At 64.8% G+C, this 55,748-nt stretch carries 56 protein-coding genes and 2 pseudogenes (1 of these 58 cut by a window edge); 34 read left to right on the forward strand and 24 right to left on the reverse strand.

Going from position 1 to position 55,748, the window contains the following annotated elements:
- The 6 genes from DDA93_RS07885 to DDA93_RS07910 form a co-directional block, all read right to left on the reverse strand.
- On the reverse strand, positions 1-76 hold the 5' portion of the coding sequence (locus DDA93_RS07885; protein ID WP_116778443.1) for a siderophore-interacting protein. Its footprint begins 1,061 nt before the window's first position; only the first 76 of its 1,137 coding nucleotides appear in the window; its start codon is at positions 74-76; the stop codon falls past the left edge of the window.
- Entirely contained in the window at positions 73-960 is an 888-nt protein-coding gene (locus tag DDA93_RS07890) for an ABC transporter ATP-binding protein (RefSeq protein WP_116778444.1), read from the reverse strand. The genes DDA93_RS07885 and DDA93_RS07890 overlap by 4 nt, the downstream gene beginning before the upstream one ends.
- A gap of 1 nt (position 961) precedes the next feature.
- Positions 962-2,110, reverse strand: coding sequence for an iron chelate uptake ABC transporter family permease subunit (locus tag DDA93_RS07895; protein WP_116778445.1), 1,149 nt, complete (start codon positions 2,108-2,110; stop codon positions 962-964).
- On the reverse strand, positions 2,107-3,162 hold the full coding sequence (locus DDA93_RS07900; RefSeq protein WP_024476539.1) for an iron chelate uptake ABC transporter family permease subunit: 1,056 nt from the start codon (positions 3,160-3,162) through the stop codon (positions 2,107-2,109). The genes DDA93_RS07895 and DDA93_RS07900 overlap by 4 nt, the downstream gene beginning before the upstream one ends.
- A 205-nt stretch (positions 3,163-3,367) precedes the next feature.
- Complete coding sequence (locus DDA93_RS07905) at positions 3,368-4,360, reverse strand: glutathione S-transferase C-terminal domain-containing protein (protein ID WP_024476538.1); 993 nt, start codon at positions 4,358-4,360, stop codon at positions 3,368-3,370.
- A gap of 92 nt (positions 4,361-4,452) precedes the next feature.
- Positions 4,453-5,562, reverse strand: coding sequence for a YihY/virulence factor BrkB family protein (locus DDA93_RS07910; protein WP_019481396.1), 1,110 nt, complete (start codon positions 5,560-5,562; stop codon positions 4,453-4,455).
- A gap of 91 nt (positions 5,563-5,653) precedes the next feature.
- Between DDA93_RS07910 and DDA93_RS07915 the strand changes: the two genes are divergently transcribed.
- Entirely contained in the window at positions 5,654-6,724 is a 1,071-nt protein-coding gene (locus DDA93_RS07915) for an NAD-dependent epimerase/dehydratase family protein (RefSeq protein ID WP_116778446.1), read from the forward strand.
- Between the two features lie 56 nt (positions 6,725-6,780).
- On the opposite strand, the gene DDA93_RS07920 is transcribed toward DDA93_RS07915, so the two are convergent.
- On the reverse strand, positions 6,781-7,869 hold the full coding sequence (locus tag DDA93_RS07920) for a mechanosensitive ion channel domain-containing protein (RefSeq protein ID WP_024476537.1): 1,089 nt from the start codon (positions 7,867-7,869) through the stop codon (positions 6,781-6,783).
- 98 nt (positions 7,870-7,967) lie between these two features.
- Positions 7,968-8,789, reverse strand: coding sequence for a CPBP family intramembrane glutamic endopeptidase (locus DDA93_RS07925; RefSeq protein WP_019481393.1), 822 nt, complete (start codon positions 8,787-8,789; stop codon positions 7,968-7,970).
- Between the two features lie 107 nt (positions 8,790-8,896).
- On the opposite strand from DDA93_RS07925, the gene DDA93_RS07930 reads away from it, so the two are divergent.
- From DDA93_RS07930 to DDA93_RS07940, 3 genes are all read left to right on the forward strand, one after another.
- Entirely contained in the window at positions 8,897-10,282 is a 1,386-nt protein-coding gene (locus tag DDA93_RS07930; protein WP_116778447.1) for an NAD(P)/FAD-dependent oxidoreductase, read from the forward strand.
- A gap of 243 nt (positions 10,283-10,525) precedes the next feature.
- Positions 10,526-10,783, forward strand: a complete 258-nt coding sequence (locus tag DDA93_RS07935) for a hypothetical protein (RefSeq protein ID WP_019481391.1) — start codon at positions 10,526-10,528, stop codon at positions 10,781-10,783.
- A gap of 10 nt (positions 10,784-10,793) precedes the next feature.
- Positions 10,794-11,027, forward strand: coding sequence for a DUF6480 family protein (locus tag DDA93_RS07940; protein ID WP_019481390.1), 234 nt, complete (start codon positions 10,794-10,796; stop codon positions 11,025-11,027).
- Between the two features lie 145 nt (positions 11,028-11,172).
- Here DDA93_RS07940 and DDA93_RS07945 read toward each other — a convergent pair whose 3' ends face one another.
- From DDA93_RS07945 to DDA93_RS07960, 4 genes are all read right to left on the reverse strand, one after another.
- Positions 11,173-11,415: a PRC-barrel domain-containing protein gene (locus DDA93_RS07945; RefSeq protein ID WP_243400554.1), complete on the reverse strand. Its 243-nt coding sequence runs from the start codon at positions 11,413-11,415 to the stop codon at positions 11,173-11,175.
- Between the two features lie 148 nt (positions 11,416-11,563).
- Positions 11,564-12,628, reverse strand: a complete 1,065-nt coding sequence (locus DDA93_RS07950; RefSeq protein WP_116778448.1) for an ABC transporter substrate-binding protein — start codon at positions 12,626-12,628, stop codon at positions 11,564-11,566.
- A gap of 133 nt (positions 12,629-12,761) precedes the next feature.
- Entirely contained in the window at positions 12,762-12,989 is a 228-nt protein-coding gene (locus DDA93_RS07955; protein ID WP_116778449.1) for a PLDc N-terminal domain-containing protein, read from the reverse strand.
- An 88-nt stretch (positions 12,990-13,077) separates the two neighbouring features.
- Complete coding sequence (locus DDA93_RS07960; RefSeq protein WP_116778450.1) at positions 13,078-14,034, reverse strand: alpha-L-glutamate ligase; 957 nt, start codon at positions 14,032-14,034, stop codon at positions 13,078-13,080.
- A gap of 177 nt (positions 14,035-14,211) precedes the next feature.
- Here DDA93_RS07960 and DDA93_RS16185 point away from each other — a divergent pair, with 177 nt between their 5' ends.
- On the forward strand, positions 14,212-14,622 hold the full coding sequence (locus tag DDA93_RS16185; protein WP_133185465.1) for a hypothetical protein: 411 nt from the start codon (positions 14,212-14,214) through the stop codon (positions 14,620-14,622).
- A 119-nt stretch (positions 14,623-14,741) separates the two neighbouring features.
- Here the strand turns inward: DDA93_RS16185 and DDA93_RS07975 are convergent, their stop codons facing one another.
- Entirely contained in the window at positions 14,742-16,061 is a 1,320-nt protein-coding gene (locus DDA93_RS07975; protein ID WP_116778453.1) for a M20 family metallopeptidase, read from the reverse strand.
- Between the two features lie 197 nt (positions 16,062-16,258).
- On the opposite strand from DDA93_RS07975, the gene DDA93_RS07980 reads away from it, so the two are divergent.
- A complete protein-coding gene (locus DDA93_RS07980; RefSeq protein ID WP_019484238.1) occupies positions 16,259-16,483 on the forward strand; it encodes a hypothetical protein in 225 nt (74 codons plus the stop codon).
- 254 nt (positions 16,484-16,737) lie between these two features.
- A complete protein-coding gene (locus tag DDA93_RS07985; RefSeq protein ID WP_050995040.1) occupies positions 16,738-18,036 on the forward strand; it encodes an MFS transporter in 1,299 nt (432 codons plus the stop codon).
- 83 nt (positions 18,037-18,119) lie between these two features.
- On the opposite strand, the gene DDA93_RS07990 is transcribed toward DDA93_RS07985, so the two are convergent.
- A complete protein-coding gene (locus tag DDA93_RS07990; RefSeq protein WP_019484236.1) occupies positions 18,120-19,316 on the reverse strand; it encodes a TerC family protein in 1,197 nt (398 codons plus the stop codon).
- Between the two features lie 108 nt (positions 19,317-19,424).
- Here DDA93_RS07990 and DDA93_RS07995 point away from each other — a divergent pair, with 108 nt between their 5' ends.
- The gene (locus tag DDA93_RS07995) at positions 19,425-20,543 is read left to right on the forward strand and encodes an alcohol dehydrogenase catalytic domain-containing protein (protein WP_116778477.1); all 1,119 of its coding nucleotides are present in this window, start codon (positions 19,425-19,427) and stop codon (positions 20,541-20,543) included.
- Positions 20,544-20,579: 36 nt separating this feature from the next.
- Here DDA93_RS07995 and DDA93_RS08000 read toward each other — a convergent pair whose 3' ends face one another.
- On the reverse strand, positions 20,580-22,325 hold the full coding sequence (locus DDA93_RS08000) for a choice-of-anchor I family protein (RefSeq protein WP_243400555.1): 1,746 nt from the start codon (positions 22,323-22,325) through the stop codon (positions 20,580-20,582).
- A gap of 312 nt (positions 22,326-22,637) precedes the next feature.
- Between DDA93_RS08000 and DDA93_RS08005 the strand changes: the two genes are divergently transcribed.
- The gene (locus tag DDA93_RS08005; RefSeq protein WP_024476599.1) at positions 22,638-23,324 is read left to right on the forward strand and encodes an SDR family oxidoreductase; all 687 of its coding nucleotides are present in this window, start codon (positions 22,638-22,640) and stop codon (positions 23,322-23,324) included.
- Between the two features lie 127 nt (positions 23,325-23,451).
- On the opposite strand, the gene DDA93_RS08010 is transcribed toward DDA93_RS08005, so the two are convergent.
- Both DDA93_RS08010 and DDA93_RS08015 read right to left on the reverse strand, forming a co-directional pair.
- Positions 23,452-24,177 (reverse strand): DUF2071 domain-containing protein, encoded by a 726-nt coding sequence (locus DDA93_RS08010; RefSeq protein ID WP_207771324.1) that lies wholly within the window; start codon positions 24,175-24,177, stop codon positions 23,452-23,454.
- Complete coding sequence (locus DDA93_RS08015; protein ID WP_116778456.1) at positions 24,170-24,829, reverse strand: Pr6Pr family membrane protein; 660 nt, start codon at positions 24,827-24,829, stop codon at positions 24,170-24,172. Before DDA93_RS08015 ends, DDA93_RS08010 begins: the two co-directional genes overlap by 8 nt.
- A 54-nt stretch (positions 24,830-24,883) precedes the next feature.
- On the opposite strand from DDA93_RS08015, the gene DDA93_RS08020 reads away from it, so the two are divergent.
- The gene (locus DDA93_RS08020) at positions 24,884-25,489 is read left to right on the forward strand and encodes a class I SAM-dependent methyltransferase (RefSeq protein WP_207771325.1); all 606 of its coding nucleotides are present in this window, start codon (positions 24,884-24,886) and stop codon (positions 25,487-25,489) included.
- Between the two features lie 97 nt (positions 25,490-25,586).
- Here DDA93_RS08020 and DDA93_RS08025 read toward each other — a convergent pair whose 3' ends face one another.
- The 3 genes and pseudogenes from DDA93_RS08025 to DDA93_RS08035 form a co-directional block, all read right to left on the reverse strand.
- Positions 25,587-26,222, reverse strand: a complete 636-nt coding sequence (locus tag DDA93_RS08025; protein WP_237715347.1) for a uracil-DNA glycosylase — start codon at positions 26,220-26,222, stop codon at positions 25,587-25,589.
- A gap of 236 nt (positions 26,223-26,458) precedes the next feature.
- Positions 26,459-26,829 (reverse strand): annotated as a pseudogene (locus tag DDA93_RS08030) (hypothetical protein).
- Positions 26,830-26,928: 99 nt separating this feature from the next.
- Positions 26,929-27,354, reverse strand: a complete 426-nt coding sequence (locus DDA93_RS08035; RefSeq protein ID WP_019484227.1) for an Hsp20/alpha crystallin family protein — start codon at positions 27,352-27,354, stop codon at positions 26,929-26,931.
- A gap of 145 nt (positions 27,355-27,499) precedes the next feature.
- Here DDA93_RS08035 and DDA93_RS08040 point away from each other — a divergent pair, with 145 nt between their 5' ends.
- Entirely contained in the window at positions 27,500-27,784 is a 285-nt protein-coding gene (locus tag DDA93_RS08040; protein ID WP_024476603.1) for a MerR family transcriptional regulator, read from the forward strand.
- 51 nt (positions 27,785-27,835) lie between these two features.
- Here the strand turns inward: DDA93_RS08040 and DDA93_RS08045 are convergent, their stop codons facing one another.
- The gene (locus DDA93_RS08045) at positions 27,836-29,068 is read right to left on the reverse strand and encodes an FAD-dependent oxidoreductase (RefSeq protein ID WP_116778457.1); all 1,233 of its coding nucleotides are present in this window, start codon (positions 29,066-29,068) and stop codon (positions 27,836-27,838) included.
- A 3-nt stretch (positions 29,069-29,071) separates the two neighbouring features.
- The gene (locus tag DDA93_RS08050; protein WP_024476605.1) at positions 29,072-29,281 is read right to left on the reverse strand and encodes a DUF2945 domain-containing protein; all 210 of its coding nucleotides are present in this window, start codon (positions 29,279-29,281) and stop codon (positions 29,072-29,074) included.
- A 146-nt stretch (positions 29,282-29,427) separates the two neighbouring features.
- Here DDA93_RS08050 and DDA93_RS08055 point away from each other — a divergent pair, with 146 nt between their 5' ends.
- Positions 29,428-31,551 carry an acyltransferase family protein gene (locus tag DDA93_RS08055; RefSeq protein WP_116778458.1) on the forward strand — a complete coding sequence of 708 codons (2,124 nt, stop codon included), beginning with the start codon at positions 29,428-29,430 and terminating at the stop codon, positions 31,549-31,551.
- A gap of 123 nt (positions 31,552-31,674) precedes the next feature.
- Here the strand turns inward: DDA93_RS08055 and DDA93_RS08060 are convergent, their stop codons facing one another.
- The gene (locus DDA93_RS08060) at positions 31,675-32,217 is read right to left on the reverse strand and encodes a hypothetical protein (RefSeq protein ID WP_024476607.1); all 543 of its coding nucleotides are present in this window, start codon (positions 32,215-32,217) and stop codon (positions 31,675-31,677) included.
- A 159-nt stretch (positions 32,218-32,376) separates the two neighbouring features.
- On the opposite strand from DDA93_RS08060, the gene ybaK reads away from it, so the two are divergent.
- From ybaK to DDA93_RS08165, 21 genes and pseudogenes are all read left to right on the forward strand, one after another.
- Complete coding sequence (gene ybaK, locus DDA93_RS08065; protein WP_116778459.1) at positions 32,377-32,862, forward strand: Cys-tRNA(Pro) deacylase; 486 nt, start codon at positions 32,377-32,379, stop codon at positions 32,860-32,862.
- 132 nt (positions 32,863-32,994) lie between these two features.
- The gene (locus DDA93_RS08070; protein WP_116778460.1) at positions 32,995-34,161 is read left to right on the forward strand and encodes a M14 family zinc carboxypeptidase; all 1,167 of its coding nucleotides are present in this window, start codon (positions 32,995-32,997) and stop codon (positions 34,159-34,161) included.
- A gap of 241 nt (positions 34,162-34,402) precedes the next feature.
- On the forward strand, positions 34,403-35,428 hold the full coding sequence (locus DDA93_RS08075; protein ID WP_116778461.1) for a M14 family zinc carboxypeptidase: 1,026 nt from the start codon (positions 34,403-34,405) through the stop codon (positions 35,426-35,428).
- A 167-nt stretch (positions 35,429-35,595) separates the two neighbouring features.
- Positions 35,596-36,006, forward strand: a complete 411-nt coding sequence (locus DDA93_RS08080; protein ID WP_116778462.1) for a helix-turn-helix domain-containing protein — start codon at positions 35,596-35,598, stop codon at positions 36,004-36,006.
- A 5-nt stretch (positions 36,007-36,011) separates the two neighbouring features.
- Entirely contained in the window at positions 36,012-37,070 is a 1,059-nt protein-coding gene (locus tag DDA93_RS08085) for an LLM class flavin-dependent oxidoreductase (RefSeq protein WP_116778463.1), read from the forward strand.
- Entirely contained in the window at positions 37,067-37,615 is a 549-nt protein-coding gene (locus tag DDA93_RS08090; protein WP_019484216.1) for an NAD(P)H-dependent oxidoreductase, read from the forward strand. Before DDA93_RS08085 ends, DDA93_RS08090 begins: the two co-directional genes overlap by 4 nt.
- 157 nt (positions 37,616-37,772) lie before the next feature.
- Complete coding sequence (locus tag DDA93_RS08095) at positions 37,773-38,444, forward strand: GntR family transcriptional regulator (protein WP_024476612.1); 672 nt, start codon at positions 37,773-37,775, stop codon at positions 38,442-38,444.
- A 158-nt stretch (positions 38,445-38,602) separates the two neighbouring features.
- Positions 38,603-39,340, forward strand: a complete 738-nt coding sequence (locus tag DDA93_RS08100; protein WP_116778464.1) for an SDR family oxidoreductase — start codon at positions 38,603-38,605, stop codon at positions 39,338-39,340.
- A complete protein-coding gene (locus DDA93_RS08105) occupies positions 39,333-40,028 on the forward strand; it encodes a carboxymuconolactone decarboxylase family protein (RefSeq protein ID WP_116778465.1) in 696 nt (231 codons plus the stop codon). The genes DDA93_RS08100 and DDA93_RS08105 overlap by 8 nt, the downstream gene beginning before the upstream one ends.
- The gene (locus DDA93_RS08110) at positions 40,025-41,044 is read left to right on the forward strand and encodes a TAXI family TRAP transporter solute-binding subunit (RefSeq protein WP_019484212.1); all 1,020 of its coding nucleotides are present in this window, start codon (positions 40,025-40,027) and stop codon (positions 41,042-41,044) included. The genes DDA93_RS08105 and DDA93_RS08110 overlap by 4 nt, the downstream gene beginning before the upstream one ends.
- 41 nt (positions 41,045-41,085) lie before the next feature.
- On the forward strand, positions 41,086-41,571 hold the full coding sequence (locus tag DDA93_RS08115) for a hypothetical protein (protein WP_243400556.1): 486 nt from the start codon (positions 41,086-41,088) through the stop codon (positions 41,569-41,571).
- Complete coding sequence (locus tag DDA93_RS08120) at positions 41,568-43,838, forward strand: TRAP transporter fused permease subunit (RefSeq protein WP_116778466.1); 2,271 nt, start codon at positions 41,568-41,570, stop codon at positions 43,836-43,838. The genes DDA93_RS08115 and DDA93_RS08120 overlap by 4 nt, the downstream gene beginning before the upstream one ends.
- Positions 43,835-45,073 carry an MFS transporter gene (locus DDA93_RS08125; protein ID WP_116778467.1) on the forward strand — a complete coding sequence of 413 codons (1,239 nt, stop codon included), beginning with the start codon at positions 43,835-43,837 and terminating at the stop codon, positions 45,071-45,073. Before DDA93_RS08120 ends, DDA93_RS08125 begins: the two co-directional genes overlap by 4 nt.
- The gene (gene lhgO / locus DDA93_RS08130; RefSeq protein WP_116778468.1) at positions 45,070-46,308 is read left to right on the forward strand and encodes an L-2-hydroxyglutarate oxidase; all 1,239 of its coding nucleotides are present in this window, start codon (positions 45,070-45,072) and stop codon (positions 46,306-46,308) included. Before DDA93_RS08125 ends, lhgO begins: the two co-directional genes overlap by 4 nt.
- Entirely contained in the window at positions 46,305-47,237 is a 933-nt protein-coding gene (locus DDA93_RS08135) for a dihydrodipicolinate synthase family protein (RefSeq protein WP_116778469.1), read from the forward strand. The genes lhgO and DDA93_RS08135 overlap by 4 nt, the downstream gene beginning before the upstream one ends.
- The gene (locus DDA93_RS08140) at positions 47,237-48,010 is read left to right on the forward strand and encodes an SDR family oxidoreductase (protein WP_116778470.1); all 774 of its coding nucleotides are present in this window, start codon (positions 47,237-47,239) and stop codon (positions 48,008-48,010) included. Before DDA93_RS08135 ends, DDA93_RS08140 begins: the two co-directional genes overlap by 1 nt.
- A gap of 67 nt (positions 48,011-48,077) precedes the next feature.
- Positions 48,078-48,983 (forward strand): fumarylacetoacetate hydrolase family protein, encoded by a 906-nt coding sequence (locus DDA93_RS08145; protein ID WP_024476622.1) that lies wholly within the window; start codon positions 48,078-48,080, stop codon positions 48,981-48,983.
- Positions 48,949-50,168 (forward strand): annotated as a pseudogene (locus tag DDA93_RS08150) (CoA transferase). Before DDA93_RS08145 ends, DDA93_RS08150 begins: the two are co-directional and overlap by 35 nt.
- A gap of 44 nt (positions 50,169-50,212) precedes the next feature.
- Positions 50,213-51,373, forward strand: coding sequence for an acyl-CoA dehydrogenase family protein (locus DDA93_RS08155; RefSeq protein WP_024476624.1), 1,161 nt, complete (start codon positions 50,213-50,215; stop codon positions 51,371-51,373).
- Positions 51,370-53,103: an IlvD/Edd family dehydratase gene (locus tag DDA93_RS08160; RefSeq protein ID WP_024476625.1), complete on the forward strand. Its 1,734-nt coding sequence runs from the start codon at positions 51,370-51,372 to the stop codon at positions 53,101-53,103. Before DDA93_RS08155 ends, DDA93_RS08160 begins: the two co-directional genes overlap by 4 nt.
- A 107-nt stretch (positions 53,104-53,210) precedes the next feature.
- Positions 53,211-54,014 carry a hypothetical protein gene (locus tag DDA93_RS08165; RefSeq protein ID WP_116778471.1) on the forward strand — a complete coding sequence of 268 codons (804 nt, stop codon included), beginning with the start codon at positions 53,211-53,213 and terminating at the stop codon, positions 54,012-54,014.
- Between the two features lie 95 nt (positions 54,015-54,109).
- On the opposite strand, the gene DDA93_RS08170 is transcribed toward DDA93_RS08165, so the two are convergent.
- On the reverse strand, positions 54,110-54,448 hold the full coding sequence (locus DDA93_RS08170; protein ID WP_051317663.1) for a helix-turn-helix domain-containing protein: 339 nt from the start codon (positions 54,446-54,448) through the stop codon (positions 54,110-54,112).
- A gap of 570 nt (positions 54,449-55,018) precedes the next feature.
- Between DDA93_RS08170 and DDA93_RS08180 the strand changes: the two genes are divergently transcribed.
- The gene (locus tag DDA93_RS08180; RefSeq protein WP_024476628.1) at positions 55,019-55,678 is read left to right on the forward strand and encodes a Type 1 glutamine amidotransferase-like domain-containing protein; all 660 of its coding nucleotides are present in this window, start codon (positions 55,019-55,021) and stop codon (positions 55,676-55,678) included.
- The last annotated feature ends 70 nt before the right edge of the window (positions 55,679-55,748 follow it).

The raw sequence follows: 55,748 nt of genomic DNA on the forward strand, positions 1-55,748 counted from the left end.
CCGCCGAAACGGTTCCATCGGTGCGCTGGGATGCGCGCTCGCTCCGTCGGGCCGTGCGATTGCTGACTTCGGTCATGTTGCTGCCTCCAGGTGGTGCGCGGACAGCGTGTCCTGCGGATTAGGCAGGAACCCCTGCCCGGTGGACGTTTCGGGTGACGGCTGAGTAGCTCCGTCGCCTGAGTGGTGCCGGCCGACCGGCACCACCATGGGTGTGCCGGATACGGGGTCCGGGATGACGCGGCATTGCAGACCGAAAACCGAGGTGACGGTCTCCTCAGTCACCACCTCGGCGGGACTGCCCTGCGCGGCGATCTGGCCGTCCTTCATGGCGATGAGGTGATCGGCGTAGCGTGCGGCGAGGTTCAGGTCGTGGAGCACGATGGCCACCGTGGTGCCGTCGCGCCGGTTCAGGTCGGTGATCAGATCCAGTACTTCCACCTGGTGGGTGACGTCGAGGAAGGTGGTGGGTTCATCCAGCAGCAGGATGTCGGTTTGCTGGGCCAGGGCCATCGCGATCCAGACCCGCTGCCGCTGCCCACCGGACAGTTCATCGACAAAGCGGTCAGCGAGCTCAAGGGTGTCGGTGGCTTGGAGGGCGGAGGCGACGGCGACGTCGTCGTCGTTGGTCCACTGCCGGAACCAGCCCTGGTGCGGGTAGCGGCCGCGACCCACCAGGTCGGCGACGGTGATCCCATCCGGGGCTACCGGTGTTTGCGGAAGCAGCCCGAGGATCCGCGCGACGGTGCGGGTGGACAGCGAGTGGATGTCCTTGCCGTCGAGGTTGACGACGCCGGCCGACGGCTTCAGCAGGCGGGCCAGGCCGCGCAGCAGGGTGGACTTGCCGCAGGCGTTGGCACCGACGATCACCGTGACCTTGCCGGCCGGCAGCTCGACGGTGAGGTCCTGGACCACTTTGCGGTCGTCGTATGCGAGTGTCAGCTCGCTGGCTGTCAGAGCCATCTCAGCCTCCCTGTCCTGTCCTGTTGGCGGTCACGAGCAGCCACAGCAGGAACGGGGCGCCGAGGACGCCTGTTACTACGCCGACCGGAAGTGACACACCGGGAATCATGTTGGCTGCCACGAAGTCTGCGGCGAGAACTATCACCGCGCCCACCAGTCCGGCCGCGGTGAGAGACACGGCGCCCTTCACGAGGCGGCGCGCGATCGGGCCGGCGAGGAAGGCGACGAACGCCACCGGCCCGGCGGCGGCAGTGGCAACGGCAGCCAGGGCCACTCCGACGGTGATCAGAGCTAGCCGCGATGGTTCGACCCGGATGCCGAGACTGGCGGCGGTATCGTCGCCCAGTTCCAGTCCTTGCAGCCCCCGGGACAGGACGGCCGCCGCGGGGATCAGCAGCAGCAGGGCGAGGATGAGGATCGTGGCGCGGTCCCAGTTGCTAGAATTCAGGGAGCCGTTGAGCCAGACCAGGGTGTCCGATGCGGTGCGGATATCGGTGCGGGTGAGCAGGAAACTGACCACCGCGTGCAGCACCGCGGCGAAGCCAATTCCCACCAGGATCAGCCGGTACCCGGCCGCCGAGCCGCGGCGGGAGAGCAGGTAGATCGCTGCCGCGACGGCGAGTGCACCGATCAGGGCGGAAAGGGAGACCGCAACGCCCGCCGCCCCAAACAGCACTATTGCTGCCACGGCGGAGGCACTGGCTCCGTAGCTGATCCCAATGATGTCGGGGCTGGCCAGCGGGTTCCGGAGCATGGTCTGGAAAATGGTGCCCGCCAGGCCGAAGGCCACCCCGATAAGGACCGCGATCACCGCGCGGGGAAGCTTGTTTTCCATCACGATGAAGGTAGCGCCGGGGATATCGGCGCCGCCGAGGATCCTGAAGAAGTCCGGGATGGTCACGGTATAGGTGCCGAGCAGGACGGAGACCGCGAACAGGACGGCGGTGACCCCCGCGAGGATACCGATCACCAGGCGGCGCTGGGCTGCTTGCCGGCGTCGACCGCCGCTGACGGTAGCCGCCGACGGCGGTGTGGCAGCGCCATTCGGTGCGGCAGCGCCATCCGGTGTGGCAGCGCCATTCGGTGTGGCAGCGACGTCCGGGGCGGCGGGTGTGGCCGCGCCGGTCGGGGGCGCTGGGTGGAGGCTCATAGTTGGGCCAGCTTCCGGCGGCGGACCAGCCAGATGAACACCGGGGCGCCGATGACGGCGGTCATGATCCCCACCTGCACCTCGCCGGGTGGCAGGATGAGCCGGCCGACAATGTCGGCTCCGATGAGCAGCACCGGGGCAAGTGCCACCGAGAAGGGCAGGATCCAGCGGTAGTCGGGGCCGGTGAGCACCCGCACCATGTGAGGGATCACCAGGCCCACGAAGGCGATCGGTCCGGCGGCTGCGGTCGCAGCGCCACAGAGGATGACGACGCCCAGCGCCGCGACACCGCGGGCTATCGCCACGTTCTGGCCGAGCCCCTTCGCGATGTCGTCACCGAGGGACAGGCTGTTCAGTGCCTTACCGGTCAGGAGGGTCAACAGGATGCCGACCACGAGGAACGGCAGGACCGGCAGGAGGACATCCCAGCCACGGCCTGACACGGTGCCGACCTGCCAGAACCGGAACCGGTCGAGCGTCTCCTGGTTGGACACCAGGACGGCGTTCATCAGACTGCCCAGCCCCGCGGACAGGGCCGCCCCCGCGAGCGCCAGCTTGATGGGGGTGGCGCCTTCCCGGCCGAGGCTTGCGATGGCGTAGACCACGACGGCGGCGAAGGCTGCCCCGGCGAACGCGAACCAAATGTAGCCGGTCACCTCGGCGATCCCGAAGACGTAGATGCCGATGACGACGGCGAGCGCGGCTCCTGCGTTGACGCCGAGGATGCCTGGGTCAGCGAGCGGGTTCCGGGCCACTCCCTGCATGGCGGCACCGGCGAGGCCGAGTGCGGCGCCGACCATGAGGCCGGTGACGGTGCGGGGAATGCGGGAGTGGACGACGGCGTGGTCGCCGTTGGCCGGGTCGAAATCGGTTAGCGCAGCGACCAGGACGTCGAAGCTGATGGGCCGGGAGCCGAATGCGAGCGAGGCGGCGCAGACCAGGGCGAGGGCGACCAGCACTGCGCCCAGCTTCAGAACCCGGCGCTGTCCGCGGGGTCTGGCTGAGGCGATCGGAGCGCGGGCAAGAGGGGCTGGAGCAGTCTGCACTGCCATCGCATGCCTCCTCACCGTCTAACTCCGGACAGAAGTAAGGCTAGCCTACGGTTACCTCTATTAAGAAACGGTTATGTTCCCTAATTAGCCAGGGTGGGTCGTTCGGAGGGGCACCCGGCAGGTCGCTCCCTACCCGCCGAAACCCCACCCAGCAGCCGGGGAATCCGGTACGGGCGGGCTATCGGTTGACACGGTTTAGCTGGCTTTAGGCAGCGGTGGGCGGGGTTCCCTGCCCGAAGGGCTTGCCGCCGAGGCCTTCCCTGCCATGCTCGGTGTGCCAGTTGGCCAGATCCGGGCCTTTGGGCACAATCCCGGTCGGGTTAATGTCTTCGTGCACGATGTAGTAGTGATCCTTGATCTGGTCAAAGTCGATCGTGTCGCCGAAGCCGGGGGTCTGGAACAGGTCCCGGGCGTAGCCCCACAGGGCTGGCATTTCGGTGAGCTTGTTCCGGTTGCACTTGAAGTGTCCGTGGTAGACGGCGTCGAAGCGCACCAGGGTGGTGAACAGGCGGACGTCGACCTCGGTGATGGTCTCGCCTACCAGGAACCGCTGGTGGCTGAGGCGTTCCTCCAGCCAGTCCAGCGCGGTGAACAGGCGGTCGTAGGCGTCGTTGTACGCTTCCTGCGATCCGGCGAACCCGCACCGGTAGACGCCGTTGTTCACCTCGGTGAAGATCCGCTTGGCGACCTGATCGATCTCTTCACGCAGTTTCTCCGGGTACAGATCAGGGGCGCCGTCGCGGTGGAAATCTTTCCACTCAGTGGAGAAATCAAGGGTGATTTGCGGGAAGTTGTTGGTGACGACGGCACCTGAAGGCACGTCGACGATCGCCGGAACGGTGATACCGCGCGGATACTCGGGATCTCGCTTGAAGAACGCCTCCTGCAGTCGTTCGATGCCCAGGACCGGATCGCGTCCGTCAGGGTCAAGGTCGAAGGTCCAGGACCGCTTGTCGTGGGTCGGGCCCGGGGTCCCCAGCGAAATGGCGTCCTCGAGTCCGAGGAGCCGGCGCACGATGATGGCGCGGTTCGCCCAGGGACAGGCGCGGGCGGCGATCAGCCGGTACCGGCCGGCCTCCACGGGAAAGCCGTCCGACCCGTCCCGGGTGATCCGGGTTTCGATATAGGTGGTGTCGCGGCTGAATTCCTTGCCCGTGTTCACGTAGGCGCCACGAGTGCTGTGTTCGTTCTCGGTCATCTGTTCAGCCTAATCTTCTGTCGCTGGGCTGTTGGTTGGAACAGCCCGGCGACAGAGGTGGAATTGATCACTGGGTGATCGCCGGTTGGCGATCAGTTGTCCTGGCTCTGCCGGGCCGACTCGCGTTCGTACTTCCGGCGCAGCTCACGCCCGTTGTCGATGTCCTCGAGTTCCTTGTCGAGCTTCTTGCGGCTTGCGGTGGCGTCCCGTGGAGGGAGCTGGATGGTTTCCTCAGCTTCGATGCCGGCCTGGAGTTGCCGGCCGCGCTCCAGTTCGGCGTCGAACTCTGCACCGAAGAGCAGTGAGAGGTTAGCCAGCCAGAGCCACAGCAGCAGCACGATGACGCCGGCGATCGCCCCGTAGGTCTCGTCATAACTGCCGAAGTTGCCAACGTAGAAAGAGAATCCAGCAGTGGTGAGTCCGAGGACCAACAACGCAACAAACGATCCCATGCTCATCCAACGGAACTTGGGCTGCTTCACGTTGGGCGCCCCGTAGTACAGGATGGCGATCATCAGGATGGCAAAAACCACCATGACCGGCCACTTGGCGATGTTCCACACGAGGAGAGCCGTGTCGCCGAGACCGATCACATTCCCGACCGATTCGGCGATCGGTCCGGACAGGACCAGCAGGAGGGCCATCAGCACCACCAGCAGCAGGACTATAGCGGTGATGAGGAGCATTACCGGGCGCAGCTTCCAAAACGGACGCCCCTCCTCCACTTCGTACACCCGGTTCATTGCCCGGCTGAAGGCGTTGACATAGGCGGAGGCAGACCAGAGCGCACCGAGAACACCGATGATCAGCGTCAGACCAGCACCCTGTGAGGTAGCGAGACCTTCGATAGTGCTTTCGAGCGTCTCGTTCTCGGCTGCACCCGGTGCCACCCCTTCAAGGATGTCCAGCACGGTGTTGGTGGTGGTTTCCGCCTGACCGAAGACACCGAGCAGGGAGACCACCGCCAGCAGCGCCGGGAAAATCGCCAGCACCGCGAAGTAGGTCAGGGCAGCAGCCAGATCGGTGCACTGGTCTTTGCCGAATTCACGGAGGGTGCGCTTGAACACGTATCCCCAGGCTGGCTTCTTGATCTCGGTGGGGCTGTCGGGCTTCCGGTCGTCGTCAGGACTCGGCGCATTGCGTGCTTTGTCCTGGGTCTGCGCTTCGGGCGAATCCGCCGCTGTGCCGCCGCTGGGTGCCATTTGGTACCTCCACATAGTTCCTACAGGTCCAGCTGATTATTATAAGGACCCTTACTAGTGCATAAGCCTACCTAAGGATTACCGTTGGCACATGGCTTTCTCCCAGATTAGTCCAGCCGGCACCCTCCGAATTGCGGTTGTTGGCGCCACCGGTAACGTCGGAACCGCTCTGTTACGGCGCTTGCAACGGGCCGCGGCCGAGCATCCGGGCGGCGTGGAAATCGTCGGCTTCGCCCGCCGGCTTCCTGACACTGCCCGGGCCCCCTACGCCGGGTGCGAATGGCACGCCCTCGATATCGGGACCGACGAGGGACGCAGCACGCTCACCGCAGCACTCGCCGGCGTTGACGCCGTCGTGCATCTGGCCTGGGCCATCCAGCCGAACCGCAATGAACCGGCGATGCACCGCACCAACGTCACCGGTACCGCCAACGCGCTGCAGGCGACCGCCGACGCGGGAGTGCGCCACTTCGTCTGCGCGTCATCGGTGGGTGCCTATAGCCCGGCCTCGAAGGGCCAGCGGGTGGATGAAAGTTGGCCGCATGGGGGCATCAGCACCTCTCACTACAGTCGGCATAAGGCTGAGCAGGAAGCGCTCCTTGATGACTTCGACCGGAGGTACCCGGAGATCCCCGTCACCCGGATTCGCCCGGGGCTGATCTTTCAGCAGGATGCAGGGAGCGAGATCGGCCGCTACTTCCTGGGCCCGCTCGTCCCGAAGTTCCTGCTGGATCGGCTGCGGCTCCCGGTCATTCCCATCCCTGATCGGCTGATCTTTCAGGCGGTCCACGCCGACGACGTCGCAGACGCCTACTGGCGGGCCGTCGACCGGCGGGTGGGTGGTGCCTTTAACATCGCTGCCGAGCCGGTGCTCACGCCGGCCAAGGTCGCGGGGCAGTTGGGCGCCCGACGAGTGGTGAACCTCCCCGTGAAGGTGCTGCGCGCCGTCGTCGGCGTGACCTGGGCGCTGGGGCTGCAGCGTACCGATCCGGGGTGGATCGACATGGCTGCCCTGGCACCGGTCATGAACACCGACCGTGCACGCACACTGCTCGGGTGGGAGCCGGAGCATTCCTCACTCGACGCCATCCGCGCCGTGCTGACCGGGCTGAGCGCGGGCGACGGCGTGGACGGCTCCCCCAGCCTCAAACCCCGCACCTAGCCCTCCCCGCATTGGAGCGAGTCGACACAAATAGCAGGTTTCACGCCGGAACTTGGTTATTTGTGTTGACTCGATCCGAGGGCGGCGGGTTGGGGAGCTTCGAGGGCTTGGGGAGGGTGCACCGCCTCCCACCGCTGCCGGGGCAGCGCCTCGCGGTGGTGGGTCTGCAGGAACACGACCATTGATTCGCGGATCAGGCACTTCAGGTCCCAGAGGGCATCATTGTCGACGGCACTGACCAGCACCCGGGCCCGCACCATGCCGTCGGTGGCCTGGGTGATTTGCAGGGTGCTGGTGCGCCCGTCCCACAGGGTGGTCTCGGCGAGTATTGCGGTCAGGTGGGCCCGCATCGAGTCGATGGGAACCCGCCAGTCGAGGTCCAGGTCAACGGTGCCGAGCAGTTCGGAACGGCTCCGCGTCCAGTTCTCGAACGGCGTGGTGGTGAAGTAGGTCGAGGGCAGGATGACCCGGCGGTCGTCCCAGACCTTGACCACCACATAGGTCATGGTGATTTCCTCGACTGTGCCCAACTGTTCTTCAACGAACACGGTGTCGTCGATCCGCAGGGCGTCGGTGAAGGCCAATTGCACCCCGGCAAAAACGTTGGCCAGGGAACTCTGGACGGCGAGGCCAGCGACAATGGAGATTAGCCCGGCCGAGGCCAGGATGCCAGCGCCAAGGGCACGCACCTCGGGGATCGTCAGCAGCACGCTGGCCAGCGCGAAGGTGATCACCAGCGCCACTCCCACCCTGCGGGCCAGCATGATCTGCGTTTTCAGGCGCCGCATCCGCCCATGGTCAACGGTGTCCCTCCCGTATTTCCGCAACGCCACCGCCTCGAACACCAGCAGGAGCGAGGCGACCAGCCAGGCCACGGCCCCAATGAGAGCCAGCACCAGCGCGTAGTCCACCGGCCCAAACCAGTCGGTGTCGGCGGCAGTCACCGCAAGGGCTATCCGCGCGCCCACAATGGCGAGCACGAGCCGCACCGGGTTCAGCGCCCGACGGGATGCCCCCTGAATGGCGGGGACCTTCCGCAGGGCGCGCACAGCTATCCGGCGCAAAATGGCTGCGAGCAGCACGGCTGCGATCAAGGCCGCAGCGACCCCGACCACCGGGGCCAACGCGTTGACTAGTTCATCCATGGCTTCACCGTCTCAGATGACAGTGGGTAGCTGTCCAGCCGGAAGGGAAAACTGTGGGGAGACTCTCACCCCACGATCAGGTGGGGATCAGCAGGTGGCTAGTACAGGAAAATGTCGAACCATTCGCGGTTGTGCGCGTGAATCAGCACCAGAAACAACACAAAGTCGAACAGCAGGTGAACCGCCACAATGTAGCTCAATGATTTGGTCTTCTTGAAAATCCAGCCCTGCACCAGCGCAAAGGGGTAGATCAGCAAAGGCCCCCAGGCGTGGAAGCCCAGTTCCCAGAGGAACGAGGTGAACAGCACCGCCTGCAGCATGTTGGCCTGCCAGTCCGGCAGATGCCGCCGCAGCAGGGTGAAGGCCGTGCAGATGAAGAACAGCTCGTCCCAGATGCCCAGCACATTGGTGCCGAGGAACAGCCGCGCCACGGTGCTCGGATCCGAGGCTGCCGGCCAGTTCTCAAACACGCCGGTAGGAATCATGTAGACGGGCAGGAGAAAGTACCCCATCACGACGACGGCCACCAGGTACCAGCGCTCGGTCCGCGTCCACTTCTGGCCGGTGAGTACCGGAAACCGGATGGCGTGGTCCTTGAACACAAACCGTGAAATCGAATACGGCAGCCCCACCGCCAGGACCATTGCTGTCCCCATGGTGAACATGTGTTCGAAGCTGATGTCGGTGGTGATGGGCACCAGGCTCATGATGATCAGTCCGAGTGACAGCAGCGCCAGATCCTTGAACAGCTGACGCCCGATGAAGAACGACGACGCCAAGGCGGCCGCCAACAACAGGTAACCCAGCCACCGCTGATCCAGTCCGAACATCACAAACCCCGACCCGGCGATCAGCACCGCAGGGATCAGATTCGCGGCAGTCTTTCGCGTTTCCTTCAGGGTCTCCGGCTGCGTTGTCATACCACTGAGATTACCCGGGACGTCTGAAGTACGGGAGTTTCGGGGCATTTGCCGCTATACAGGAAGCAGCAGCCGATCGTGCCCAGACCACCCACAGGAGCAAATCCATGGAATACGACTTCGATGTTCTGATTGTGGGCGCTGGCCCTGCGGGGATGGCAGCCGCGGTGCGGGCCGCGGAACTCGGCGCCCGCGTGGCTGTAGTGGAACGGGCGAGGCTCGGCGGCACCTGCGTAAATTCCGGGTGCGTGCCGACCCGGGTCCTTGCGAAGACGGCCCGCCTGTACCGGGAGGTGCGCACCGCCTATGACTACGGGATCGTCGTCGCCGAACCGTCGGTTGACTGGCCCCAGATCGTCCGGCGCGTCAGGTCCACCGTGGACCGGGTGCTCGCGGCCAAAGGGTACGACGACGTCGTCGCCCGGTTGGGCATCACCCTGCTCACCGGCGAGGCTTCCTTCGCTGACTCACACACCCTGACGGTGGACGGCCGCGCAGTGACGGCCGGTTCGGTCATCCTCTGCGTTGGCGGCAACGCGCGCCGCCTACCCATCCCCGGCGCCGAGCATGCCGTCCTGCCGCCGGACATTCTCGACCTGCCGGATCTGCCGCGGGCCATCGCCGTGATCGGCGGCGGGCACACCGGCGCGCAGCTGGCCACCATCTTCCATGCACTCGGTTCCCGGGTGCTGCTGCTGGATCTGGCGCCGCGCATCCTCACCACCGAGGACGCCGCTGTCTCGGCGGCGGTCACCGATGGGTTCCGCGCCCGGGGGGTGAGGGTGGAGACGGGAATCGGCGGGATCAACCAGATCACCAGGGACGACGACGGCGGGCTACACCTGCACTGGACCAGCCCAACCGGAGAGCAGGTGGAGGCGGTCGACACGGTCGTGATGGCTGCCGGTTGGCCGGCGAACATTGAGTCTCTTGGCCTGGCCGCGGCCGGTGTCCAGGCCCAACGCAACGCGATACCGGTTGACGACTATCTGCGCTCGAACGTTCCCCACGTCTATGTGGCGGGGGACGCGAACGGCTCCAGCATGCTGGTGCAGGCCGCCGTGTTTGAGGGCGAAACCGCTGCCGAGAACGCGGTCCTCGGAGCGCATCGGACCACTCCACACCATTTGCTGCCCGCCGGTGGTTTCACTGACCCGGATTACGCCGGCGTCGGCCTCACCGAGGAAGCGGCACGGGCGCGTGACCGGGAGGCGACCGCCGTCGTCGTACCCTATGGCGAGGTGGAGCGCCCCATCATCGATGACCGGGAGCAGGGGTTCCTGAAACTGGTGCTGGACCGGCACCGGGAGCTGATCCTTGGAGCGCACGCAGTGGGAGAGAACGCGGTGGAGGTGATCCAGGCGGTCGCTCCGGCGATGGCGGCGGGCACCGACGTCGCAACCCTCGCGCGGGTAAAGTTCGCCTACCCCACCTACACGGCAATTATCGGCGAGGCGGCGCGATCAGCCAGGCAGTCGAGTCAACACAAATGACAGGTTTCGCCCCGGATATCGGTTATTTGTGTTGACTCGATCCCTGGGGAAAGACGTCTACCGGGCTGGTTCCTTTTTGCGGGTCGGAGCTGAACGCGCATCCGGTCAGCGTGATCACCGGTACTGCTAGGGTTGAATCATCCCAAAACTGCACAGGGGGCTTACCATTATTTACTGCCGGGCAGGAATCCGCCGCCAGATTAATTGCCCCACTGCAGAGACTTAAGGAGCACAATGGCAACTATGGACAGAAAGTTCTCTGTAACCGAAGAATCGTCAAGCAAGCATCCACATGACTGGGGCCGGGCCATGGCAGTGGCCATCAGCCGGCTGGTTGAGATGGCGCACGAGGCGGGTGACGTGGTCGAACACGAGAACCTTTATGGGGAAGACCTTCACCTGTTTGTGCGCGAGACCGAAGAGGGAGCCGACATCACCATGTCCTGGACCCCCCGTGACACGAAAGACCCATCACCCAAGAGGTCTGATTGGGAAATCTAGGAGGCACCGAATGACAGGACAGAACCCCGATCCACAGGGTGAGAAGATCACCGGGCTGGAGCCGGGCGGCGGAGTCCCCCCAGGCGAAACCCCACCGGGTGAGTCCTCGACCGTGGGACCGCAGGGCCACGACGAGGGCACTTCGAAGGCAAACCACCCGCTGCCGTGGCTCATTGGCATCGGAGTGGTTTTCGTAGCCTGCATCGTTCTGTTTATTGTCGGCCGTCTGGTCGACGTCTTCTAGCGATCACTGTTAACGCCGAACGCGCCCGCAGCTGCGGGCGCGTTCGGCGTTAAAGGGTCCCTGCTCTGGGGTCCGCTGGCGGACTAGTTGTTGTAGTAGTCCCGCAGGGTGGCCGTCTGCTCGTCGGTCAGCTCCGAGTCGGCAGTCAGGTCAGGCGCATCGGTGATTTTGTCTTTGGTGTAGGCGACGTGCAGGTCGCCGCCGTCGAGCCGGGCGCGTCGAACGGGATGAAATGCTCGCGGGTGTTGAACAGGCCCAGGCCTACGGTGACAAAGGCCGGCTCGCCGGTCCGGGCATCGAGGTGCACCTGGGACACCTCGCCCAGCTTCTCGCCGTCGGCATCCCAGGCGGTGGCTTCCTGCAGGTCGTGAATGTCTGGCTGTGCCATGGTGCATCTCCATCCTTGGTGAAACTAAGTGTGCTGATCCCATTTCAACCCACCCCGGCCCATAGAGCAACCGGTGATGCGGCAAAGGCGCCCCGCTACGTGAACTCCTCACGCGGCGAAACGCCTTTGCCAAACTTCTGGAGCCGGTTTAGCCCTCGGCCTGCTGCGCCGCCTCGTCCAGCATGGGGAGGAAAGTATCCAGCGCCCAGGGGAGGCTCAACGGGGTGGCAGCCGAGATCGACAGGGTGAGGGTGTTGTCCGGGTCGGCAACCAGAGCGCCCGACTCGACGGCAGGGATCTGGCTCAGCAGCGGATCTTCGGCAATCGCCTCAGCTGTGGCTTCGTCGGGAACCCAGGTGACGAAGATGTCCGATTCGAGCTCGTTTGCGCGTTCGGCGGACCAGGGGATAAAGAATTCCTCTGAACCCTCGGTGCTCTCGGTGACGACGTCGGCCTGGACCATGCCGATCGACTCAAGGAACCGCGGTCGGTTGTCGTTTGCGGTGTAGATGCTGACGCCTTCAGCACTGGCTGGGTCGAGGTTTCCGTAGATGAAAGTTTTGTCCACAATTGCCGGATAGTCGGCAGCAGCGGTGGCCACTGTCTCTTCGGTTTCGGTGATGAGCTCTTCGGCTTCGTCAGCCAGACCGAGTGCGTCACCGATGATGCGAGTCGATTCCTGCCACGGGGTGCCATAGGCGACCTCGGGGTAGGCAACCACTGGAGCGATCTCGCTCAGGGTGTCGTAATCTTCCTGGGTCAGCCCCGAGTAGGCGGCCAGAATGACATCGGGGTTTGTGGCTGCGACCTCATCGAACGCGTAGCCATCAGCTTCCGAGTACTGCACCGGTGCGTTCTCCGTGCCGATCGCCGCGCCGAGCTCTTCCAGCTTGGCGTCCTTCCACGGGGTGGAGGCGTTGTCGTTTCCGCCATACTCGTCGCTCTGCATGCCGACGGGGACGACGCCGAGGGCCAGCACGACGTCCGCGTTGACCCAGTCAACCGTGGCCACCCGTTCGGGCAGCTCTTCGATGACCGTCTCGCCGAACGCGTGCTCGATGGTGACGGGGAACTGGTCGGCAGCACCGGCCGCGACGGGAGCATCGGAGCCCGAGCCGCCATCGGCGGGACCTGTACTGCAAGCGGATAGGGCAAGGATGGTGGCGGCGGCCGTAGCGGCGGCTGCGAAACCGCGCAGGCGGGTGGGGGCCATGGGGGCTCCTCGACTTTCGGGAAACTGTGATTCGCGGCCGTTCGGACGCAACAAAGTAAGGCTAGCCTATCCTTGGACCTATTACGAAATGTTTATGTTGCGTAATAGGCCGAGGCCTCCGCCCGCCCCGGTCTCAGCCGGGAATAACAGGATCGCTGGTGCAGGCCTCAGTAGCGCGGTAGATGAACCAGGCCACTGCCCCGAAGAGCGGGACGACGACAGCGAGTGCAATCCAAAGGGCCTTCGCCGTCGAGCTCAAACCAGCACTACGCGCCACCGAGATGATTGCCGCAATAGCGAGAATCATCACGCCAACCCACACCAAACCAACCCACACCATCAACGTTGATACACCGGTCATCGTCTAATCCCCCTTTGGAACTCACCGACGCCGAGCGTCAATGGAGCCGTCGTCCTCCTTGGTGTCCCCCACCCTATCGAAGCCTCCCCTAGACAGGCACGGCAATTCCGGCCAGGTATTCGACCAGGGCGTCCGGCGCAGAGCGGGGCGCCTGAGCCTCGACAACCGCGTTGTAGTTCGTGTTGGTGTTCACGTCGTAGGTCAGGATGCGGCCGTCAGCGGTCTCAATGAACTCGATTCCGCACACCTCGATGTTGTTCCTCCGGGTGAACTCGAGGTACTTCCCGATGATCGGGTGGTCGAAGCCCTCGCGGAGGCTGAACAGTTGCTGGCCTTCCTCAGGTGCGATGGTGGCGCCGGGCGGCATAATGGGCTTGCCGGTGACGGGGTCAATGGCGCAGGCGTCGGCCGGGCAGAGCTGGAAGCCACCTCGCGCGGTGTCTGCCTGGATGGCGTAGATGAATTCGCCGCCCACAATCTCAACCCGGGTGATGATGGGTTCGGCTGCCTGGATAAACTCCTGGATCAGTGTGATGCCGTCCTGTGGTTCTTCGAATTCGGGCGACTCCACGTATTCGGCCAGTTCCTCGTGGCTTTCGAACTTGCGGACACCCAGGCCTTTGCCACCCTGGTTGTGCTTGGTGATGAAGGGGGCGGGGAAGCCCGCCGCCGCGTCGAGGATCCGGTGCTTGCCGATGGCCGCCACCGTGCGTGGCGTGTCGATGCCAGCCGCCTTCAGGGCGGTCAATTGGTCGACCTTGCTCATCTCTAGCTCGAGGATTCGCCGACCGTTGACCGTGCGGCGCCCGTGGGCCTCCAGCCAGGAGAGCACCGCGCGGGCGTAGTCCTTGGACAGGTGGTGGTCACGGGTGTGCGAGGAGGCACTGATCCGCGACCAGAAGATACCCTCTGGTGGCTCCTGGTCGAGGTCGAGGACACCGTCGGTGAGGAGCCACTCCTCCACCTCGATGCCCCTGGCCTCGAAGGCCTTGGCGAACGGTGGAAACCAGTCGGGGTTTTCATGCAGGGCAAAAATCTTGGTCACGACGTACCTCCAGCTTGGGTTCTCTGGGCATAACGGCGCTGTCAGGGGACCTATTCCTGCAACTTTGTGCGATGCAGGGGCCTGCGGGGACTTTAGCCCCTAGCAGCCGCAGGCCCGTACCGGTTTCATGAGTACTACGCGAGAGATGCGGTATCAAAGGGCAGGGGCGCTACACCGATGAAGACCCACACACCGTCGCCGATGGCCAGCGCCACGGTGGCGACGAAAACGGTAGCGACGAACACTGGCGCCACGCGGGAAAGCCCGCGGGAACGCTCGATGGCCGCGCACCCTTCCGCCTCGCACCTGAAACTCAGGATCCTGGTGACCACCGACGCCGACCTGGATAGCGTGCACATCCATGTCCACGGGTGCGTCTCACCGGTAAGCATTCACGGCCTCGACCTCCTGGTGCGACGAGCCAGTGCGCTGTCCCCTGACACCAGCGTCATCCTGGATCTGAGCGAATCCCAGGCCTGGGATTCACTGCGGGCGGACCTGCAGGGACCCTCGATCCTTGCCAGGCTGCAGCCCACCCTGTCGGCGCCGGGCAGACTGCGGCTGCGGGTCATCCCTCCCCCGGACTAGCGCCTTAGCCGCGGGCGGCGGTGGTGGACATGGCTGGTGCTCCCCTGACGTGCGTCGCGCAGGTTTCGTTGAGGAGGGTTCGCTCTGCCCGGCGGCGCAGTCGAATAGCGGATCAGCGCTCAGTCGAAGTAGGACGGAACGTCGATGGGCCCGCCCTGCTCCTCGAACTCCAGGCGCACCTGCCGCTGGAGCACTGGGTCCATCAGGTAATCCAGGGCTGTCAGCGCAAGACCAGCAGCGCCGTCGTACGCTCCCTGCACGGCCGCCTCGGACGCAGCAGCGGCAGCGAAGTCGGTGGTGTGCAGGGCGGTGCTCTGGTCGGCGATTTTGATGAGCGGGTGGATGCCCGGGATGCGGTAGCTGACGTTGCCGAAGTCGGTGGACGCCGCGAGGGTGTCGGAGACGACGCCAGCGGGGAGCGGGTTGCGTCCGCGCCGCTGCTGGGATTCCACCCAGCGCCCGGTGAGCGCATCGTTGGTCCGGATCGGGAGCGACGGCGGGTGCTGGTCCCAGTCAAGTTCCACTGTGGTGCCGGTCATGAGCGCCGCGCCGCGGGCGATGTCCTCCAGACGTTTGCTGAGGTCCTTGAGCGTGTCCGGGTACCTGGAGCGGGCGTAGAGCTTCATGACCGCCCGATCCGGGATGATGTTGGGGCTGCGTCCACCCTCGGTGATGTTGCTGTGGACCCGGTCAGACGGCGGCAGCTGCTGACGGAGCAAGCCAATCCCCTGGTAGGTGAGGCTGGCGGCGTCGAGCGCGTTGCGGCCCATGAACGGCTGCGCGGAGGCGTGGGCCGCGATGCCGGTGAACGTGATGGTGAGCAGCCGGCGCCCCAGCCAGACCTGGTCCGCGAGGTCGTAGCCGTAGGGGTGCACCATGATGGCGGCGTCGACGCCGTCGAACGCCCCATTGCGGGCCAGGAGCTCCTTGCCGGAGTGCCCTTCCTCGGCGGGGGTGCCGAGGAAGACGACCGTGCCGTTGAGCCGGTCCTTGATCCCGGCGAGCGCAAGGAAGGCGCCCACTCCGGTCGCGGCGATGACGTTGTGGCCGCAGGCGTGGCCGATCCCCGGGAGCGCGTCATACTCACTGAGCACCGCAATGGATGGCCCATCACCAGCGCCGCGGATTTCGGCCCTGACGGCGGTGTCCACGCCGTGGGCCCCCAGTTCGGCGGCGACCCCGTGTTCGGCGAGAATGTCGGCGATCAACCGGGCACTGGCATGTTCCTCAAAGGCGGTTTCCGGGTGAGCGTGGAGGGTGTGCACTATCCGCCGCAGGTCGTCGTGGAGGGCTTCGACATTACTGTCGACGGCGGCGCGGAGGTCCTCCGCTGCGCCGTCGAACTGTGACTCAGGCGGCACTGCGGTCAGCAGCCGGCGCTGGGTCTCGGAGTCGAGTTGATTGAGGTACGCCGGGTCAGGCGAGGCTGGTTCGGTCATCCTGGTAGCTTAGGCAACTCTTTGCCGGCGTGGCAGCCCGGCAATGCGATTCCGGGTCATGAGGCGCGGCCTGGCGGGGCAGTACGGGTCAGGACGCAACAAATTCACCGGGCCGAAACACCCCCGCAACACCTTGGGCGAACAATAAAACCATCGGTCGGACCTGCCTGCCCCGGCCACAGAACCAAGGAGTCATTATGTCCCTGCTTACCGCCACCGCCATCACCCGAATCCATGACCTCGGTATGCTGCGCCGAGGGGACGAAATCGAGGCGCATCGCAACCGTGAGGTCCACTACAGCGGCTATGTGGAAGACACCGCGCCGGGCCTGGGCATCGTCTGGATCCGCGACGTGTCCGACGGCCGCCGCGCCATCCTGCATGCGGACGAATACGCCATCTGGCAGATCAGCGCAGACTAGCGAGTCCTTCCTGATCATTACGTCTCCAGATCCGGTCCGACGTCGGCAATCCTGCCGGCGGGAGCCAGGGGTGCGTTAGCCATCGACTAACGGCGTCGCTAGGGTTGATGGCTGACCTAGCCCTGCCGGCCGCCCACCAGGCTGCTCAGCACGGCCCGCACCGAAGGACGGAGCCACCAGTGACTGTCGAAAACCAACCACCCCATAGCGGGTTCGACGCTCCGGAGACTGATACTCCGGAAGGCAAGAAGACAATCCGCCGGGCCATTGGCGCATCGGCAGTAGGCAACGCCACCGAGTGGTACGACTACGGGGTGTACGCGGTGGTCCTGACCTACATCACCGCGAACTTTTTCCCCGGCGGCGCCGAATGGGCGCTCGCCACCTTCGCCATTTCCTTCCTGGCCCGTCCGTTCGGCGGCTTAATCTGGGGGCCTCTGGGCGACCGGCTGGGACGCAAGGCCGTCCTGTCCCTCACCATCATCCTGATGGCGGGCGCGACCTTCTCCATTGGCCTGCTGCCCACGTTCGATCAGATCGGTTACTGGGCGCCGGCCCTCCTGGTGGCGCTGCGGATCCTGCAGGGCTTCTCGACCGGCGGTGAATACGGCGGAGCTGCGACCTTCATGGCAGAGTATTCGCCAGACAAGAAACGTGGCTTCCTGGGCAGTTTCCTCGAGTTCGGCACCATCTTCGGGTTTGCACTCGGCACCGCAATCACCCTGTTCCTGCAGATCCTCCTCGGCGCTGAAGCGATGACCGACTGGGGCTGGCGGATCCCCTTCCTCATCGCGGGGCCGATGGGCCTGGTCGGGTGGTACCTGCGGTCCAAACTTGAAGACACACCGGTTTTCCGTGAACTTGAAAACAACTCGGGCACCGAAGACAGCGGACCCACCACGTTGAAGCACCTGGCCAGCAAGTACTGGCGTCCAGTGCTCACGATGGCTGGCCTGGTGATCGCGCTCAACGTCGCCAACTACACCTTGCTCAGCTACATGCCCACCTACCTGCAGACGCAGATTGGCCTGTCCGACGACGGCTCCCTCACCCTGATCCTGATCGGCCAGGTGGTGATGATGATCCTGATCCCATTTGCCGGCGCACTCTCGGACCGGGTGGGTCGAAAACCGCTGTGGTGGGCCTCCCTGGTGGGACTCTTCGTCGCGGCCCTGCCGATGTACATGCTGATCGGCACCGGGTTCACCGGGGCATTGATCGGATTCGCCGTCCTGGGCATCCTCTACGTCCTGCAACTCGCAACCATCTCGGCGACCTTCCCGGCAATGTTCCCCGCCCATGTGCGGTTCGCCGGGTTTGCGGTGACGTACAACCTCGCGACGGCGCTGTTCGGCGGGACTGCGCCGCTGGCCAACGAAGCGCTGATCGGGGCGACCGGCAACCTGCTGGTTCCGGCCTTCTACTTGATGGGCGCGTGCCTGATCGGCATGATTGCCATGCCGTTTGTCAGGGAGACAGCCGGCGAATCCATCAGGGGCACCGATATGCCGGGTGACCCCACGGCTGCCGAACTGGCCACCACCCGCAGCTGACCCGACCGGGTAACCACTGAGGGCGGCACCGCGATCATCGCGATGCCGCCCTCCGTGCGTAGGGTCCGGGTGGTGTTGCCGGTCTAGCGAGTGGGTTCGCGGTCGACCGCTTCCCCGTGGGCCAAGTGGGCCCGGCGAATGAGGTCCATGAATTCGGTCTCATTCCGGATGAGGCGTTTGTACTTCTCGGGGAGCTGGCGGAGCATTTCTTCCTCTTCGACCATGCGGTTGAAGATCTTCTCACGCTCGTTGATGTCGGTCTCGTACTCCAGGTCCATGTACTCGGTAGCATGGCGCTTGGCCCCGGAGACAGCATTCTTCGCTTTACCCTTGGGGCTGAAGACCGAAGCCAGCACGGTGACGATAAGCACTCCGAGAATGACTGACAGGGACAACCCGGTTGAGATCTCGACCACCGGGACGGGCTCGCCCTCGTTGATGAAGCCCAGGTTATTCTCGTGCAGCGCATGGAGGATCAGCTTCACGCCAATGAAGCCGAGGATGATCGCGAGGCCGTAGGACAGGTAGATGAGACGGTCCAGCAGGCCATCGATCAGGAAGTACAGCTGACGCAGTCCCATCAGCGAGAACGCCGTGGCGGTGAAGACAATGAACACGTTCTGGGTCAGGCCGAAAATCGCGGGGATGGAGTCCAGCGCGAACAGGATGTCAGTGCCACCAATGGCTATCATCACCAGCAGCATCGGCGTGAGAACGCGTTTGCCATTCTCGATGGTGAACAGTTTGTCGCCGTCGTAGTGATCGGTGGCCGGCAGGAAACGCTTGGCCAGACGCACCACGATCATGTCGCCGTGATCTTCGCCGGACGTCGGCTTGAGCAGGTTGCCGGCGGTGAGGATCAACACCAGTCCGAAGATGTAGAAGATCCAGGCGAACTGGTTGATCAGTGCGGCGCCCAGGAAGATGAACCCAGTGCGGGCGATCAACGCGAAAATGATGCCAAAGAGCAATACCTTCTGCTGGTCGGCGCGTGGCACCTTGAAGCTGGCCATGATGATGAGGAACACAAACAGGTTATCGACCGACAGTGCTTTTTCAGTGACATAGCCGGCAAAATACTCGGTCCCCATGGTGGCGCCCCCGAAGACCAGCACGGCGAGCCCGAAGAGGATTGCGAGCCCCACATAGATCGAGGACCACACCGCAGCCTCCTTCAAGGTCGGGGTGTGCGCCTTACGGACGTGGAAGAAGAAGTCGAAGAGCAGTAGCCCCACAATTCCGGCGATCGTTAATGCCCAAACAATTGGGGATACTTCCATGCGGTTTGTTCTCCTCAGACGGGTGGCGTAGCACTCACGGTAGTTTGCACGGGGAGTGGACGGCAAGACGGTCCCAGGCCGTACATTGAACTCATGAGTCCCTCCACGATGCGTAGCGCGGTGCTTCACAAGACCGGCGCGGCCCGCCCCTACGCCGACAGTGCTCCACTCCGGCTTGAAAAACTCGCCGTTCCCTCGCCCCGGCCGGGCGAGCTCCGCGTAAGGATCGAGCGGGTAAGCCTCTGCCATTCGGACCTCTCGGTGATCGACGGTTCACGGGTGCGTCCACTGCCGATGGCGCTGGGGCATGAGGCGACCGGCGTCGTCGACCTGGTCGGCCCGGATGTCACCGACATCACAGCGGGTGACCGGGTGGTTCTGGTGTTTGTACCCAGCTGCGGGTCCTGCCGCGCGTGCGACGCCGGCCGCCCCGCCCTCTGCCACCGTGCGGCTGAGGTCAACGGCAGTGGGGATCTACTGCACGGCCCGGCCCTGTTGCGCACCGCCGATGGCGACAGGATCAACCACCATCTGGGCGTCTCTGCGTTTTCCGGGTATGCGGTGGTGGCCCGCGAGTCGGTGGTGGTGATTGACGACGACGTCCCCTTCGATGTCGCTGCCATGTTCGGTTGCGCGGCGCTCACCGGGATCGGGGCGGTATTGAACACCGCGCAGGTCAGTGAGGGGCAGTCGGTCATTGTGTTCGGGCTCGGCGCGGTGGGCTTGATGGCGGTGATGGCAGCCGCTCAGGTCACGGGTACCACGGTGATTGCCATCGACCCCCTGCCAGCGAAACGTGACCTTGCACTACGATGCGGTGCGACGTCGGTTGGTGCCCCCGACGCAGCGGAATCCCTGGTGCAGGCACTGGGCAGTGACGGGGTGGATGTGGCGATTGAAGCGGTCGGCAGTGCACGCGTGATGGAGGCGTGCCTGGGGTTGCTGACCCGCGGCGGTGCGCTGGTTTCGGTGGGGCTGCCGCACCCTGATCAGACCCTCACCACGCAGGCGCTGCAGTTTGCCGGTGCGGGTAAACGCCTGCTCGGCTCCTACATGGGGGACTCGGTGCCCGCCCGTGACATCCCCGCATATCTGGCGCTCTGGCGTGAGGGGAAGCTGCCCGTTGAGCTGCTCCACACCGACACACGGGACCTCGGCGACCTCAACGAAAGCCTCGACGCCCTGGCCGAGGGCCGCGTTGTGCGGCGGATCTTCACGCTCCGCTAGCGGCGGTGTGGGCAGTTTTTCGCCGGACCGGTGCGGCTAACGCCGGTGCTTCAAAACCCGATCGACGCTGAACATCGTGGTGGTGCCGCTGACTTCGTTGCCGACAGCGAGCAGCGGCTTCCCGGTGGGTGAATCCTTCGCCGAGATGAAGACCAGGCCCTCGGGGCCCAGATCCCCGGCCGCGCCCAGCGTGGACGGATCATCTTCGACTGACGCTGAGAAGTCGCGGTTGTTCACGTAGGTGACGAACGTCGAGTGCACGGGCGAGGTGATGTCGTAGACCATGACGCCGCCCACCCGTTCGAGCCCCACGAAGGCATAAGTCCGCCCATCCACCTCGCCTAGGGTGACGCCCTCGGGCTCGGGGCCCTTGTCGTCACTGCGACCCTCGAAATTGCTTTCACTGTGGTTCGAGTTGAAGAATTCGGGGACGGCTTCGGCGGTGATCCGTTCGAAATCGGCCGCCGTGTCGAAGACCTTGGTCCCCTTGTCGGTCCAGATGGACATCGACCGGGTGCCGTAAGTGAATAGTTCTTCGTAGCAGGCTCCGTCAGCCGAGAGTCCGTCGGCAAGCGTGATTTTCAGGCGACCAAGATTCTCGTCCTGCTGCAGCTGCTCGACGGTCATTTTGCTGCCGTCAGCGTTGCGCTTCATCGTGTCGAAATCCTCACAGATCGGCGGGAGCCCGTCGCCCAGATCCTTGACCCTCGCTTCCTCGGAGTAGCCTTCCCAGTCGCGGGCGTCACCCTCATTGGCGGAGACGAGGTACGTTTTGCCCTTCGCTGTGTAGGAGGCGATGGCGTCCGGCTGGTGGAAGCCCTTCACCGGCCAGTTCGCAATATTGATGGCGTCGTCCCGGTCCGAGACATCCATCGGCGTCGTGAGGCGGTCGACTGTCCCAAGCGGAATTATCCTGGTGACCTTGGCCGACTTCAGGTTGACCTCGGCAACCGCGTTGGCCTCCTGCAGCGAGACGTACGCGGTCCTGCCGTCCTTCGCTACGGTCACGTACTCGGGTTCGAGATTCTCGGAGACCGGGTACCTCGGTTGCACTCCGGTGGCGTCTTCGCGCCCGCCGTTGATCCTGACGCCGTCGGGCAGGTTCTTCTCAAAGGACCGGAAGCCGGCGGTCTTGACATCCTGCTGTCGGGGAACCTCGATCCGGTTGTGCTTCAGCTTTACTATCGAAACCGACCCCTCGGGATCCACCGAGTAGTCCTCGGCCGGCTCGGCCTCATTGGCGACGACGGCCTGATCGCCCCGGGGAGTAAAGGTCACCATGTCGGGGAGGGCGCCAACGCGGACGGCGCCGAGGGTTTCGCCGTCGCCGTTCGCATCGAAGAAGACCAGCCAACCCTGATCGGTTTTGGTGGGTGCTTCCACGGCCAGCGCTCCGAGGCCATCCGCTCTGACGGCCACCGAGTTCACGACTGCGCCGGCAGGGATCCGCGACCCGTCGCCCGACCTGACGCCTTCAGTCACGAGGTTGAACAACTTGGTTGGCTGGTTCGGGTCCTTGACGTCGAGCACCTCGACCAGCGCCTCGGCGGCGTTCACCACGAGGAGACGCTGGGCGCCCGGGTAGTGGGTGACGATTTCGGCTGCGCTGGCGTCGAAAATCCCGGTCTCGTAGGTGCCGATCGGGTTCAGCGAGAGTGCAGCGCGATCGGCTGAGTACCTGACCGGGTCCGCTACCACGTTGGCGGTAGCCGGAGCGGCGATGCCGAGGGTGCAGACGATGGCTGTTGCGGCGATCAAAGTCCGCGGGCTGTGCTTTTTCACTTTGGACGTCTCTCGATAGATGCGGCGGGGCAGAGTCGGGACCGCTGGGCCACCTCAGGGGTCCGGTGCGATGGCCCGATGGCTGAACGCAAATTACTCTAGGTTGAACGCAAGTTACTCTAGGTGCCCCGACTCCCCCGGTTCGGAAACCGCAGGTTAACGGCTGAGGAACGTTTGGTTGGAGTGGATTTGTTGCGGCAGGAGGCACCTCTTTGAGTGACCGTGGCGCAGATACGGCCCTCAGGGTCGGGGCGGCGCGAAAAAGCGCACTCGCCAGCGCGGACGGGGGCACCCACCAGTAGGATGTGCACCATGACTGAACTGCCTGTTGCCCTGATCACCGGCGCCTCGCGCGGCATCGGCCTTGCCATCGCCCGCGAGCTCGCCCCCACCCACCACCTGCTCCTGGGTGGCCGTGACGCCGAGGCGTTGAAGGACCTCGCCAGCGAGTTCCCCTCCGCCGGGCCCTTCGCGGCCGAACTGACCGAGCTCACGCCCGACGTCGTGCACGGCATCTCCCGCCTCGACGTGCTGGTGCACTCGGCGGGAGTGCTGCAGATGGGCCAGGTGGCAGACCTTACCCCCGAACAATGGCGGAAAAGTTTCGAGGTCAACGTGTTCGCCGTAGCGAACCTGACCCGGCTGCTGCTGCCAGCGCTGCGAGCCGCCAAGGGCCAGGTCATTGCCATCAACTCGGGCTCAGGGTACGCCTCCGGCGACGGGTCTGCGCTTTACAGCGGCACGAAGTTCGCACTGCGGGCCTTCACCGATGCCCTGCGGCAGGAGGAACGCGCAAACGGCGTCCGGGTCAGCTCCATCCACCCAGGCCGGGTGGCCACCGACATGCAGCAGGAGTTGCACGACTTTGAGGGCAAGCCCTACCGGCCCGAGGAATGGATCCAGCCTGACCAGGTCGCCAAAGCGGTCCGCCTGGCAGTGGACGCTTCACGGGATTCGGTCATCGAGTCGCTGAACATCCGGCCATCCGGAATGGTCTGACCCGACACCTTCCAACGGTGCCTTCCTCGCCGTCCCCATCATTCGGATCGAGTCAACACGAATAACGGGCTTCCGGCCGGAAACCTGTTATTTGTGTTGACTCGATGGGTAGGGGTTTAAGGCGGGGTCAGCCTCGCCGGATCACCCGCGGCTTACCGAACTGCGTCTGGACACCCGGCGAGTACAGCACCGATTCGGGTGGCCCCGTCACCTCGATTCCGGCGGCGCTGACCAACCCATCGTCGAGGTACTCGACTGTTGCGGGATGCAGCGGCCAGGGCGCGTGGGTGTTCGGGATGAACAGCGTGCGCCCGGCAAGTTCGGAGTGCAGGCCGAAGCGCGCGGTGAGGTTGATGGTCAACGGGTCGGTCGCGACCACCGAGCGGTTGGGTCGGACAGCGAACGACGACGTCGCCCCGCCCCTGAACCGCTGCACCGTATACCCTGCGAGACCCGGGTCGGGCACCGGCGCGCACCGGGACCACACGTAGGGGATTCCTGCCGCCCGCGCCACGAGGACCACGGCCAACCGTGACGCATCAAGGGTCAGGAACACCACCCCGCGGGTTCCCTCGGAGTCCCGCGAGTACAGCCTGACGTTGATCTCGCTGAAGGACCCGAAGTAAGGGATGGGCATCCCCGAACCGATCCCGGCCCCGACCATCCGGAACCCGATCAACCCCACCCAGGCGTCGCCGTCGTACACATCCGGTTCAGTACCGGGCGGCATGAATTGCGCGGCCGTCGTCACCGGGATCCGCCAGTGCAGGAAGACCGCATCCATCCATGCCTGGTCCATGATCGGCAGGCTGAGGAGGGGCGGTGCTGCCGGCCAGGCAACTGAGTCAGACATTGGTGGTCACCTGTGTTCTCGTTGGTTTCATTCGATTATCGATTTGCAGAACTGAAAAGCCAAAGCCCACGAACATGGCACCAATGAACACGCAGTTGATCAGGACCTCGAGCGGATCGATGAGCCTCAGATCCACAAACGGGTACGGGTACCAGGTAACCGCTGCGCCACGAATCAGCGTGTACACCAGCCATGTTGCCGGGAAGATCAGGGACAGCCACACCGTGTGGATGGTGAAACGCGGCCGGGGGCCAAACAGCAGCCACCCGAGCACCGTGAGAATCGGCACCACATAATGCAGAAGCGTGTCCGACAGCCTGCCCAGACCCACCAGAGCCTGCACCTCGGGGAGGCTCCGCAGCAGTGTGAAGGCGATGAGCCCGGTCACCGAGATATTGACGACGGCGTTCAACCGCAGCACCCGCCACAGGGTGGACTGCCTGCCCTCCGGGTTGCGGGCGAGGTCCAGGTTGATCATCAGAACCAGGATGTTGCTGAGGATGGTGAAGTAGCTGAAGAAGTTCCACCACGACATCGCGGGACCCAGCAGGGAGTATTTTTCCCCATTGATCAGTGCGATGACCTGGGCTCCGAGGCCCACTAGCCCAATCAGGGCGACGACGCCGTGCCAGCCTCTTGCAGCAATCCTCATAGTTTCCTCCGACAGTGAATGACAATGCCCTCCTGATCGTATGCCTAGTAGGCTGTGCCAGTGAATGACGAGACCCTTTGGGCTACAGAAAACCGTGAACACCCGGGGCACTCCGCCCGCTACATCAAACGGTTCGAGGCGATGCGTGAAGAGGGCCGTGACCTGCACGGTGAGGCGCGGCTGCTGGACGCGATGGCCGGACGAAGGAGCCAGATCCTCGACGCCGGCTGCGGCACCGGCCGGGTCGGCGGGGAACTGGCGCGGCTGGGTCACCATGTCATGGGTGTTGACGCGGACGCCGAGCTCATCGCCGCAGCACAGCACGACCATCCAACATCGCGGTGGCAGACCGGGGACCTGAGCACCCTGGAGCTGGCGCGAACCTTCGAGTTGATCCTGTGTACCGGAAACGTGTTGCCGTTCCTGGCACCCGGAACAGCGCCCGAGGTGCTCCGGCGGCTGCACGCGCATCTGATGCCGGACGGCCGACTGGTGGTGGGCTTCGGCAGCGACCGCGGGTACGCCGTCGACACCTTCTTCGCCGACGCCGACGCAGCCGGCCTCGAACGACAATCCCTGTTCTCCACCTGGGATCTCAGGCCGTGGGAGCCGACGTCGTCGTTCCTGGTCGCCGTCCTAGCCCGCAAACACGCCGTCTAAACGACAAACGGCACCCGGCGAGAGCCACGAAAGCTGCTCCCCGGGTGCCGTCAGGCGGTAATGGATCAACCCAGTACTTGATCGACCCAGCACTTGATCAGGCGCGGCTGATCCCAGCGCGTGCCATCGCATCGGTGTAGGCGGCCTGCATTTCCTGGCGCCACACTTCCTGCTTCGCCGGGGATCCCGCAAACGCGCGGTCGCCGGTGGAGCGCACCTTGTACACCTTGAAACCGCGGCGCTGAATGGCCCGGTTCTCCAGCTGGGTGAGGCGGCGTGCCACCTTGTGTGCATCGGTGCCGTGAGCCACGAGGGCCGAGGCGCGAGAGACGCGCTGCAGGAAAGCCAACAATGGCTTGACGCCTTCGTCGATCTGCTCTGGGGTGAGGGCCTTTTCCTTTACCTCTGTGACGTACCAGGGGTAAACGTTCCAGGGCATCACGAACTTGGGCTGCAGCCCAACGCTTTCGTAAATTTCAGCAGTGCGGATAGCACTCTGATCGTCGTTCTCCGCCGACACGAATCCTGAGGCGAGGCTTGCACCCGGGTTGGAGAACAGGCTCACAATCCGACACTCGTCGAGGTCATGTGCGGGGTCAATGTAGGGAAGTGAACGGTCCGGCTTCTGCTCGGCCAGAGTGTCACACATCCGGTTGATTTCTTCGATATTCGGGTCGTAACGTCGTTCCCACTGCTGTGCTCGGTAAGCCGGGTCCGCCATGCGTCGTGCCAATTTTGCCTCCTCGCGGACAATGCCTGAAGTGGCAATAATGTTGTCCGCAGTCTTCCAGCTTACGCGCCCAAGCTGAACGCGGGGTCACCCGGTCCTTGCTGGAGTGCATGGACTGCGTGCAGGATTCCCCAACTTCCGGGGCCGACGACGGCGTGTCCCGCCGAACACGCCGCGTTTCTGGCCGTTACCCCAGCGAAGGTGGGAGACCTGCACGCCCGACGCGACCGATGACCAGCCTAGGCATCGTCGCCGTAGATGAAACTTTTCGCGAAGGACACCGCCTTCTTGAACGCATCGTTGCGCAGGGAAACGTCGTCGACCGCATCACTGGATTCCAGGTATGCGGTGTGGCCGGGCCTGAGCACCCAGATGTCTCCCTGCGGGGGGAGATAGAACACGCCGAAAGACCGCTGCGACTGGTCATCACCCCAGATCGGGACGCTGCGACAGCTGCGCCGGTATCCACATTGATCCATTGGGCGCGCGGCTGCGGCTCACCACCCACTGCGGGGTCAAGGAACGGGGCGGCACCCTTTCCCCAGCGTTCCTCGAAACGCTCATAGAACGCGGGAACCAGCTGAGCGTCGTACCGCCGCCATCCGGACATCATGTACCCCTTAACTTCCTCAACCGTCGTCTACTGCGGAAGTGGGGCGGCCCCCGTTGCCCCCGACAAGGGCCGCCCCTGCTCGTTGCGGGCCGTTCGTCAGGCGTTGATCTCCTGCCGGGACTGCCCATTGCTTTCAATTTCGATCCGCCGTGGCTTGGCCTTCTCAGCGATTGGGATGCGCAGGGTCAGCACGCCGCCGTCGTAATTTGCTTTCACTTTTTCGGTGTCCAGGGTGTCGCCGAGGATCAGTTGCCTGCTGAAGACGCCGCGGGGGCGCTCGGCGGCGATCAGCTCGGTTCCGTCTGGGGCGGAGGAGCTCCGTTCGGCACGGACGGTGAGCACGTTGCGCTCCACATCGAGGTCAATCGAGTTCGAGTCGACGCCTGGAAGATCGAAGGCCACCACAAAACTTTCGTTTTCCTGCCACGCGTCCATCGGCATCGCTGCCGGGCGGGCGGTCGTCCCGAGGACCTGCTGGGCCAGACGATCCAGCTCCCTGAATGGGTCGGTACGCATCAACATGGTTCCTTACTCCTTCAGCATCTTGAGTTGATGAATAGCCTGCCAATCATCTGTAGTGATTGACATAGATTTTTTATAGCACTGGTGAGAGACTGATGCAAGAGGGATTGTTCGATAAGTTCGGACCACGGCTGGAGGGTTGGAGATGACTGAGAAACAAGACCCCAGCGCCGGCCTGTACGCCATCTCGGTGGCGGCTGAGCTGGTCGGAATGGGACAGCAGAATCTGCGGCTCTATGAGCGGAAGGGCCTGCTCGACCCGGCCCGAACCCCCGGCGGGACCCGGAAGTACAGCGATCTTGATCTGGCGACACTGCGCCGCATCGAGCAACTACTCGGCGAGGGGCTGAATCTTGCCGGCATCAGGATGGTCCTGGTGCTGGAAGCCGCGAACGGCAGGCTGCGCGACGAGCTCGACGCCGCCGAGTAGCCCGGCCGGCAGGCCAGGCGAGTAGCCGACTGAGTAACCCGCCCGGGCGGCCTAGGCCCGGCCTTTCAGGATCAGGTTCCAATACACCCGAGGCAGGATGCGCCGCTCCAGTACAAAGGTGGCACGGTGCTCCCGCATGATGCCTTTCCACGGGATGGACGGCTTCGCCCGGTACTGGTCATCAAATTCCGAGAACACCACCGTGGACCGCGACACCGTGAACGGGCAGGCCGAATAGTTGTTGTATTTCGCGTTGACGCTTTTGCCCTTCAGGACCGCCATCAGGTTCTTGGCAACCACCTGGGTCTGCTGCCGAAGGGCGGCGCCGGATTTGGAATTCAGGGTCGCCGCCGCGTCACCGAGGGACCAGACGGCCGGATACCTGATGGACCGCAGCGTCTCGGGGTCCACCTCGACAAATCCCGCAGGGTCCCCGGGCTTCGACAGATTGGTGGCCTTGAGCCAATCCGGCGCGGACTGCGGCGGGACGGCGTGGAGCACATCGTAGGTCAGGGTCTCGCTGCCACCGACACCGCTGCCAGCACCAAGGTCCTGCACCGTGACGGTGCGTTCGACGGCGTCGACGGCGGTGATCTCACTGTTGTGGCGCACCTCGATACCGTACTCGGCGATCTTGCGGTTGAGTTCCTCATTGGCCACCGCCTCGGCGAACACCGTCGGGGTGGGAACAATCAGCATCACCCGGATGTCCTCGAGAACGCCCTGCTGGGCCCAATAGTCACAGGCGAGGTACATCGGCTTCTGCGCCGCTCCCCCGCAGGTGAGCGGCCCCGGCGGCAGGTTGAACACCACCGTCCCGCGCCGCAAGTTCCGCAGCAGCTCCCAGGCCTTGGGTGCCAGCTCGATCTCATAATTGGACGCCCCGTACTTCGATGCCATTGCGTCGGCCAGGCCCGGTACCGCGTCCCAGTCCTTCTGGATGCCGGGGCAAACCACCAGCTGGTCGTAGCGAATCTGGCCACCTGATGCCAGGTGGATGGTGTTCTGGCCTGCGTCGATGTCGACGACGGCGTCCCTGACCCAGGTCACGCCGCGGGGAATCACCGAGGCCTGAGGCCGGATGGCCTCCGACGCCTCGGCTGTTCCGCCGGCAATGTGGGAAAACAACGGCTGGTACAGGTGCCGGGAGCTGGGCTCCACCACTGCAATGCCTTGGGCGCCATACCTTCGGAGCCGTGCTGCGAGCGATATTCCTGCATTTCCGCCGCCAATAATGACTATTTGATGGCGGGTCGGCTGCGGATCGCTTGCGGCAGCGGCCACGGCCTAGGCTGACTTCTCGGTGAGGGCGCTGGCCTTATGGGCAGCCTTGGCGCCGGTCTTGTCCGACTCGACAACGTACTGTGGCTCGTCGTCGCTGGCACGGTGGGTGTTGCCATCCAGTTGGAAATCACTGGTTTTCTTCTCCACAATTTTTCCGTGGGTAGTGCCCTGCGGGGTGTTCCACTCCACGCTCGTGCCCTTGGTCAGTGCCACAGTGACTCCTTCAATCGACAGTGTGCTTACCAGCCTACGGCCTCTTCCGTGTAGGACTGCGGGATTGACCTATGAATAGATGGAAGCCACCAGACGCACGCTGTCGTGCAGGCGGGGTATCACCCTGCACGACGACGGAGGACTTCATGAAAGACGGCGAAACTACAGCAGTGCACGGTCGCCATCTCTCTGATCACCCGACAGCCCCCGCCCCGGAACCCGGGGCGACGACGACGTCGTCGGCCTCGACGTCGACTTTGGCCGCGCCGGGGGCGACACGTAAGGGGTTCCGGCCCGAGGTCCAGGGTCTTCGGGCGCTCGCGGTCCTGATGGTGGTCACCTATCACATCTGGTTTGACCGGGTCTCCGGTGGCGTGGACATCTTCCTGCTCATTTCAGCGTTCCTGATGACCCTGACGTTCGTGCGGAAAGCCGACCGGGGAGCCCCCTTCGCCCTCCTGGCGCACTGGGTGCACCTGTTCAAACGCCTGCTGCCCGCCGTCGTCGTGGTCCTGATCGGAACCATCACCGCGTCGCTGCTGTTTCTGCCGAAGGCCCGCTGGAGTATGGTGCTCAAGCAGTCGTGGGCGTCGCTGTTCTACTTCCAGAATTGGCTGCTGGCGTCCGAATCCGTTGACTACTACGCCGACACCAGTGTGGCCAGTCCGCTTCAACACTTCTGGTCCCTCTCCATTCAGGGCCAGGTCTTCATCCTGTGGCCGCTGCTCTTCCTGGCAGCGAGCCTGGTGGCGAAAAGCATTCACCTCCGGTTCCAGACGGTCGCCGCGGTGATCTTCGGTGCGCTGTTCGTTGCGTCGCTCGCCTTTTCCATCTATCAAACCGATGCCAACCAGTCCTACACGTATTTCGATACCCGAGCCCGGCTGTGGGAGTTCGCGCTGGGAACACTGCTGGCTTTGGTGCTGCCGTATGTGAAACTGCCGAAGGCCGCAGCGGTAGCGGCGGGCTGGATCGGGTTGGCGGGGATGCTGAGCGTCGGCTACCTGGTGGACGTCGAGGGCGAGTTTCCTGGTTTCGTCGCGCTCTGGCCGCTCGTCGCTGCGGCGCTGATCATCACCGCTGGCCAAACTGGAAGCCGTTTCGGCGCTGACCGGCTCCTCTCCTGGGGGCCGCTGGTAAAAATGGGTGACCTGTCCTACGCGCTTTATCTATGGCACTGGCCCGTGCTGGTCATTTACCTCGTGTATCGGGGACAGGACGCCGTCGGCCCCGTTGCGGGCCTGGCCATCATCGGCTTGTCGCTGATCCTCGCGTACTTCACCACCCGGTTTGTCGAACGCCCACTGCGGAGCCTTCCCCGGGTAGAGGCTAGCCGGGTGCGCAGCCTCGCAGTCATCGCCGTCTGCGTCACCCTCGTCTCCGTATCGGTGGCCAGCGTGCAGTGGACCATGCGGGCACAGGCTCAAGCCCTGGCCAGTCAATCCGACACGCAGAACCCCGGCGCCTATTCGCTACTGCCCGGCTTCGTCGACCGCTCCACGGGTGACTCGCCGCCGCTACCGGATCTGGGCAGCCTCGACGCCGAGTGGGGCGTGCTCGGCGAGAAGTGCGTAGGAGAGCACATTCCGGTAGAAAACGACCGAGCTGTCCGCGGTTGTTCCTTCACCCCCGCGGAGGGAACACCGGCGAAAGAGATCCTGGTCATCGGCGACTCGCACACCGAGCAATGGCTGGAACCCATCGAACTTATGGCCCAGCGAAACAACTACCAGGTGACGGCCCTGCTGCTGGGTGGGTGCAGCAACGGCACGGAAAGCGACAACCGTTCCGAGGCCTGCAACACGTTCAACGACGCCGCGACGGACTACGCGCTAAGGATGAAGCCCGACGTCGTGTTCACCATGGCGACCATCTCCCACAAGGCAACCACTGCCGAACGTGAGGTCTCCGGTATCGCTGAGGCCAGCAAAATTCTCGGGGAAGCAGGCATCCCCGTGATCGGGATGCGGGATAACCCCAGATTCGAATTCAATATGATCAACTGCGTCGAGGAATACGGGCCGGACGCTGCCGAGTGCACCTTCCCGGTTAGCGAGAAACTTGCCGCGACCGCGCCGGTGCCCTCGGTGCAGGAAACGGGCGGCGCGCTCCGCTTCATGGACCTCACCGACCTGATCTGCCCCGCAGGGATCTGCAGCCCGGTGGTGGGCAACGTCTATGTCTACCTGGACGACAACCACCTCACCATTTCCTACACCGGAACAACCCTGCCCCAATTCGAGGAGCGCTTCCACGCCGCCTTGGGCTGACGCCGGCCGGGGCCAAGGTGCCTCCAGCCGGGCATGAAGAGAGGGACAGGGCCGGTGGCCCTGTCCCTCTCTTTACCGGATGGTTTATCTGGTCCGGATCACGCTGTTTGTCCAGCGACCTGCCTAGCGGCGCTTGGTGAGTCCGCTCAACAGGTTCGCGGGGCGCTGCTGCTCGCCCTGCTGCGCACCGAGGACAATGACCACTCCGCTGACCAGGGGCAGTGCCCACTGGACGATCTTGAGCTGCTTCTGTGCTGCGGCCAGTTCTGGTGAGCTGGAGGCGCCTGGTTCGGTTGCCCCTTTCGCGCCCTCATCGGCCAGTTCCCCGACCTTCTTGCCCAGGATCCCGGCGTACAGTGACAGGCCCATTCCGGCGACCGTCACGACTGACTTGACGACGGTGTTGGCCAGCGCGCCGTCCTGTCCTGCGACCCGGCCCTTGTTGCCGAGGATGAGGCCGACGCCGCCAATGGCGTGGGCGCCGAAGGCTGCGGTCTGGATGGGGGTCCATTTGGCCCAGCCCACCGTCGCCAGACGGGTGCGTTCCTTCGGATCCTTGGCCTCCGCGGCCGCGCCGTTGAGGCCGACGGCACCCATCAGGGATCCGCCAAACCAGGCAGCGGCACTCAAATCGTGAACGGATCGTGCCAGTAGATTTCCAGCCATAGTGATCACTCCTCCAATAGATTTCCGTTGAATAACGGCAAAACTTGTTCCCTAAGCATACTTACTATCGGGTGGTTACGCACACCGGGGTCAGCCCGCGGCTATCTGCGGGGCGCCTTGAAGCCTCCCGCTGGCACCGGCATCGCATAGGCTTCCCGCATGAGCCGCACACCAGCAGCGACTCCTGCCACCGTCGCCTTGAGCGCCGCCGGGGTCCACTTCTCAGTGCTGAACTACGCCCACAACCCTCGGTCGGGCAGCTACGGGGCGGAGGCAGCGGAAGCCCTCGGCGTCGACCCGGCACGCGTTTTCAAGACCCTCATGGTGGATGTGGACGGAACGCTCACGGTCGCCGTCGTCCCCGTTTCCAGCTCGCTTAACCTGAAGGCGCTCGCGGCCGCTTCCGGACGGAAGAATGCGGTACTCGCCGACCCTGCGCTGGCCCAGCGGCGGACGGGTTACGTCCTGGGCGGCATCTCCCCGGTGGGACAACGGCAAACCAGCCCGGCAGTGGTCGATGAATCCGCCCTGAGCTTCGCCACCATCCTGGTGTCCGGCGGGCGGCGCGGGTTGGAGATTGAACTGGCGCCGGCGGACCTGATCAGGGTGACCAGCGCGACAGTGGCATCCATTGCGCAACGATAAAGAACCTGAATCCGTTATCGTAAAAAACTTTGTCCGTTTCCGTGACAATAGTTACCCCTGGAAAGTAATCTTCTGACACCCGCCCTCTAGGCGGGCCCTAGATGACAACGCAGTCAATGGAGGAATTCCGGCATGGGAAAATTCTTTAGATCGACCAGGCTTTGGGCTTTGGGCGCAGCATCGGTGGTTGCATTACCCCTCCTCGGGAGCGGCCCCGCCCTGGCGGATGCCAACTTCCCCTCAACCGAGGGAAAGACCAGCACGGCAAGCATTCTGACCTACGAGGACATGGTCAAGGACCTGCTCAAGCTTGAACGAAACAGCCGCTACGAGGTGGATGTCTTCACCCTGGAGGAGGCCGGCACCACGGTCAACAAGAACGAACAGGGCCAGGATCTCTATGTCGCCACGGTAGGAAACGGACCCGAGGATGTTTGGGTACAGGGTCGCATCCATGGCAATGAACCGTATGGAACTGAATCCATTCTGAGTCTGCTCAAGAGCCTCGGCACCAACGGATCAAGCAATTACCAGGAAATCCGTGACGCCTTCACCATCAACTTCATCCCGATGTACAACCCGGATGGAAGTGAGATGAACATCCGGCAGACCGTCCTCTGGGACGACGCAGCGAACGCGCCGCTGTTGGACACTTCAGGAAATGAGCAGCGCGTCGACCTGAACCGGGATTGGGTTGCAGACCAATTCCGGGCCGACGAGTCCCTTGCATTCTACGAATACTGGACCATGGTCAAGCCTGACTACGGCATCGACATTCACCACCAGGGCCTCAAGCAGGAGTATGGAACCGGCGACGACGTCACCCTGTCCCTGGGCATCTCCCTGGCACCGGGCGGGCCCACCCTTCCCGCCCTCGCTAACGGCGAGTACGACATCCTCACCCGGCAGATGCACGGCTACGTGTACGAGGAACTCAGCAAAACAGGCTTCATCAACATGGACCGCTACCAGGTAGGAGGCAGCCTCGATATCGACATCAAGGGAGGCGTGGTGTCAGCGATGATGCTCGGACTGGACTACCAGGGTATGAACCCGACCGGGCACTCCACTCCAGTGGTATTTTTCGAAACCTCAGGCAACACCAGCGACGGCTCGCTGGGACAGAAGGCCAGGGGCAAGAGCATCCAGCAGAACATCCTCGCCATGGAGACGCTGCTGCTCGGACTGGCCACCCAGGAAGTACAGGCTGTCGATCCTGAAGTGTGGGAGGAAATTCCGCACGCACCGGTGACCGGCTACCTGACCGACTACGCGGGCGTCATACCAGTCACACCGTAGTAACAGTCCTGGCTGCGGGGATTGTGCGCCGGAAAGCTCATCGACGCAGAATCCCCGCGGCCAGCCCAAAATAGTCCCTGCAGGACGAGCTGTCCAGACCGGACCGCAGTTTCAAGCCGACTTTGTCAAAGATAGTTTTATTGCCTAGCGCAATCGGTTTTTTGCTATTACGCTCCGGTTACGGTCACTGCGTACGCTCGCCGGGACCGGAAGCATAAGATCCCAAGAGAGGTCCAGGTTTATGAAAAAATCGATCACTGCTGCCGCGTTGGCTGGAGCCCTGTTGTTCACTGCAACTCCGGCCGCCATTGCCGTAGGCGAAGGCCCCGGGTATGGCGGCAAGGAAACCATCAATACGTCGATCCTCCGCACTTACGACGAGATGGTGCAGTTTTTGCAGAACCAGGATGCAAAACAGCCGCACATGGAACTGGAAGTGATCGGCCAGTCCGTGAAGGGGCGTGACCTCTATCTGGCAAAGTACATCCAGAACCCAGACAACCCCACCATCCTCTTTCTGACCCAGCAGCATGGCAACGAGCAGTTGACCACCGAGGGAGCCCTTGAGTACATCAAGCATCTGGGCACGGGTAAAACCGGAGATGTTCTCGACGGCGTCAATGTACTGGTGGTTCCGATGCTCAACGCAGACGGCGCCATGGGCGACGTCGATTTTTCACTTGAAAACTACATCGCAAAGGGCGACCGGAACCTCACCCGGTTCAATGCACTGGGCGTAGACCTGAACCGCGACCACATCACCAAAATTCAGCCCGAAACACAAGCCCTCCACAACAACGTGCTGGCGAAGTACGACGTCGATTACATGATTGACCTCCACCACCAGGGTGCGAACAGCGAGCGGGATGGGCGCCTGGTCTCAGGCTCCATTTTGCACCCGACCACACCGAACGTGGACCTCGACGTCCTAGAGGGATCCAAACGGCTGGGAGCAGTTGTATTCGATGCCGTGGACTCCACCGGGTGGGGGCATCTTGGCAAGTACGCTGGTGGCTCTGCAGAAACCATCAGCCGGAATGGAATCGCTGTCGAGTACGGCATCTCTACGTTGCTTTTCGAGATGCGTGGCATGTCTGACCATTTCAACGAGGGAGCAATCCTCGGACAGAAGAGCAATGGGTACCTAATCAAGCAGACGATTACCACTCTGGATGCAACGGTTAGCGCGTTGTCGGATGGATCAATCGAAGACGCCGATACCTCGTTCTGGGACACGCTGGCAGTGCAGAACACCCGCACGGAATAAGGTCGCTGGACAGAGGGCTGCTCCCGCCGGTCTTCCGGTTCGGGGCAGCCCTTTGTGCTGCCCGGACGCTGCCGCGCTGGGGTGGTATCCCGGGGAATAGAACCGGAGTCACTCCAGTTGACGTAGTTACTTCTGCAACGGCAGTGGGTCAGTGAAGGGAGTGCGCCGTGAGCGATCACGAAAGTCCGGCACCCGCGCATCAAGCCGAGGCCGACGGCGGGGCATGCCCCTCCTTCGTGGCCGCCATGGACGTCATCGGACGGCGCTGGAGCGGCATCATCATCGAGGCGATCGGTAAGGGCAACACCGGCTTCGCCGACGTCAGCCGATTTGTCCCCCACATCGGCGACACCATGCTCGCCAAGCGGCTCCGCGAACTTGAAACCGACGGGCTCATTCAGCGAGAAGTCATGGCTGGGCGTCCCATCCGCGTGCGCTACTCACTTACCGTCGCCGGGCTGGCCCTGCTGCCCATTCTGCGGGACATCACCGCGTGGGGACATGCCTACTCGGTGACCGAGCAAACCGCAGCTGCCGAACAGGCGCCCACAGACCACCACCTCAACAAGGGACGATAAAAACTATGGCTTTCGAACTTGGCATCCTCACCTTTGGCGAGCTGACCACCGATCTGACGACCGGACGCATGCCCTCCCCCGAGGAGCGGATGAAGCAGACCATCGAGCAGGCCCGCGTCGCCGACGAGGTGGGCCTCGACGTCTTCGGCGTCGGCGAACACCACCGCACCGACTTCGTCGCCTCAGCCCCGCACATGGTCCTCGCGGCCGCAGCCATGGCAACCAGGAACATCCAACTCACCAGCGGCGTTACCGTGCTCAGCTCCGAGGACCCGGTCCGGGTGTTCCAGAACTTCGCCACCCTTGACCTCATCTCCGGCGGCCGGGCCGAGATCATCGCTGGCCGCGGGTCCTATACCGAGTCCTTCCCCCTGTTCGGGTACGACCTCGGCGACTATGCTGACCTCTTCCGGGAAAAGCTCGACCTGCTGCTGGCCATCCGTGCCGAAAATCCGGTGTCCTGGCAGGGCCGCCTGCGCGCACCGCTGGTCAACGCCGACATCGCGCCCCGCCCGATCAGCGACCTGCCCATCTGGGTGGGCGTCGGCGGCACCCCCGCCTCGGCGGTCCGCACGGGACAGCTCGGCCTGCCCCTGGCGTTGGCCCTCCTGCTTGGCCCCATCACCCAGTTCGAGCGCCCCGTGGATCTCTACCGTCAGGCATCGGTTGCGGCCGGCCATGACCTCTCCAGCCAGCGGATCAGCATCAACGCCCACGGCATGGTCGGCAAGACCAGCCAGAGCGCCCGCGACGACTTCTTCCCGTACTTCTCCCGCGGTCTGGGCGAGAACAACCACCAGCGTGGAGCCAGTTTCAATCTGCCGCGGAACGCCTTCGAGGCCCAGGCCTCCCCCGCGGGCGGCCTCCTGGTGGGCAGCCCCCAGGAAATCATCGACAAGCTGCTCACCTATCACGACCTGTACGGCGTCTCCCGCGCCGTCTTCCAGATGGGCTTCGGCGGAGTGCCGCAGCAGACTCACCTGGAAGCCATCGAACGCTTGGGCACCGAGGTGGCGCCCGTCATCCGCGCCGAGATTGCCTCCCGCGAATCGGTGAACGCATGAGCCGGCCCCTGCGCGTCGTCGTCGTCAATGGCAGCCCCACCCAACGCTCAAAGACCATGGGCCTGGTCAAGCTCATTACCGAGTCACTGTCGCAGAAGCTTGCGATCGAGGTCCACCAGACCAACGTCTACCACCTGGGCCCCTCCTTCACCGGCGCCATCTCGCGGGCGGATCTGGACCCGGCGGTCGAGGCCGAGTACGCCGCCGTCGAGTCGGCTGACCTGCTCATCGCCGCGACCCCCGTCTACCGCGGCTCCTATGCGGGGATGTTCAAGCACTTCTTCGACCTGGTGGGGCAGTACTCGCTGACAAACACGCCGGTCATCCTCGTCGCCACCGGTGGCAGCGACCGGCATGCACTCGTCATCGAGCACGCCCTCCGGCCACTGTTCGGGTTCTTCCAGGCCGCGACCATTCCCGTGGGCTTCTACGCGAACTCCGGAGACTTCGACGGCGACCTGGTGCTCAACGCTGAGGTGTACAGCCGGATCGAGGTCGGGCTGGGCGATGTCATCGATAGCCTGCACCAAACCGTCAACCGGTGAGCAAAGTAGACATTCGATAAGGAAATTTCCACCACCGGCGCCTACCTTGACCCACTCGGTCCAGATTGCTCACCGGATAGAGGGGTCGCTGACCGCCGTATCGGTATTCGGCTAGAGTTATACAGGTGAGGAATGGCCTACGGAACCCCGGTGTAGCGTGATTGACGACGCCGAGACGGACTCCCGGCGCCCCACCACCGCCCCCGCCTTTGTCCTTGCACAACTGCGCCGTGCCATCATCGCTGGCGAACTGCTGCCCGGGCAGGCGCTCCGGCAGGACGCCCTCGCCGAACGCTTCGGGGTCAGCCGCGTCCCCCTCCGTGAAGCCTTCAAGGTGCTGGAAGGCGAAGGGCAGGTGGTGTACGCACCACACCGCGGCTACAAGGTGGCCACCCTTTCACTCACCGACCTTCTCGAGGTGTACCGCATCCGCGAGATCCTCGAGGCTGAAGCCGTTCGAGTCGCGATCAGACGGTCCGACGACGGCGTCGTCACCCTGCTGAGAGCGGCAGCCCAGGAAGTGGAGACGGCGAGCGCGGCCGGAGACCTGCTGACCATGACCGAGGCGAACCGGCGGTTCCACTTCCTGATGGTGACTTCAGCCCGGATGCCGCGCCTCGAAAAACTGATCCAGGTGTTGTGGGATGCCACAGAGACCTACCGGTTCGTGTACTACGGCGACGAGGCCAACCGCCACCGGGTCGAGAATGAACACCAATGCATCATCGAAGCTTTCGCCGATCGCGATGCCGACCGGGTCATCACCCTGCTCAACGAACACCGCAGCCATGCTGTCGACGCCCTGAGGACTTTCCTAAACGGGAAGTGACCCTCGTCACGAAATATTTGTGATCCCTGTTACATTCTGACCGATAATTGGATACAGTATCCAAATGATCTGGTCACCGCCGCGCTCCTTGACGCTGCTCGCACCCTTGTTGCCCGGGGTACCGAAGTGCCAGCAGCCACGTTTCGGGAATCACTTCCATGAGTGACTGGCTCGGTCTGGGTGGCCAACGGGTCTTGGTCGCGGGTGCTGGCGGTATTGGCAGCGCGTTGGCTGGAGCCTTTGCCGACGCGGGAGCCCGCGTGGTGGTTGCCGACGTAAATCCGGCCGGCCTCGCCGCCCTGGATCCTCGAGTGCACCCCCTCGAAATGGATCTCTCCACCACCGCCGGGTGCGACGACGCCGTCGCCCGCGCAGCCGCCGAACTCGGCGGACTCGACGTCCTGGTCCACGCGGTGGGCGTCAACAACCGGGTCCCACTGCTCGAAACCACCGACGATGACTGGGATCGCATGATCTCCATCAACCTCACCAGCGCCTTCCGCCTCGGCCGGGCCGCCGGCAAGCTCATGGTCGCCGCCGGCTACGGGCGCCAGGTCTACTGTTCCTCGGTGTCGAGCCTGCTCGCCCACCCGGACCACGGCCCCTACGCCGCCAGCAAGGGCGGCCTGAACCAGCTCCTCCGCGTGATGGCCCGCGAATGGGCCGCCGACGGCGTCACAGTCAACGCCATCGCCCCCGGCTACGTGGAAACCGAACTCACCCGCGGTCATCTGGACAAACCGGGCGTCCGCGAACACTACACCTCGCTCGTCCCCGCCGGCCGACTGGGCACCACCGGCGATCTCACTGGCCCCGCCCTCTTCCTCGCCTCCCGCCAGGCCGCCTTTGTCACCGGCCATGTGCTCTACGTCGACGGCGGGCGGACCCTTGTCTGAGCAAGAGTGGGCTGAGCAGGAGTCAGCCGAGCGCCAGCCGACCGAGAAGGCCGACGGCGGCCGCTTCCCGTTGCTCGCGCCGGGGGTGCTCGACGACGAGCAGCTCGCCCTTTACAACACGATCGCCGGTCCACCCCGTGCGGGCGGCCCCTTCCTGGTGGTCGACGACGACGGCCACCTGGCCGGGCCGTTCAACGCACTGCTGTACGCCCCGCAGATCGGCCAGGCCGTGCAGGCGCTGGGCGCAGCGCTCCGGTTTGGTGGGAAACTGCCCGCCCGCACCCGTGAACTGGTGATCTGCGCCGTCGCCGCCGAACGCTGCTCAGCCTACGAATGGTATGCGCACAGCAGGGTAGCCCTCACCGTCGGCATCACCGCGACGGAACTGGAAAACCTCCGTGAGGGTTTCGTCCCGGCTGAGCTACCCGACGACGAACTCTCGGCCCTGACGTTCACCGCCGCCCTCCTCAACGGGCGGGCCGTCTCCGATGTCGACCATGCAGCCGCGCTCGAGCACCACGGCCACGAAGGCATCACCGAGCTGTCCATCCTGGTGGGCTACTACCGGGCCCTGTCCGGGCTGCTCGCCGCCGGCGACGTCGGCGCACCAGCGGCCAGGGCGCCAACCGCCCCCCATTCTCAACCTCCATCACACATCACCACCACCACTAAGGGAGAACGTCCATGACCACCTCACCACTGCACCGTCGCAGGGTCCGGCTTGCCGCCGCTGCACTCACCGTCCCCGCACTGTTCCTGTCCGCCTGCGGCAGCCCCGATACCAGCGGCGGAGACAGCGGCGGCGGAGACGCCAGCGCCGCAGCCGACGGCGGCACCCTGTCTATCGCCACCGGCGGTACCGGCGGCGTGTATTACCCCCTCGGCGGCGGCTTCGCCACGATGATCCGCGACAACGTCGAGGGCTACGACGCCACGGTCCAGGAGACCAACGCCTCCGTGGACAACATGCTCCTGATCGAGAACGGTTCAGCCCAGCTGGCCTTCGCCGTCGGTGACGTTGTCTCCGACGCCGTCGAGGGCGTCAACGACTTCGAGGGCAATCCCATCGAAATCTGCTCACTGGGCAACACCTACAACAACTTCATGCAGGCCGTCACCGTTGATGGCACCGGCATTGAGGGTGTCGCTGACATGGAAGGCAAGGTCGTCTCGGTCGGCGCTCCCGGCTCGGCCACCGAGGTCGCCGCCCTGCGTATCCTTGAGGCCGCCGGCATCGACCCCGAGTCAGGGGTAGAACGCCGTCAGCTCGGCGCCGCTGAAACCGTCGCAGCCCTGCGTGACGGCACCATCGACGCTGGTTTCTGGTCCGGCGGCCTGCCCACCGGTGCGCTGATCGACCTCGCCAGCGACGGGGACATGAACCTCCTCAACATCGGCGAGTACGCCGAACAGCTCTCCACCGAATACGGCGACTACTACGTCGAGGAAGACATCCCCGCCGACACCTACGAGGGCCAGACCGAGGCAGTCTCAGCGATCGCCTCACCGAACATCCTCGTAGCCAGCCCGGAAATGGACGAGCAGCTGCAGCAGGACATCACCGCGGCGATCTTCGACAACGTTGAAGCCCTCACCCAGGTGCACCCCGCCGCCGTCGAACTGGATGCCGCCACCGCAGGGGACATCGCCTACGTCGAAACCTGCCCCGGCGCCCAGGCGTACTTTGACGAAAACGCAGGCTAACCACTGATGCGCAAGCCCGCCGTCGTCGTCGCCGTCCTGGTGTGCTTGGCACGCTGGGCGGTGGGGCGTTCGCGGTTGCTGCCCAGAGTGTCCCCGAACGGGACGCTCCCGGGCGCAGCATCGTGATCACCAACGACGACGGCGGGCTGGCCTCGGTTCCCCTTCCCGGGGATACTTTCGCGGTCAGCTACCGCAATTCGATTTACGGAACCATCGCCGAGGAACGTTACACGGTCCTCCCCGACGGCAGATTCCGGCTCCACCAGATCGCCGCCGACCAGCTCGCGGTGCTCGAAGAGTATTACGGTGTCCCCGGCGCCCCCACCCCCGCGGACCCCAACGACCGGCGGAACTTTGTGGTCGAGCCCGACCCAGCACACCCCGCCGTGTTCACGGACCTTTCTATTGCCGCCACCGATCTCGGTGAACGCACCCTCCACCTGCCCGGAACAGCGCCCGTTTCGCTGTGGGACATGGTCGACGACGATCAGCCCTTCATCCTGCTAGACATCAAGGAGACCCCATGACCGAGCGAATTGACGGCGACGGCGCCGTCAAGGCCGGCAAGCTGCACCGCCCCACCCCCGACGAGGCGATCGATCCGAGCCGCCGCGACGAAGCGCGAATACCCGACGACGCCGAGATCAACCCGATCGATCGCAGCGACGAGATCGATGAAGACGCGCTGATCGCCGAGTTCGAGGCGGAGAAACCCGCCCGGCAGCTGGCGGGTCTTCCTGCCCTGGTGGTCAAGGTCGTTGCCGGCGGCATGTCGGTCTTCGCCCTGTACTGGGTGTTCAACCCGATGGCGACGCAGTTCTATCTGCCAGCGTTCCTGATGGTCGGGCTGTCCCTGACCTTCCTGGTGTACCGCGGGTGGGGCCGGTCGGATAAGGCCAAGGAAACCGGAAAATCCGATAATCCACACATCCTGGACTGGGTATTTGCTGCCATCGCCGTGGTGCCCTTCGCCTACATCATTTCCGACTGGGACTCCTTCTTCCGCCGCGCCATCAATCCCACCTACCTCGACCTGGCCATGGGCATCATCGCCATCCTCGTGGTCCTGGAAGCCGCCCGGCGGACCGTCGGTATCCTGGTGCCGCTGGTGGTCGTGGGATTCTTCGCCTACGCCTACTGGGGCCCGTACATTCCGGCGCCGTTCAACACGTCGTCGTTCGACTGGATCCGGCTGGTGGGCCACAACGTGATGGGCACTCAGGGAATCTTCGGGGTGCCCACCGACGTCGCTGCCACGTACATCATCCTGTTCACCATCTACGGTGCCGTGCTCGGCGCCTCGGGTGCCACCAAGTTCTTCATCGACCTCTCCTTCTCGGCGTTCGGCCAGTCGAAGTCCGGCCCCGGCCGGACCGTCACCCTGGCGGGCTTCCTGCTGGGTACCGTGTCAGGTTCCGGCGTGGCCACCACCGTCACCCTCGGTGGCATCTCCTGGCCGCTGCTGCGCAAGGCCGGTTACCCGAAGGAACACGGTGGTGGCATCCTGGCCGCCGCGGGTATCGGCGCGATCATGTCGCCTCCAACCCTCGGCGCTGCGGCGTTCATCATCGCCGCCCTGCTGGGCGTGTCCTACCTTGAGGTCCTGATCTGGGCCACCATCCCCACCCTGCTCTACTACTTCGGCATCATCCTCGCCATTGAGATGGACGCCCGCCGGTTCAAGACCAAGGCAGTGGAGATGGACATCAAGCCCGTCGGTAAACTGCTGCTGCGCTTCGGCTACCACTTCAGCTCCCTGATCGCCATCGTCGCCTTCATGGCCATGGGCATGACCCCGTTCCGGGCCGTGGTCTTCGCCACGGTGCTCGCTTTTGTGCTGAGCTTCTTCGACCGCGAGTCCTGGATGACCCCCCGGCGGATCTGGGATGCCCTGGCCACCGGAGCCACCGGCGCCCTCTCCGTCATCCCCGTGATGGCGGCGGCGGGCCTGATCGTGGGCATCATGACCCTGACCGGTCTGGGCCTGAAGCTCGCCAGCATCATCGTCGACTTCGCTGGCGGCAGCCTCCTGCTCACCGCGATCTTCTCGGCTACCGCGGTCATCCTGCTGGGCCTGGCGGTGCCGGTCACGGCGAGCTTCATCATCTCCTGGGTGATCATCGGCCCCGCCCTGCAGGACGTGGGCGTGCCGGGCTTCGCCGCAGCGATGTTCATCTTCTACTACTCGGTCCTCAGCGAAGTATCGCCCCCGACGGCGCTCTCGCCGTTCGCCGCGTCGGCCATCACCGGCGGCAAACCGATCAAGACCATGTGGCTCACCTGGCGGTACACCCTGTCCGCCTTCCTGGTGCCGTTCATCTTCGTCCTCTCCGGCTCGGGTGTTGGGCTGCTGCTCCAGGGCGGCGTCGCTACCGTGGCACTGGCCTTCTCCGTGTCGATCCTCGCGGTCGCAGCGCTGGCCGTCTCCACCGGTGGCTGGCTCATCGGCCCGGCCCGCTGGCCGGAACGGGTCATCCTGGCCATCGGGTCCCTCCCGCTGCTCACCCTCGATCCGCTGAACATTGGGATCGGCATCGCGATCATCGCCGTCGGTGTGGTGGTGCACCTGATCGGCCGGAAACGGCACCCGTATGATCCGGACGCCGAGCCGGCGGAAGCAGACTCAGCCGATTCGGTTGATTCGGTTGATTCGGTTGATTCGGCAACGAGGACGACGGCGTCGGCCACCTCCTCGGGGGCCGGTGCACACCGTGCGTCGTCCACCGCGGCAGGCACCTCGTCGCCGAAGAGTGTTGCGTCGTCGAAACCCACCACGGGTCCCGCCGCTTCATGACCAAAGCACCGTCGACGCACGCAGCGGTCACCATGCTGCAGGCCGTCTCCGTCACCACCACAGGGGTGCTTCCTGCCTTCCTGCTGGGTGCGTTGGCGGTGCAGATCCGTGGGGACCTGGACATTGGTCCAGCGGAAATGGGGATGGCTGCGGCCACTCTCTTCACCGTGTCCGGCGTACTGGCCCGCCCGTTGGGCGGGCTGGTGCAGCGCATCGGTGCCGCGAAAGGCATGGTCGCCTCGGCGACGCTCGCCGCCGTCGCCCTCGCCGGGGCCGGTCTGGCGCCGACATTCGCGCTACTGATCGTGGCCCTGTTTGTCGGTGGGCTGGCCAACGCGATGGCCCAACCGTCGGCAAACCTGGGCATTTCCCGGGCGGTCAATCCGAACCGGCTGGGCCTGGCGTTCGGCGTCAAGCAGTCCTCCATCCCGGCTGCCTCTATGATCGCCGGGATCGCCGTCCCGGTGATTGCCCTCGCCGTCGGCTGGCGGTATGCCTTTCTGCTCGGCTCGCTGATGGCCATCGCGATTGCCGTGTGGGCGTTCTTCAGCGCACCCGGCACCCGCCCGACCCAGCCCGGAGAAACCCCCAAGGCGGACCGCGGCACCCCCAGGGGCGGGTTGGTGATGCTGAGCGTGGGCGCCGGGCTCGCCGCCGCAGCGGCCACCTCGCTGGGCGTGTTCCTGGTGGACTCGGCGGTGCAATCCGGGATGGCGCCCGGAACCGCCGGGCTGCTGTTCGCCGGCGCGGCGCTGCTGGGCCTGGTGATCCGCATCCTGCTGGGCCTCGCCATGGACAGGTACCCGCACCGCAGCCCGCTCGTGCTGATCACCAATCTCCTAGCAACCGGGGTGATTGGGTATTTGCTGCTCGCCCTGGGCACCAGTTCGCTGCTTTTCGTGCTCGGCGCACTGTTGGCCTACGGCGCCGGCTGGACCTGGCCAGGCCTGGTGCACTTCGCTGTGGTCCGGGACAACCGCGCCAACGCGGCCACCGCCACCGGCGTCATCCAGACCGGGCTTTCCCTGGGTGCCGCGGCCGGGCCGCTGCTGTTCGGGCTACTGACCGCCGCCACCTCGTATGACACCGCCTGGCTGGCCGCCGCCGTCGTCGCCGCCCTGGCAGCCGTGACCTTCACGGTGGCTCGCCGCATGATCCGCCGGTCGCGGGCACTCACCGCCGCCGCGCTGCCCGCCACAGACCACACCTTGACCCCAATGGAGGAGAAGAGATGACACCCACGCGTTTCGCAGTGGTGGGAGGTGGCATCGTTGGTGCCGCCGTCGCCCGCCGGTTGCTGCAGGTGCAGCCCGACGCCCACGTCACCGTGCTGGAGAAGGAACCCATCCTTGCCGGACACCAGACCGGCCGGAACTCCGGCGTCGTCCACGCCGGGCTGTACTACACGCCCGGATCGTTGAAGGCGCGGCTCTGCCGGCAGGGCGTGGACATGCTCAAGGAGTACTGCGAAGAGAAGGGCCTGCCCTACGACGAGTGCGGCAAGGTCCTCGTGGCCCGCAACCCCGTCGAGGAAGGCCGGCTCGGGGACATCATGGACCGCGCGGTCGCCAACGGTGTGCCGGGCGTGCGCCTCATCAACAAGGACGAGCTGCTGGACCTCGAACCCCACGTCAAGGGCACCTCTGGCCTGCACTCCCCGCACACCGCGATCGTCGACTACGGCGCGATCACCCGCTCCCTCGCCAAGGACGTCGAGGACGCCGGCGGCACCGTCCACACCAACTTCGAGGTCACCGCCCTGACCGAACGCGCCGGGCAGACGGTGGTCACAGGCAAGCACCACGGCGCCGAAACGTCCGACGCCTACGACACGGTGATCGTCTGCGCCGGGCTGCAGGCCGACCGGGTGGCGAAGCTCGCCGGCGACGACGACGACCCCAAGATTGTGCCCTTCCGCGGCGAGTACTATCTGCTGCGCCCGGAACGCCGGCATCTGGTCCGCGGGCTGGTGTACCCGGTACCGGACCCCCGGTATCCCTTCCTTGGCGTACATCTGACCCCGACCACCGACGGCGAGGTGATGGTCGGTCCCAACGCAGTGCTGGCCCTCGCCCGTGAAGGCTACAAGTGGTCCACTATCTCGCCCCGCGACCTCAAGGACGCGGTGATGTACTCGGGTTTCCGGGCCTTCGCGAAGCAGCACTGGCTCACCGGTGCCGCCGAAATGCTCGGGTCGCTGAGCAAGCGCCGGTTCGTCGCCGAAGCGCGCAAGTACGTTCCCGAGATCACCGCCGACGACGTCGTCCCCGGCCCCCGTGGCATCCGCGCCCAGGCGCTGACCCGCGACGGTTCCCTGGTGGACGATTTCCGGATCACCCGGCAGGGCTCGGTGTTGTCCGTAAGGAACGCGCCATCGCCCGCCGCCACCTCCTCGCTCGCCATCGCCGAGCACATCGTCTCGCTGGCACTCGACCGCGACTCCGACCGAAAGGACACCTCATCCCTGTGACTACACACCCTCTGACAACTTCCCCTGTTTCCCCGCTCGCCAAAGGCCTCTGGGGCGTGCTCGCCACGCCCTTCTCCGGCAACGACTTCGCCGTCGACACCGAGTCGCTCCGCAGCGAAGTCCGCCTCTACACCGGGCTGAACGCCACCGGCATGGTGGTGCTCGGCGTGTTTGGCGAGGGCGTGTCCCTGGACACCGCCGAGCAGACCCTGATCGTGACGACCGTCGCCGAGGAAGCCGGTGACACTCCGCTGGTGGTCGGCCTGTCGGCGCGGTCGACGGCGGTCGCCGTCGAGCAGGCGCGCACCGCGGTCGCCGCCGCGGGTAGCAACCTCGGTGCGCTGATGGTGCAGGCCAATAGCGCCAACCCCGAGCTGCTCGCCGCGCATCTGACGGCGATCAACGAGGTCATCCCAGCCGAGACCGGCGCCGGGATTGTGCTGCAGGACTATCCGGTGGCTTCGGGTGTGAAGATCAGCGCCGCACAGATTCTGAAAGTGCTGGAGCTCTGCCCGTTCATCAGCGCCGTGAAGTCCGAGGCGCCACCCACCGCCGTCCCCATCGCCGCGCTGACCGCTGCCACCACGGTGCCGGTCTTCGGCGGGCTGGGCGGGGTCGGGCTGCTCGATGAGCTGGCCGCCGGTGCGGCCGGCGCGATGACCGGGTTCTCCCACCCGGAGGGCCTGCAGGCGGCGTTGACCGCGTTCGCCGACGGCGGTTTCCCAGCCGCCCGCGCCGCGTTTGCCCCGTGGCTGCCGCTGGCGAACTTCGAGGGCCAACCCGGCATTGGACTCGCCCTCCGCAAGGAGATCCTGCGCCGCCGCGGCATCATCGCCGACGCCGCGGTACGCCCGCCGTCCCCCACGTTGCCGCCGGCACTCGCCGACATGATCGACGCCCACCTTGATGCTGTGAAGGAGATTGCCTGATGGATACCGGACTCAAGGGGAAGAACGTGCTGGTACCGGGCGCGAGCTCGGGCATTGGCCTGGCCATTGCCCAGGCACTCGCCGGCGAGGGCGCCAACGTGGTGCTCGCCGCCCGCCGCGAGGACGTGGTGCAGGCCGAAGCCGCCAAGCTGCCCTCCGCCGTCGGGATTGCGATGGACCTGACCGACGACGGCGCCCCCGCCGCCCTGGTCGAAGCCGCCGAGCAGGCCTTCGGCCCGATCGATGTGCTGATCCTCAACAGCGGCGGCCCACCCCCTGGCGGTGCGGCGGATGTCAGCGACGAGCAGGCCCTGGCCGCGGTACACCAATTGCTGCTGCAGCACATGAGGCTGACCAACCTGGTGCTGCCCGGGATGCGCGAACGCGGCTGGGGCCGGATTGTCGCCGTCGGGTCCAGCGGAGTGCAGCAGCCGCTGCCCAACCTGGCGCTCTCCAACATCGGCCGGGCCGGGCTGGCTGGCTACCTCAAGACCCTGGCTGCCGAGGTGGCGGCCGACGGCGTCACCGTGAACATGGTGCTGCCCGGCCGGATCGACACGGACCGGGTGGCGTCCCTCGATGCTGCGGCAGCCAAGCGGACCGGCAGCACCCCGGACGAGGCTCGCGCCGCGTCGGAAAAGACCATTCCCGCCGGCCGGTACGGTGCGCCCGAGGAGTTCGGCGCCGTCGTCGCCTTCCTCGCCAGCGTCCCCGCCGCGTACGTGACGGGCGAACAGGTCCGCTGCGACGGCGGCCTGGTCCGCGGCTACTAGCCCACCCGCAATTTCCTGACTCTCTCGTTCCCTATCCTTTAACCATTGACAGAAAGAAGCGCTGACCATGCATTTGGCCTCAGTACGCGAAGGCGGCGACGAACTCGCCGCGGTGATCCACCCCGAGCGCGGCGTCGCGCTGGTCCGTGACCTCATCCCGGGCTTCACCGGCGACCTGTTGGAGCTGCTGGCCACCGATTCGCTGGCAAAGCTGGAGTCGTTCGCCGACTCAGCGGACACCGACGTCTTCCGGGACCGCGACACGGTGACATTCGGCGCCCCGTACCGGCATCCGCGGATGCTGTGGGGCATTGGCCTGAACTACGTCGAGCACGCCTCGGATCTGTCCGAGGGGGTCCCGGACGAGCCGGCGTCGTTCATCAAGGGCGATCACACCATCATCGGTCCGGGCGAAAACATCACCATCCCGCACCAGAGTGTGCGCACCACGGCCGAGGCGGAACTGGGGCTCGTGATCGGCAGCTACTGCCGTGACGTGGAGCCGGAGGACGCGCTGTCCTATGTGGCCGGCGTCGTCACCCTGCTGGACCAGACCGCCGAGGACATCCTGGAGAAGAATCCCCGGTTCCTCACCCGGTCCAAGAACTTTCCCGGCTTCTTCTCCTTCGGGCCGGAGATCGTGCCGCTGTCGGAGGTGGCCGACGACGCCGGGTCGCTGGCCGCCGTCGAGGTGTCCACCGTGATCAACGGCAAGGTGCACCGCAGCAATGTGGTCGGCAACATGAGGTACTCCCCCGAGTACCTGGTCAGTTTCCACAGCAAGGTGATGCCGCTCTACCCGGGGGACATCATCTCCACCGGCACACCGGGCGCCGTGCACATCAGGGCGGGTGACGTGGCGGAATGCCGCATCCCCGGCGTCGGGGTGCTCAGCAACCCGGTGGTCGACCAGACAACCAGTGTTGGTCAAGAAGACAGTGCTCATCAGGAAGGCAGTGGCGTCAGTGAGTGACACCCCCGACGACGGATTACCGGCCGGCCCCCTGGACGGCATCAAGGTGGCCGACTTTTCCAGGGTGCTCGCGGGACCGTTTGCCTCGATGATGCTGGCCGATTTCGGGGCCGATGTGATCAAGGTGGAAAGCCCGTCCGGCGATGACACCCGCAGCTGGACGCCGCCGGTGGACGAGTACGGCGTGGGCACCTATTTTTCCAGCGTGAACCGCAACAAGCGTTCGGTGGTGTGCGACCTGACCACGCCCGAGGGGCAGGCGGCGGCGCTGGAGATCGCGTTGACGGCCGACGTCGTGATCGAGAACTTCCGTCCCGGCATCATGGAGCGGTTCGGGCTGGATTACGAGTCCCTCATGGACCGGCGGCCGGACCTGATCTACTGCTCCATCACCGGGTTCGGCAGCACCGCCGGTGCGCACCTGCCGGGCTATGACCTGCTGGTGCAGGCCGTCGGCGGACTGATGAGCGTCACCGGCGGGCTCGATTCCGAGCCCAGCAAGGTGGGCGTGGCCCTGGTGGATGTGGTGACCGGGCAGAACGCCGTCGTCGGGATCCTCGCCGCGCTGCGGTCGCTGGAGCAGACCGGGGTGGGACAGCGGGTGGATGTGAACCTGTTGTCGTCGCTGCTGTCGGGGCTGGTGAACCAGGCGTCGAGCACGCTGGCCACCGGTGAATCCCCGCAGCGGATGGGCAACGCGCACCCGAGCATCGCGCCGTACGAGACGTTGCGGACCGCCGATGGCCCGCTGGCCGTGGCCGTCGGGACCGACAAGCAGTTCGCCGGGCTGGTCCGGGTGCTCGGTGTGCCCGAGCTTTCCAGCGATGAACGGTTTGCGGGAAATTCGAACCGGGTGGCCAACCGGGTGGTGTTGAAGTCCCAGCTGGAAGAGCAGCTGGGCTCCAGGTCCGCCGCCGAGTGGTCGGAGCTGCTCAGCGTCGCCGGTGTGCCCGCGGGGAAGGTGAACTCGATTGTTGAGGCGCTGGAACTGGCGGACACGCTGGGTCTCGCCCCCGTCGTCGAGATCGCCAATGCTGACGGGTCGCGGACCAGCCAGCAGGTCGCCAACCCCATCCACCTCTCCGGGACCCCCGCCCGGTACCGCGCCCGCCGCCCCTACTCGGCGAGCACAATGGTGCCGCCTTTGACCTCCCCGCCGTTCCAGCGTTGCAACACCTACAGTGAAAGCAGGATCCCCAGTGACTTCCTCAACCGTTGAAAGCAGCACCATGACTGACATGTCAGACCTGATCGGTATTGAAGGCCTCCTCTCCCCCGAGGAAATCAGCCTGCGGGACACCGTGCGGTCCTTCGTTGACAGCGAGATCAAGCCGAACATCGCCCAGTGGTACGACGACGCCGTCTTCCCGATGGAAATCGTGCCGCAGATGGCCGAGCTGGGCCTGCTCGGCATGCACATCAAGGGCTACGGCTGCCCTGGTAAGTCCTCGGTGGAGTATGGGTTGGCCGCGATGGAGTTGGAGGCCGGCGATTCGGGTCTGCGGACCTTCGTGTCGGTGCAGGGTTCGCTGGCTATGAGCGCCATCTACAAGCACGGCTCGGAGGAGCAGAAGACCGAGTGGCTGCCGCAGATGGCTGCCGGGACCGCGATCGGTGCGTTCGGGTTGACCGAGCCGACTGCCGGGTCCGACCCCGGCGCCATGCAGACCTTCGCGAAGCGCGACGGGTCGGACTGGATCCTCAACGGTGCCAAGCGCTGGATCGGCCTGGCCTCGGTGGCGAAGCTCGCCATCATCTGGGCGATGACCGACGACGGCGTCCGCGGCTTCGTGGTGCCCACCGACAGCCCGGGGTTCGTGGCAACCCCGATCAAGCAGAAACTCTCCATGCGGGCGTCCATCCAGTGCGACATCACCCTGACAGACATCCGGTTGCCGGAGAGCGCGATGCTCCCGAACGCCAAGGGGCTGCGTGGCCCGTTCGAGTGCCTGAACGAGGCGCGCTATGGCATCATCTGGGGCGCTATGGGTGCGGCCCGGGACAGCTACCTCACCGCTCTGGCCTACTCGCAGGAGCGTCTGCAGTTCGGGAAGCCACTGTCCGGTTACCAGCTGACGCAGGAGAAGCTGGTGAACATGGCGCTGGAGATCAACAAGGGCACGCTGCTCGCCCTGCAGCTCGGCCGGTTGAAGGACGCCGGGACCCTGCAGCCGTACCAGATCTCGGTGGGCAAGCTGAACAACTGTCGCGAGGCGATTGCGATCTGCCGTGAGGCGCGGGCGATGCTCGGCGGCAACGGTGTCACCCTGGATTACTCGCCGCTGCGGCACGCGAACAACCTGGAGAGCGTCAGGACCTATGAGGGTACCGACGAGGTCCACACCCTGATCCTGGGCAACCACATCACCGGCGTCCCCGCGTTCCGGTGAGCGAAGCCGCTGCCCGTGCTTCTTCAGCTTCCGGCGGTAGTTCCGCCACCGGCATCCGCAAGGGCCTGACCAACTACGGGGACGCCGAGTTCTCGTTGTTCCTGCGGAAGGCGTTCATCAAGGGTGCCGGGTATTCCGACGACGCCCTGGACCGGCCGGTGATCGGGATCATCAACACGGGCAGCGGGTTCAATCCGTGCCACGGCAACATGCCGGCGCTGCTGGAGGCGGTGAAGCGTGGGGTGATGCTCGCCGGTGGGTTGCCGGTGGACTTCCCCACCATCTCCATCCACGAGAGCTTTTCGCAGCCGACCAGCATGTTCCTGCGGAACCTGATGTCGATGGACACGGAGGAAATGATCCGCGCGCAGCCGATGGACGCCGTGGTGCTGATCGGCGGCTGCGACAAGACCGTGCCAGCCCAGCTGATGGGTGCTGCCTCGGCGGGGGTGCCAGCGATTTCGCTGGTGACCGGATCGATGCTGACCGGCGGCTACCGGGGCGAACGGGTGGGCGCGTGCACCGACTGTCGCGCGTTCTGGGGCAAGTTTCGTGGCGGAGAGATTTCCAAACCAGAGATCGACGACGTGAACTCGCGTCTGGTCGGCAGCGTTGGCACCTGCTCCGTGATGGGGACGGCAAGCACCATGGCCTGCCTGACGGAGGCGATGGGGATTGCGATGCCGGGTTCGGCGTCTGCTCCTGCGGTCACGGCCGACCGGGTGCGGATCGCCGAGGCAACCGGGACGCAGGCTGTTGCCCTGGCCGCGGCCGGGACGAAGATGGACACGATCCTGACCCAGGAGGCGTTCGAGAATGGGCTGCGGGTGCTGCTCGCCATCGGCGGCTCCACCAACGCGATCATTCACCTGACCGCGGTTGCCGGTCGGTTGGGGATCCGGTTGTCACTGGAACAGTTGGACCGGATGAGCACGGAGACCCCGGTACTGGTGGATCTGAAGCCGTCCGGGAAGTATTACATGGAAGACTTCCATCGTGCCGGTGGCGTTCCCGCCGTCTTGCGGGAACTGGGTTCACTGATCCACCGGGACGTTCCGACCGTAACCGGCCGGACGCTGGGTGAGGAGATTGACGACGCCGGTCCGGGTTTCCCGCAGGACATCATCCGGCCGCTCTCCAATCCCGTGTATCCGGAAGGAAGCCTTGCGTTCCTTCGCGGGAATCTGGCGCCGGGCGGGGCAATCATCAAGCAGGCAGCCGTGTCGCCTGCGCTGCTGGAGCACACCGGCCCCGCTGTGGTGTTTGAGAATACGGCAGACCTGGCGGCGCGGATCGACGATCCCGATCTCGACGTCACCGCCGATTCTGTGTTGGTGCTGAAGAACATCGGTCCGGTCGGCGCACCAGGGATGCCCGAGGCCGGATATCTACCGATCCCGAAGAAGCTTGCCTCGCAGGGCGTGCGCGACATGGTGAGAATCTCGGACGGCCGGATGTCCGGCACCGCCGCCGGCGCAGTGGTACTGCACGTGACCCCAGAGTCAGCGGTCGGCGGACCCCTGCGGCTGGTGCAGACAGGCGACACGATCACCTTGAGTGTGAGCCGTCGGCTGATCCAGTTGGAGGTGTCCGATGCGGAACTGGCGCAGCGTGAAGAAGTGATGGGACCGGCAGCACCGGTGGTTCCGGAACGTGGCTACCGGAAGCTGTTCGTCACCGAGGTCACCCAGGCGGACGAGGGCTGCGACTTCCGCTTCCTGCAGGGCTAGTTGGCCAGTGGCTGGCGACTTGTCCGGTTACAGAGAATCTCCAAGCCTTGTTGCCAGTCCACCGACGCCCTACCCTAATCTCAGGTCACAGATTCCTAGGAGCCCTCATGAACGACATCCTTCCCGGCAGCCCAACCCGAGTGTGGACGTTCGTCTCAGGAGACTCCGCCCGCCAGGTAATCACCTGTGGGGCTGCTGCGGCGCAGGTCCTCTTACCCACGTTGTACGGTCCGCGCTTCAGGGGTGAAAACGCTCCGCCCAACGTGATCCAGCCAGCGCCCTACACCTTCACCGTCTGGTTTCCTATCTTCGCCTCCTCCATCGCCTACGCGGCCCACCAGGCACGCGGCCCGGCCAGCACCCGGGACATCTGGCGGGCAGCCGGGTGGCCCCTCGCTGGCGCGTTCGCCGCCACCGGCATCTGGGCGCCGCTGGTGCGATCCGGCAAGTTCTGGACCGGCCAAGGAGCGTTGGTGGCGATCGCTGTGCTCGCAGAGACGGGACGTCGCCGAATCGCTCAGGCCGAACTTAGGGGCGAGTTGAGTGCGGCCGAGATCATGGCGGCCGCCCCGGCAGCGGGAATGCTTGCGGCCTGGGGGCAGGCAGCCTGTGGAGTGAACCTGGCCGCCATCCTCGTCAGCAACCGTATTGTTCCCGCCGGGCCAAAAGCCGCTACGGCGGGAGCCGCCCTTCTCGCAGGGCTCGGTGTACTTGGCACCAGGGCTGCCCTTGCACCGGAGCACACAAGCATCTCCTCCCGTTTTTACACCGGCACCCTTCTCTGGGCATTCGCAGGTGTGATCATTGGCCAACGTCGACGCTCCTGGTCCGCAGCCGCAACAGCGGCCGGCGCTGCCACCGCGATCCTCGCCGTCACGGCACGCAACCGTTCGGAACCCTCTTCGAGCTGACAGGTGGTCCCGGGGCTGTGCTCAAACGGCTCACCGCGGGGCAGTAGCCGATCCCCTACCTCAAGCAATGTTGCTTGAGTCTGTGGTTGTGCTCGTCAGCACGGCTGTTTGGCGTCCGGCCCGTCCAGTTCGTCGTCGTAACGGCGACGTGCCTGCTCGATGAGCGGCATCTGCTCGGCGACCCAGTCGAGCATTACCTCTACCGGTGGCCGGAGGGTCTTATCGAGCGGGGTGATGCTGTATTCAACCGCCACGGGACGTGTGGTGAGGAGGACGCGGCGGATGATCCCGTTACGTTCCAACCGCCTCAAAGTGGCGGTGAGTGACTTTTGCGTCACTGCCGGGATGCTGCGCCTCAATTCGCTGAAGCGCATCGGCCGCTCGCACAACAAGGAGCACTTCGATGGCCGTTCACCTTTCTTCCCCCAAGACACTCATGCAGCCCGTCCCTTACCACCACGTTGCTGTCGCCACAGGTACCCGACACGTGCACGTATCGGGCCAGATCGCGCGCCCGTCCAACGGCGAGCCTGTGGCCTATAGACGCTGTGACGGATGAAATCGGCTTGCCCCTCCCGATGCCGCCCGCATCCCTTATCGGCGTCGATTACCTCTTCGAACCCGACCTGCGTGTCGAAGTTGAAGCAACCGCCATTCTTGATAGAAATTGCCTGGTTGGCTGCGGCGCAGACCTCGCGGGGCGACTAACCAACCCGCCCATGAGCTGATCCCCTCCGCGTCACGTGGTGTTCCTTTCCTATCGGATCAGCGATCGGCATCACCGGGATGGTAGGAAGGGATCGCGTGTGACTGATTCGTGCACTCTTATGGCTCGCCCGGATGAGGTCTGCACCCATGCCGAACTGTGGACAAAGTTTCACCAGCTGTGTACCTATTGAAGGGCCGAGCGAGGCCAGCAGACCTACCACATCGGCCGGTGAATTCCAGTCCGGTCCCGCGCCGTCAGGCACATCCACATCCGGACGCGAACTTCGGAGGAACGTTTGAAACTCTTGCTTACGTCAGGCGGCGTGACGAACCCGAGCATTCACTCGGCGCTCGTGCAGCTTCTCGACAAGCCGATCGGCCAATGCCATGCCTTGGTCGTTCCGACAGCGCAGTGGGGCCACCCGATGTGCGGACCGGCATCGGTGCGGGGCCTGCTGGCCGCCGAGCCCGACTTCCGTCACTTGTCCGGCCTGGGCTGGGCTTCCCTTGGAGTTCTTGAGCTCACCGCGCTGCCCACCATCGGCCAGGAGCGATGGATCCCCTGGCTTCGAGAAGCCGACGCGATATTGGTCGACGGCGGCGACGCGACCTACCTGTCTCATTGGATGCGGGAGTCCGGACTGGCCGAGCTGCTGCCGTCATTCCCAGACACTGTGTGGGTCGGAGTGAGTGCCGGAAGCATGGTGATGGCGCCCCGGATCGGCGAGCACTTCGTCGAGTGGCCCTCAGCGCCGGACGATCGCACGCTGGGGGTGGTGGACTTTTCCATCTTCCCTCACTTGAACGCTTTCCCAACCAATACACCGGCCCACGCCGAGCGCTGGGCCGCCGACGTCGGATGCCCTGCCTATGCCATCGACGAGCAGACCGCCATCATGGTTGTCGGTGGCTCCGTAGAGGTGGTCTCCGAAGGGCAATGGAAGAAGTTCGGGTGATAGGTACTGGGAGTGTGAAGGGCCTCGGCGCCTTCAATACGGCTGCCATCCCAGCTCTAGTGTCCACAAT

The sequence above is a fragment of the Arthrobacter sp. Bz4 genome (genome assembly GCF_003075455.1).
In the GTDB taxonomy this organism is placed as follows: Bacteria; Actinomycetota; Actinomycetes; order Actinomycetales; family Micrococcaceae; genus Arthrobacter_D.

What these genes read in the sequence shown, in the direction of transcription:
- DDA93_RS07890 (WP_116778444.1), bottom strand. Translation starts at nt 960, where the DNA reads ATGGCTCTGACAGCCAGCGAGCTGACACTCGCATACGACGACCGCAAA.
- DDA93_RS07895 (WP_116778445.1), bottom strand. Translation starts at nt 2,110, where the DNA reads ATGAGCCTCCACCCAGCGCCCCCGACCGGCGCGGCCACACCCGCCGCC.
- DDA93_RS07900 (WP_024476539.1), bottom strand. Translation starts at nt 3,162, where the DNA reads ATGGCAGTGCAGACTGCTCCAGCCCCTCTTGCCCGCGCTCCGATCGCC.
- DDA93_RS07905 (WP_024476538.1), bottom strand. Translation starts at nt 4,360, where the DNA reads ATGACCGAGAACGAACACAGCACTCGTGGCGCCTACGTGAACACGGGC.
- DDA93_RS07910 (WP_019481396.1), bottom strand. Translation starts at nt 5,562, where the DNA reads ATGGCACCCAGCGGCGGCACAGCGGCGGATTCGCCCGAAGCGCAGACC.
- DDA93_RS07915 (WP_116778446.1), top strand. Translation starts at nt 5,654, where the DNA reads ATGGCTTTCTCCCAGATTAGTCCAGCCGGCACCCTCCGAATTGCGGTT.
- DDA93_RS07920 (WP_024476537.1), bottom strand. Translation starts at nt 7,869, where the DNA reads ATGGATGAACTAGTCAACGCGTTGGCCCCGGTGGTCGGGGTCGCTGCG.
- DDA93_RS07925 (WP_019481393.1), bottom strand. Translation starts at nt 8,789, where the DNA reads ATGACAACGCAGCCGGAGACCCTGAAGGAAACGCGAAAGACTGCCGCG.
- DDA93_RS07930 (WP_116778447.1), top strand. Translation starts at nt 8,897, where the DNA reads ATGGAATACGACTTCGATGTTCTGATTGTGGGCGCTGGCCCTGCGGGG.
- DDA93_RS07935 (WP_019481391.1), top strand. Translation starts at nt 10,526, where the DNA reads ATGGACAGAAAGTTCTCTGTAACCGAAGAATCGTCAAGCAAGCATCCA.
- DDA93_RS07940 (WP_019481390.1), top strand. Translation starts at nt 10,794, where the DNA reads ATGACAGGACAGAACCCCGATCCACAGGGTGAGAAGATCACCGGGCTG.
- DDA93_RS07945 (WP_243400554.1), bottom strand. Translation starts at nt 11,415, where the DNA reads ATGGCACAGCCAGACATTCACGACCTGCAGGAAGCCACCGCCTGGGAT.
- DDA93_RS07950 (WP_116778448.1), bottom strand. Translation starts at nt 12,628, where the DNA reads ATGGCCCCCACCCGCCTGCGCGGTTTCGCAGCCGCCGCTACGGCCGCC.
- DDA93_RS07955 (WP_116778449.1), bottom strand. Translation starts at nt 12,989, where the DNA reads ATGACCGGTGTATCAACGTTGATGGTGTGGGTTGGTTTGGTGTGGGTT.
- DDA93_RS16185 (WP_133185465.1), top strand. Translation starts at nt 14,212, where the DNA reads ATGAAGACCCACACACCGTCGCCGATGGCCAGCGCCACGGTGGCGACG.
- DDA93_RS07975 (WP_116778453.1), bottom strand. Translation starts at nt 16,061, where the DNA reads ATGACCGAACCAGCCTCGCCTGACCCGGCGTACCTCAATCAACTCGAC.
- DDA93_RS07980 (WP_019484238.1), top strand. Translation starts at nt 16,259, where the DNA reads ATGTCCCTGCTTACCGCCACCGCCATCACCCGAATCCATGACCTCGGT.
- DDA93_RS07990 (WP_019484236.1), bottom strand. Translation starts at nt 19,316, where the DNA reads ATGGAAGTATCCCCAATTGTTTGGGCATTAACGATCGCCGGAATTGTG.
- DDA93_RS07995 (WP_116778477.1), top strand. Translation starts at nt 19,425, where the DNA reads ATGCGTAGCGCGGTGCTTCACAAGACCGGCGCGGCCCGCCCCTACGCC.
- DDA93_RS08005 (WP_024476599.1), top strand. Translation starts at nt 22,638, where the DNA reads ATGACTGAACTGCCTGTTGCCCTGATCACCGGCGCCTCGCGCGGCATC.
- DDA93_RS08010 (WP_207771324.1), bottom strand. Translation starts at nt 24,177, where the DNA reads ATGTCTGACTCAGTTGCCTGGCCGGCAGCACCGCCCCTCCTCAGCCTG.
- DDA93_RS08015 (WP_116778456.1), bottom strand. Translation starts at nt 24,829, where the DNA reads ATGAGGATTGCTGCAAGAGGCTGGCACGGCGTCGTCGCCCTGATTGGG.
- DDA93_RS08035 (WP_019484227.1), bottom strand. Translation starts at nt 27,354, where the DNA reads ATGTTGATGCGTACCGACCCATTCAGGGAGCTGGATCGTCTGGCCCAG.
- DDA93_RS08040 (WP_024476603.1), top strand. Translation starts at nt 27,500, where the DNA reads ATGACTGAGAAACAAGACCCCAGCGCCGGCCTGTACGCCATCTCGGTG.
- DDA93_RS08055 (WP_116778458.1), top strand. Translation starts at nt 29,428, where the DNA reads ATGAAAGACGGCGAAACTACAGCAGTGCACGGTCGCCATCTCTCTGAT.
- DDA93_RS08060 (WP_024476607.1), bottom strand. Translation starts at nt 32,217, where the DNA reads ATGGCTGGAAATCTACTGGCACGATCCGTTCACGATTTGAGTGCCGCT.
- ybaK (WP_116778459.1), top strand. Translation starts at nt 32,377, where the DNA reads ATGAGCCGCACACCAGCAGCGACTCCTGCCACCGTCGCCTTGAGCGCC.
- DDA93_RS08070 (WP_116778460.1), top strand. Translation starts at nt 32,995, where the DNA reads ATGGGAAAATTCTTTAGATCGACCAGGCTTTGGGCTTTGGGCGCAGCA.
- DDA93_RS08075 (WP_116778461.1), top strand. Translation starts at nt 34,403, where the DNA reads ATGAAAAAATCGATCACTGCTGCCGCGTTGGCTGGAGCCCTGTTGTTC.
- DDA93_RS08085 (WP_116778463.1), top strand. Translation starts at nt 36,012, where the DNA reads ATGGCTTTCGAACTTGGCATCCTCACCTTTGGCGAGCTGACCACCGAT.
- DDA93_RS08090 (WP_019484216.1), top strand. Translation starts at nt 37,067, where the DNA reads ATGAGCCGGCCCCTGCGCGTCGTCGTCGTCAATGGCAGCCCCACCCAA.
- DDA93_RS08100 (WP_116778464.1), top strand. Translation starts at nt 38,603, where the DNA reads ATGAGTGACTGGCTCGGTCTGGGTGGCCAACGGGTCTTGGTCGCGGGT.
- DDA93_RS08110 (WP_019484212.1), top strand. Translation starts at nt 40,025, where the DNA reads ATGACCACCTCACCACTGCACCGTCGCAGGGTCCGGCTTGCCGCCGCT.
- DDA93_RS08120 (WP_116778466.1), top strand. Translation starts at nt 41,568, where the DNA reads ATGACCGAGCGAATTGACGGCGACGGCGCCGTCAAGGCCGGCAAGCTG.
- DDA93_RS08125 (WP_116778467.1), top strand. Translation starts at nt 43,835, where the DNA reads ATGACCAAAGCACCGTCGACGCACGCAGCGGTCACCATGCTGCAGGCC.
- lhgO (WP_116778468.1), top strand. Translation starts at nt 45,070, where the DNA reads ATGACACCCACGCGTTTCGCAGTGGTGGGAGGTGGCATCGTTGGTGCC.
- DDA93_RS08140 (WP_116778470.1), top strand. Translation starts at nt 47,237, where the DNA reads ATGGATACCGGACTCAAGGGGAAGAACGTGCTGGTACCGGGCGCGAGC.
- DDA93_RS08145 (WP_024476622.1), top strand. Translation starts at nt 48,078, where the DNA reads ATGCATTTGGCCTCAGTACGCGAAGGCGGCGACGAACTCGCCGCGGTG.
- DDA93_RS08155 (WP_024476624.1), top strand. Translation starts at nt 50,213, where the DNA reads ATGACTGACATGTCAGACCTGATCGGTATTGAAGGCCTCCTCTCCCCC.
- DDA93_RS08165 (WP_116778471.1), top strand. Translation starts at nt 53,211, where the DNA reads ATGAACGACATCCTTCCCGGCAGCCCAACCCGAGTGTGGACGTTCGTC.